This is a genomic window from Streptomyces sp. NPDC058985 (assembly GCF_042740985.1).
Lineage (GTDB): Bacteria > Actinomycetota > Actinomycetes > Streptomycetales > Streptomycetaceae > Streptomyces.
The window spans coordinates 229,395-273,028 of sequence record NZ_JBHYJX010000005.1; the positions used below are offsets into that span (position 1 = coordinate 229,395).

Genomic DNA, 43,634 nt, shown 5'->3' on the forward strand with positions numbered 1-43,634 from the left:
GCCGCGGTCACCTCTGCGTCGGGGAGTGTGACGGGGGACCGTGAGACCACCGTGATCTCGGCATCTCGTGGGCAGCCGGACGCGGCCGATTCGGCCCGTACGACTCGCTCGACGGCGGTCACCAGACGGTCCAGCGATGCCGGGAACAGCGCGCGGACGGTGATTCCGAGCGAGGCGCTGTCCGGTACGACGCCGCTGTGCGTGCCGGCCTGGATCCGGCCGACGGTGACGGTGGTCTGCTCTGCGGGTGCGCTCTCGCGGGACACGATGCCCTGGAGCCGCAGTACCACCGCGGCCGCGGCGAGTATCGGATCCACTGTCAGGTGGGGCGCCCCGGCGTGCCCGCCCCGGCCGTGCAAGGTGACGTCCAGTTGGGCACTGCCGGCGAGCAGGGGCTGTCCGTATCCGTGGGCGACCATGCCGCCCAGGAGAGGGGCGGTGTGCTGGGCGAGCACCGCGTCCGGGCGGCCGAAGCGGGCGTAGAGGCCGTCCTCCAGCATGGCCCGAGCGCCGGTCAGCGTCTCTTCGGCGGGCTGACCGACGACCACCACCGTGCCCTGCCAGTGCGGCAGTGCACGGGCCAGCAGCGTCGCGGCGCCGAGCAGCGCGGCGACATGCAGGTCATGGCCGCAGGCGTGCATGCAGGGGCCCTGGGCGGCGTACGGCAGGCCGGTCCGTTCCTGGATCGGCAAGGCATCCAGTTCGGCCCGCAAGTAGACGCGCGGACCCTCTCCGTTGGTGAGGACGCCGACCACACCGTGGCCGCCGACGCCCCGCGTCACCGCGTACCCCTCCGCGGCCAGCGCGTCGGCGAGGCGGGCTGCGGTACGGGCTTCCTCACCGGACGGCTCCGGGTTCTGGTGGAGGTCCATCGCGAAGACGGTGAGCGGGCGCAGTACCGCGTCCGACTGCCGCAGGACGGAACCGTATTTGTCCGAGGGAAGGATCGCCGCTGTGTCCACCCGGACATGATCCGGCGCCCGGCCGGCCGGCCACTGTCAGGGCGCTGTCACCGGACGACAGCGCCCTGACAGCGGACGGCACCTGGATGCGTCAGTGGCGACCGGTCCAATGAAGGGGCCGAACACCCCGGGACCAGCCCGATGGTGTCCTCACCTCAGGAGTGACCATGGCTGACAAGTCGACCCTCGCCGCCCTCGCCGACGAGATCCTGGAGCTCGAGTCGGAGACCTTCGAGATCTCGGACTACTCGGACGCCAGCGAGGTCGTGCTCGCCGGTTCCACGAGCTGCTCCTCCACCTCGACCTGCTCCTCCACCACCAGCACCACCTCCTGCAGCGCCTGACTTCAGGCCCGCAGCACATCGGCGTCGGGCCTCGACGGACGCCGAAACGGCCGGGCGCCGCTCCGCACTCCCTCGGGAGCGGCGAGCGGCGACCCGGCCGTCGCCGTGTGACGTGTCAGGGGAACGGATGCGGAACCCGGCGGATCTCCCACCCCTCCAGGTCCGTGTCGCGCAGCCCGCCGCGGCGGGCCGCGGTCCGCAGCCGGGGCATACCGAGCGCGCGCTGCCGCGACCAGCCGAAGTCGATCGGCAGCAGCCCGGGCGCCAGCGCACACACCGTCCGCAGCCCCATGCGCCGCTGCTCCGGCGTGGTCTGGTCCACGACGATCACATCGAGCCCGGCCCGTATCAACTCGTCGCGGCACAGGGCCACATCGTCCGCCAGATCGCCGGAACGCGGCCGACCGGAGGCCTCCCACGACGCGTACATCTCCGCCATGGGGCGGACCGTCCCGGGTTCGTGGTACGGCGCCACATGCACCGCCATGTCGGGAAGGCCGTACAACTGGGCGTGGTCCTTCAGGTGCAGCACCTTGGTGAAGTCGGCGGCCATCGCCTCCAGTTCGCCCCGTCGCTCGCGTACCTGGCCCGGCAGGTGCGGAATGTACGTCAGCACCTCCGACAGGGCACCCTCCAGCGCCGACGCCGCGTCCAGCGAGGCGTCGGCGCCGAACGAGTACAGGCCCGGCCCGCCGTCACGCCGTACCGCCAGCCCGGTCACCACGGGTACGGCGAGGTCGATCCGGTTGTCGAAGGCGTGCACGTCGTAACCCTGCAGCGCCGCACGGTCGATCATGGCGCGGACGGTGGGGTCGCCGACCGTGGCCAGGTCGATCTCCGTCAACCGGGTCCCGCCGTACCAGGCGAGCAGGAAGGCGTCCCGCTCGATCAGTTCGAGCAGCGCGCCGAGCACCGCTTCCTCCAGACAGCTGCCGATCGCGCAGCCGTTGGAGCACTCGAAGACGAAGTTGTCCGCCGTCACCCCCGCGCTGTAGTGCACCAGGCGGGCCGGGACCAGCAGGGGGCGCTCGTCGCGCAGGGAGTAGCCCCACACCCACGGGATCGGCCGACCGGGGTCGAACGGGTCGACGAGCGGGTCGTCACGGTAGGTCTCCGGAGCGTAGAAGCCGCAGTCGGCAGGGTTGAGCGCGGCCTCGCCCAGACTGTTGTACGAGGCGCTGAGCAGCTTCGTTCCACGCCGTCGGTGGGTGCCGGCGTACCGCTCCAGGCCCTCCAGGAACGCCAGGTCGCGGCTGGCGGCGAACCCGTTGGCCTGGCCGCTCCAGGTCACGTCGGTCAGGCCCGCGTAGCCGCGCATGAACACGCTGCCGGCGACCGGCGCGGTGGTCGGCGAGGTGACATTGAGCCAGGTCCCGGCGCCGAGCAGACCGGTGACCGGGTTCGCGAGCGCCGCCGGTGCCAGCGGGTGGGAGGACGCCGGTCGTAGCCGGTAGCTGTCCTCGGCCGGCTTCGGCCGGCACTCCAGGGCGAGTGCGGCCGCCTGAGGGCTGTCCGTGCCGCCGGGGCCGCAGTGCGGGCACAACGGGTCGGCGTACAGCGGGAACGTCCGCACGGTCAGGGTCGCCACGTCCAGGCAGGACACCTGCGACAGCGCCCGGTCGGCGGACGTCTGTCCGGGCGGCACCGGTACCGGGGAGCCGGTGACCGCCTCATACAGGGCGTGCACCGCATCCGCGACGAACGCCGGCTGTTCGGGCCAGTGCGGGGCGAAGCTCCACGGTGTGCCCGTCTCCAGGGCGTCCCGCTCGGTGCGTGACCGCAGCCGCTGCCAGCGCATCGCAAGGCAGGTCCCGCAGGCCCGGGCGTCCGCGTCCCCGCCCCACGGTCCCACCAGCACCTCGCGGGAGGCGAGGTGCACCACGGCGGCGGGCCGCACCGAGGGGTGCGGGTCGTCCCGCACGTCACGCGCCCCGAGGAGCACCACCTCGGGGGCCTGGTCCGGGGCGCATCGCTCGGCCAGCGCCGATCGCAGCCGGCGCCCTGCCTCCTGAAGCGGCACGCCCTCGCGTACCACGGTGGTCGTCATGTGCGGTTGCTCCAGCGGAAGGTCTTCAGGCCGACGGCCGCGAAGACGACGGTGAAGCCGACGAGCGCGCCGCATCCGACGGCCACGTCACCGAGGCTGCCGTTGCCGGTCAGGGATGCGGAGACGGCGTCGTTGAAGTAGCGCAGCGGCAGTACCCGGGAGAGCGTCTGCAGCCAGGACGGCATCATGTCCAGAGGCAGGAACGAGCCGGACAGGAACGCCATCGGCACCATCAGGAAGTTCGCGATGGCGGCGACCGCCTCGGGCGTGTCGGCGTACGAGCCGATGATGACGCCGAGCGACAGGAACGCCGTGATGCCGAGCAGCAGCACGGGCAGCGCCAGCGGCCACCGGGAGTCCAGCGCCAGCCCGAACAGCGGCAGCAGCGCCACCGCGACGAACACCACGGCCTGTACGACACCGATGGCGAGCGCCAGTACGTAACGGGAGGCGAGCACCGTCGGCAGGCTCGTCGGCGTCATACGGATCAGGCGCAGCAGATCGTCGCGGCGCCACTGCATCAGCGTGAACGCGATGCCGAACACCGCCGCGTTGCCCACGCCCCAGGACATCACGCCGGGCGCGATGTACGAGATGTAGGGCCGGCCGGTCTCCTCGACCTCCTGACCACTGAAGATCAGCCCGAAGACCACCAGGAAGACCAGCGGGAAGGCGAAGGTGAAGAAGAGTGCGGCGGCGTCCCGGGCCTGGGACCGGTAGCCGGCCGCCGTCAGTGCCCCGTATGCGCTCATGCCTGGTGCTCCGTGTTCTGGGTGTGCTGGGTGTTCTCGTCTCCGGCAGCGGAGGTGAGCCGGAGGTAGACGTCCTCGAGGGTGGCCGTGCGGGTCAGTACGCCGTCCAGGCCGCCGAGCGCGTCGAGCGCCGACATCACCTTTCCGGACGCCCGCGTTTCCAGTACGAGGCTGCCGCCGCTCAGAACGGCGCGGTCCACGCCCTCGATCGCCTCCGCCTGCGCCACGGTCATCCGGTCCGGTGGCAGCAGCACCGAGGCCGCCGAGCCCGCGGCGCCGATCAGCCCGCGGGGGGAGTCCAGTGCGGTGACCCGGCCGTCCACCAGGATCGCCACCCGGTCGCAGAGGGCTTCCGCCTCGTCCAAGTGGTGCGTGGTGTACACGATGGTCCGGCCCGCCTCCTTCAGTCCGCGAAGGACGTTCCACAGATCGCGGCGGGCCTGCGGGTCGAGCGCGGCGGTGGGCTCGTCCAGGAAGATCAGCTCGGGGTCGTGGACCAGGGCGGAGGCGATGGCCAGCCGCTGACGCTGCCCGCCGGAGAGGTCCTCCACGCGGGTGCCCCGCTGCTCCGTCAGTGCCACGGCCTCCAGCGTCCGCTCGACCGCCGTGCGGTCCGCGCCGTAGAGGGCGGCGACGGTCGCCAGGTGCTCATGTGCCTTCAGGCGCACGAAGAAGGCCGAGGACTGGGTCTGGACACCGAGCCGGGGCAGCAGCGCGACATTGCGTGGCCAGGGGGAGCCGCCCAGTACGCCGACGGTGCCCGAGTCGGCCTGGCGCAGGCCTTCCATGATCTCCACCAGGGTGGTCTTGCCCGCGCCGTTGGGCCCGAGCAGGCCGAAGAACTCGCCCCGGGCGATGCGCAGCGATACGCCGTCCAGCGCCTGGCGGGTCCCATAGCGCTTGCTCACCCCCTCGACGTGGACGGCGGCGTTCATCGCGCGGTTGCCGGGGTCCGCCGGCACGGTTTCCGTCTCCGTCATGAACAGCTCCTCGAAACAGGCCCGTCAGGGGGCGAGCAGAACAAACACGGCCGTGACCGACGCGGCCGCGATCAGACAGACCAGAACGGACGAGCCGATCCCGTATGCCATGTACAGAACCCGCGCCCGGCGCGGGTAGCCGGCCGCGGCCTGCCGGTCACGCAGCCGCAGTCTCAGGTAGCGCCCACTCTCCGGGGCATAGTTGGACACACCGAGCACGTGGGAGAGCATGGTGTATCCGTCCAGCGGAGGCAGCGGCAGCAGGTTGACCAGTGCCTGAACGCTGCCCAGCAGAAGCAGTCCCGACAGCACCCGGCGGGTGGGATCGCCCGTCTCCAGTGCCGCCCACCAGACGGCGAAGGGCAGCAGGAACAGCAGGTTCGCGAAGGCGCCGGCCGCGCCGATCGCCAGCTGATGCCAACGACTGCGGAGAAAACGGTAGTCGTCCACCCGGCAGTACATGATCGCGACGGGCAGCCGCCAGCGCAGGCCGATCTCGCTCACCGTGCCGCCGTGGTGCCGGGCCGCGACTCCGTGCGCCAGTTCGTGGCCGCCGGTGCTCAGCCACAACAGGGTGAACACGGCGAGCAGAGCGACCGGTTGGTGGAAGAGCCACCAGGTGTCTCGCACGAGCGTGCCGAGCCCTGCGGCCAGGACTGCCTCCATGGCCAGACAGAGCACCAGCAGCGGCAGCAGAACCTGCCGGTGCCACAGCGGGCGCAGCGCGCGGTGCATCAGTCCGGTGGTCGCGCCGGCGTCGGCGACCAGACGCAGGCTGCCCCGGTAGAGGTTGCCGGTGAGGGACGGCGCGGACGGGGCGGACGGCGTGGGCGGTGTGGTCGGCACCTCGCGGGGTGGTGCGCCGGCGAGCAGCCGTTTGGTGCCGAGCAGCCCCAGCAACTGCCTCCAGTTGGCCTCACCCAGCCGTCGCCCGAAGGCGGAGGCGTACTCGTCGCCGATCTCCTCCAGGCTCCTCTCCCCGTCCAGCCGGGAGATGAGGAAGTACTCCTTCGGCCCGACCTCGAAGGCGGAACCGTTCGCGGGGTCCCTGATCAGGTGTACGGTGGCCGGTCCGCGCAGCAGCGGCGCGCTGAGCAGGACATCCGGCCGCAGCCGTGGACGGTGGGTGAACACCTCGGCCCCCTCGGGGCTCATGAGGCGGCCTCCGTCGTGCTTCTGGCGCCGGAGCGCAGGACCCGCCCGAGAATGTGGGAGAGGTACGCCTCATCGCGGATCGTCACATGCAGCCGGTTGTTGGTCATATGCATGTACGGCGACAACAGCAGAGGCAGGGCGACCGCCGGGTCGGTGACCTGCTCGTCACGGGTGCCGTCCCAGGAGCGGAAGACCAGGCCGCCCGCCTCGGCCAGGGCGACGGCCCTCTCCCGCAGCTCCAGGCAGTGCGCCGCCCAGCCGCGCAGGAAAGCCGGCAACCGGTCGAGCCGGCCCGCGGCGACGGCCCCGCGGATCTCCTCGAAGCGACGGCCCAGGCGTGGCGCCATCTCGGCGTAGTTGCGGTCGTACTCCGACGAGCCGATGAAGCCGGTGCCGGGGAAGGCGCGGTGCCAGAATTCGTAGTACCGCTCCAGATAGCCGGCGAGTTCGTCGTCGTCGGGCAGGAAGCAGCCCGCCATAACCATCATCAGCTGCGCCGACGTCCCCAGCAGCACAGTGCGCAGGTGCAGGTTCATCGTGCCCAGGCCGTCGATGACGAGATCGCTGGAGTGCGCGAAGTGCCACTCCGCCAGGGCGACGCCCGCCGGACCGCCGTACTTGCCGTACTCGGGTTCGTACGGCTCGTAGGAGCGGGAGTTGTTCGGACGCAGCCGCATCCGGCCGTCCTCCGCCATGAAGTCGCCGCGGTCGCCCTCCGGAAACTCGATCTCGAAGAGCGTGTTGTAGAACTCGTTGAGGAAGCCGGAGTCGACCTCGTAGAGCGCCGGCCGGCTGCGCAGGAAGGCGTCTACGGCCTCCTCGGTCCGGCGGCGTACCTCGGGCGTCGCCTCCTCGGTCGCGGGCTTCAGGCGGAGCCGCACATGCGGGCCCTCCAGCCAGTAGTTGATGAAGAAGTGGCCGGCGAGCAGCCCGTCGTCCCTGAGTCCCGTGATCAGCGGTCCGACACAGCTCACCAGCAGGGGCTGGGGGTTGGCGGCGTAGAAGATGTGCATGGCCTGCCACGCGCCTGGGGAGGGGTTCAGCTCGGACACGGGGTGTTCTCCTCGGTGCGTCGGGTGGCGGTGAAGGTCTCGACGGAGAGCTCGGCGACATGGCTGCCCCGCTCGGACACGACGTGCAGACCGTTCTCGGCGGGCAGCATCTCGCGCAGCTCGACCCGGTCGTCCGGCGACTTGACCAGCGCCTCGAAGGCGGTGAGCGACAGGAAACTGTCGAAGTCGACGTACTGCGGCTTGGCGCCCGCGCCGCCCCGTGGGCCGTTGGAGACGGTGGCGAAGACCCGGGCGGGCAGGCCGTGTTCGCGGCGCCAGCGTCGCCACGCCAGGAACACCTCGTCCTCCGGCGTACCGGCGGGACGGATCGGGAGGGACGCGGCGGTCGTGGACCAGCCGCGTCGGGCCAGGACGAGGTTGCCGTGCCGGACACGCGGGCGGCGGGTGACGCCCTGGTGCGCCGGGCCGTGCGGGACGCCGGACCAGACGTCCAGCGGCGCCATCGACGTCGGAGACAGCAGCAGCAGCGTGCGCGGAGTCTCCGGCAGGGCGAGCGGCACGAGGTAGCCCAGGTACACGGGGATGACCTCGCAGCCGAGGCGCGCGGAGCGCAGCACCAGGCGGTCCTCAGCCTCGTCGTGGCTCAAGTGCAGATCGTCCAGGTGGATGCGGCGGTCCTCGGGGACACTGCTCGCCTCGCCGGGACAGACGATCTGGTAGTCGGTGAGGCGTCCGTGGAGGTTGAGGTTGCTGGTCACGGGGCCGCCGGTGAGCTCCGCGAGGACCGCTCCGGGCGGGGTGAGACATACGGCCTGGTCCCGCAGCAGGTCCGAGACGCCCGGTCCGGGGCCGTCGTCCCAGACGTGTGTGAAGCGGCTGAACGGGAACGACAGTCCGCCGTAGGAGCGGTTGAGCACGAGCAACGGCTCACCGTCCTCGGAGGTCACCTGCAGATGGTGGCTGCGCGGAGCGAACGTGGCTTCCAGGCCGTCGAGTTCGGCCGCAACCTCGGCGAGGTGTCTGTCCTCCAGAACGACGTCGGCCTCACCGGCGTGCTCGGCCCACAGCGCGCGCATCCGGCCGATGAAGGCCTGCCGACCTCGGTCCACGGCCTTGATCTCCGCAAGGCCCAGCCAGTTCTCCTCCGGTACGTAGTCGCCGTTCGGGTCGAAGGGAGCGCGCTTGGCTGTGAAGGAGAGGTACTGGTCGAAGAAGTCCTCATGGAGGTCGTGGACGAGACCGAGCAGGTCGTCACACCGGCCGCCCTTGCCGTAGCGGGCAAGGAAGAAACCCTTGAACGTCACCCGCTGCGGCAAGGTCAGGTCGAACGCCGGGAGGATCCGCTCGACGGAGCGCAGCGCCCCGCCGTCCGCGCCGGTCCAGGCGCCCAGCCCGCACGAGATGTCGTCGCCCGCATCGGCGTCCTCGTAGAGCAGGGTCTGCGGCAGGGACACCTCATGGGCGCCCAGCAGCCGCTGAGCGTCACCGAGGGAGACCCGCAGCCGGTGCAGCAGGTGTGCGCGTCCCGTAGGGTTCGCGTTCGGGTACGCGTCGATCAGCGAGGCCGCGGTGCCGAGTGCTCCGGCGAGTTCGGCTGCCCAGGGCCGCTCCAGTGCCCGCAGGGCGTCCTGGAAGCCACGCAACGGGTCGGACGTGTGCACGTCGGTGTCCAGACAGGGGACGCGGATCATGCCGAGTTGCAAAAGGGCCGACACGTACGACTCACCGAGCCGGGCGTCCTCGCCGTACTCGGCGCAGAGCCAGCTCACCAACTCGCCGTAGCGCAGATCCTGCTCGCTCAGCAGCGCGATGAGCCGGTCCAGCGTCCCACTGCGCCGCAGGAAGAACAGCCGGTCCTTGACCGCGTCGAAGGTGACCGCCGCGTCGTCGTCGCCCGTGGTCACCCAGCGGCGCACGTACCGCACGCGGTGGTCGTCGCTGCCCCAGCCCGACGCGAGGCGGACGGGGAGGTCGGCGCGCAGAGCCGGGGAAGCGAGAATCCGCTCGGCGAAACGGGCCAGCACGACGACGTTCAGCCGTACCCGGCCCCGCCACTCGGCGCGCAGGCGCACGGAGGGACCGTCGCCGTCGTCGAAGGTCCCGAGGGCGACGCCCGTGAACGTGCTGAACGGGCTGGTCTTGCAGACCGTCCGGTACAGGTACGACAGCACCGAACGCTCCACCTTCCGCAGCCGCTTGTCGGGGCGCACCCCGCTGCCGAGGCGCACATACGGCTCCAGGCGGGCTTCGAGCGTCGGCGATGCCAGGAGGATCCCGTCGCGCAGCCGGTCCTCGTCGAGCAGCGCCCGCAACACGGCGCGCGTTCCGGCAAGTTCCCCGCTCAGCAGCGCGGCTCCCCGGTGGCGCAGCTCGTCCAGCGCGCGCCGGCCCCTCAGCCATTGCCGGGTCTGCTCGGCCACGGTGGCGTCCAGCGCCTCGATCAGGGGGAGTGCGGACGTGCCCCCCTTGGGCAGCCGGTTGTTGAAGACGTCCCGGCGCAGCGCGAGCAGGTGACGGCGCCGCCCGCCCTCGTCATCAGGGAAGGCCCGCTCGGCGGCCGGTACGAGCGCGTGGAGTACGTCGCTCAGTTCCCGGCCCTGTTCCAGCAGGTCCTCCTCGGCGGACAACACGTCGTCGGCCCAGCGGACGCTGTCGGGGCAGCGCAGGTCGCGGACGGTCTCGACGGGCAGCCCGGCCACTCGCAGAAGGAAGCGTCGGCCGGGCTGCCAACTGGTTCTCGGTGTCATGACAGCTCCCGGTCAGGCGATGTCGGAGCGGAAGTCGGCGGGGTGCGGCCGCTCGTTGCCGAGCAACATGATCAACAGAGGCGCTTCCCCGGTGCCCTCCAGTCCGAGCTTCTCGACGTAGGAGATGTTGTCGAAGCCGAGGGCGACGCCGGCGCCGAGGCCGAGCGCGGCCGACGCGGTGTAGAAGGTCTGCGCGATCGCACCGACGGTGGCGTTGACCAGCCGGTACCCCCGGTCGCCGACGGCGTCGAGGACCGCCGTCGTGCGCAACGTGGGGACGATGACCGCGCCGGCCTGTTCGAGGTTGTAGTTGGACAGGAAGTAGTTCTGCTGCAGGAACGAGCCCGGAGCGCCCGGTGTCACCAACCGCAGTGTGTGCGTGTCGGGTTCGTAGGCGTAGGCGCCGGGATCGACGCCCTCGACATGGTTGACGAAGGCGTACAGCCGTGCCTGCCGAGGTGTGCCGTCGGGATCGGCGTCGCTGCCGATCCGGGCCTCGGCGCAGGCGGCGAGCGTGGTGGCCAGCTGCGCCGCGGTCACCGGGACGGCCGCTTCGAAGCGGCCGAAGCTGCTACGGCGCGTACGCAGTGCCGTACGCACGTCGACCTCGGGGAACGCGGCGGGCGGCAGCGCAACCGGCTGTGCGGCCCCGGTCGGGGCGGCCGGCGCGCAGATGTCGAGCGCGCCCGGCGCCGGCCGGTCGGTCGCGTGCTCCGCCGTCGCGCGGTGGATGCGATGCAGCGTGTCGAAGTCGAGCACGGTCCGGGACCGCTCGAGATCCCGTCGGCGCACGGCGGCGCCGCCGCCTGCCTCCGAGGCGTCCGAGGTGGCCTGTGGTGCGTCCCAGAGCAGCGGTACGACGGCGAAGAGCCCTTCCTCGTCCTCGCCCAGGCCCAGCAGACCGGCCAGCCGTGCCTCGTCGAACCACAGGGCGGGCGCCAGACGCAGCCCACGGGCACGCGCCCAGATGTGCCAGGTCTGCAGCAACGCCCCGACGTCCATGCTCACGGCGTGGAACGAGAAGCTGTTGTACTTGAACGCGTTCTGCCAGTACTTGACGCCCAGCACCAGGTACTGGTCCGTCGCCGCGCCGTGCGATCCGAGCGCCGCGCGCACCTCGCCGCTCACCTCGCCCACCAGCAGCCGCTGCATGGAGTGGTGCGGTGGGGAGTAGTAGTGCACTCCGGGGGTGAGCGGTCCGGACGGTCCCGAGACCCAGTAGACGCTCACGGGGTACAGGCCGCCTCCGGAGGCGGTGCCCCGGGACCAGTTGGCCTGCGTGTAGTGGGGCAGGGCAGCGAGGTCGGTGTTGGCCTGGACGCCGAGGCGCCTGCCCACCAGCCCGTAGGAGTCCAGGAGCATGCCGGACAGCAGGGGCAGGGTGAAGAGCTGTGCCGTGCCCGGGTGGCCGTTGGGCAGGCAGCCGGCCGTGACTGTGGCGTGCGCGGGATACGGCGCGTCGGGCAGCGGGAACGACTCGGCCCCCGGGTAGTGCTTCGCCTTGCGCGGCCGGTCCGCCCAGTCGGGCACGAAGTCGGCCGGCTCCATCGGTATGCGGCCCCGGTGCATGATGGCCGTCGCGTATTCATGGGCGTAGCCCACGGAAGTCTCCTCTTGTCTGGCGTGAGGACGGGGAGGGGTGCGGGTGGGTGCTGTCACGGGAAGGGATGCGGGGCCGGGTTGAGGTCGGCCGCCTCCAGGTCCCCCTCGCGCAGTCCCGCCTCACGCAGGGCGGTGCGCAGCCGGGGCATGTCCAGGGCACGCTGACGCGACCAGCCGAAGTCGATCGGCAGCAGGCCCGGAACGAGCACGTTGAAGGTGTGCAGCCCCAGCAGCCGCTGCTCGGGCAGGGTCTGGTCGACGACCACCACGTCGAATCCGGCGGCGACGACCGCGGCGACACAGCGCTCCAGGTCGTCCCGCAGATCGGGCGAGGCAGGCGCACCGGAGGCGTCCGGCCACCCGAGGTCGGCGACCGCGAGCGGTGGCCCGGTGACCGGAGCACGCAGCAGGAAGTCGGCGTGGACACCCATCTCGGGGATGCCGTAGACCAGCGGGTGGTCGTGCAGGGCGGTCACCCGCGAGAAGTCCGCTGCCATGCCGCGCAGCCTGGCCTCGTCGCGCTCGGACCTGCCCCGCAGATTGACCGCGTCGGTGGCGATCTCGCACAGCGCCGCATCCAGCGCGGACTCCGGGTCCAGCCCGGCGCCCGCACCGAAGCACATCCGGCCCAGGCCGCCGTCCAACCGCTCCGCGACGCCGGTGACGACGGGGATCGGGAACGTGATGCGGGTGTCGAAGAACCGGGCCCGGTAGCCGTACATCGCCAGCCGGTCCACCATGTGCCGGGTGGCGGGGCGGGCACTGGTGGCGTGGTCGATCTCCGGCAGCGGCTGCTGCCCGTACCAGGCGAGAAGGAAGGCATCCCGTTCGACGACTTCCATCAGGCCGAAGTAGACGGCCTCCTCGACACAGCCGCCCGACGCACAGCCGTTGGAGCTCTCCTGGACGAACCGGTTCTCCAGGCCGCCTGCGTGATAGTACGTCAGGATCTCCGGCACCAGCCGGGGCTCCCGGTCACGCAGGGAGTAGCCCCACACCCACGGGATCTCGCGGTCCGGGGCGAACGGCACGACGTGCGGGTTCTCCCGGTGGAAGGCGTCCGAGTAGACCCCCACACGCCTCGGGTCGACCGCGTCGGCGCCGAACTCGTCGAGCGTTCCGGTCACCGTGGTCCGCTTGCCGCGCGCCCGCATGCCCGCGTACCGCTCGAGCCCTTCGAGGACCCCGATGCGCGCCGATGTGCCGAAGGAGCCCGCGTGTCCGCCCCAGAACGTCTCACGCAGGTACTCCCCGGAGCGCATCGAGAAGCAGCCGATGGTCGCCGACGTCGACGTCGACGACACGTCATGGACGACGGACGGTCCAAGGGCCCCGCACACCGGGTTCGCGAAGGCCGCCACGTCGATGTCGTACGCCTCGATGCTCCGCAGCCGGAAGGTCCCCGGCGCGTGCTTCGGTGCGGGGGCCAGGGTGACGACGGCGCCCTCGGACGTGTCGGGGACGGGCCGGGAGCAGGCCGGGCACTGGGGGTCGGGGACGAGGGGGTAGCGGCGGGCCGACAACGTTTGCAGGTCCAGTACGTGGATGTCCGGGAACGGCTCGCCCGCCGGAGTCACCCGCGCCTGCGCCACCAGCGAGGCGAGTGCCTCGGCGGCGAACGGGACGGCATACGGCCAGGACCCCGACTCGTGTGTGACGCCGCCCAGTTCGAGGGCGTCGCGCAGCGCCACCGAACGGACCGCCTGCCAGCGCCTGGTCAGGCACTGCGGGCACGGCGGCCTGTCGTCGGAGAGAGGGCCGACCACGGCCTGCCGCGCGTACAGGTGCACGGGGACGGTGCCCGGCGCGCAGGGGCTGAGCGCCTCCGTGAACGCGTCGCCGAAGCCCAGCGCGCGTACCGCCACGGCCACGTCACCGTGGCCGTGCCCGTCCAGGGCCGTCCGCAGCAGGCCGGCCATGAGCCGCACCGGGCTCGGTCCGGGGGCCTCCGGCGCGGTGGCCGGCCTGTCCGTGGTGCTAAGCGACACGCCGGGCCTCCGACGTCAGCAGTACGCGCACCACGTGGACGCCGGCACGCTCCAGGTCCGCGGAACCCGTCGGCGTCACCAGGGCGTCACGGCGCTGTTCGCCGAGCCGACGCAGCACGTCCGTCCACGACGGCGCCTCAGTCGCCCCGGCGGTCACGGTCACGGTCCCGGTGACGGCCAGCGCACGCGGATCGAAGTCGCTGAGCAGCGGATCCCCGTACGAGGTCCCCTGCGCGAGGCCCTGCTGCTCCAGCTGGACCTCCCCCACCAGGTCACGCAGCGCCGCCGCAGCCGCGGCCGGGTACGACAGCTCGGCCGCCACCGCCCAGCGGGCCCCGGACCGGGCCAGCACCACGGCCACCCCGGAACGCTCCCGCTCTCCGAGGTCCAGCAGCTCTGTCTCGACGCCGAGATTGGCGGCGGAGCTCAGCAGGAAGGTGAGTTCGGGATCGGCGTCGGCAGGAACGGCGACACCCGGCACCCCGGAACCGCGTATCGCCCGCTGGAGCGCGTCGTACGCGAGGGCCGACAGCATGCCCTGCGCGGCGGCGTCGGTCGCACTCGCCCCCGCGCTCATACCGGCCCTCGTGGCTTCGAAGAGCCGGTCGCGGTTGCCGGCACCGAACGGACGGACGGCTCCCTCCGGCACCAGGAACCGCTCCTTGGTGAGCAGGGAAGTGGCGGCGACCCAGCCGCGTACGTCGGCCTGCGCATCCCCGATGCCGGTCCAGGTGCCGAACCCGGCCGGGGCCAGGCGGACGGAGGGCTCCGGCGCGCCGGTGCGCCTGTGAGGGACGGTGTGCTCGGCGTAGGTTTCGGCGGCGCGGTGCAGGGCGCGCAGCCGGGCGCCCGCCACGTGATGGACGTCGGCGGCGCCGATGCGGCGGGTGTGGCCGTGGCCGAGGCCGAGCTCCACGACGCTGAGCTTGAGCGGTGTCTGCGTGATGTCCTCGTCGTCGTAGCCGGTGAACACACCGGCGTGCGGCCGCAGCAGTACCGAGCGGCGGTTGAGCTCCTCCACCAGGGCGTCCGCCTCGCGGGCGGTGTCGACGGTGGGCAGCGCGAGTGCGCCCGTGTCCAGGCTCGCCAGATCGATCTCGGGGGAGTCCGCCTCCGCGTCGTCCGCGCACCAGGGACACCGGGGATGGGGCAGGAGCGGCTCCGAGGTGACGTCGAGCGACTCCATGTCCTGGATGATCAGCTGCCCGGCGGTCTCGGCGGGCAGCGCCCCCGTCGCCGTCTTGAACACCTCGTAACCGAGCAGGTTGCCGAGCATCGCGGCCAGCGGCCGGCCGGGGTGGACTCCGGGGACCTGCGTCGCAGTCGGCAGGTCCAAGGCGAGGGAACTCCACACGTCGGCGGCCTGTGCGGCGCCGTCGCCCGTTCCCAGGCGCAGCACGGCGCACGCCCAGCATCCCGTGGTCTGCGCGGACATCGACGGACCGACGATCGCGTGGCGGCCGAACGACCAGGCCGGTATGAGGGTGCGGCCCGTGGGCACTCCGGCGCGCAGCAGCGGGAACACGACGCGGGGAGCCTCGGGTCCGCCCGTGACGACGACGACGTCGTATCCCTCGACGGCGGCCCAGGTGAGTGGTGCGGAGGCGGCGAGTTCGTGGATGTCGACGGGGCAGCCGTCGGCGTCGGCGGCCGTCGCCTCGTCGGTGATCCCGTCCAGGTCGAGCCGCGGCAGTACACCGATGGCGGCGCTGCCATTGCGGAGCAGGCTCAGGACGCACCAGCGTGCCACGAGGTCACTGCCGACGACGGCCACCCGGGTGTCGCGGAAGCGCTGGAAGCGCCGCGCAGCGTCGTCGGCGTAGTGGTCGGCGTAGGCGATCTGGGCCGCGTAGCGACGCGCCACGTCGTCGGACGGCTCGGGCCCGTCGAATGCCTCCGGCGAGGGTCTGGGCGGGACGGAGCGGGCGAACTGCCGCTCGTACAGGGTACCGACGAGTTCGCCGACCATCGCACGCTGTCGGTCGCCGAACCCCTTGCAGATCTCGGCGACGGTGTGTTCGCCGTTGAGGTGCGGCACGAGCAGGGTGGCGAAGCGGTACGCCGACTTGGCCGTCAGGCGGAAGCCGCCGTCGGCGTTGTGGAAGAGGACGCCGTCGGGGGTCTCGGTGAACAGGACATCGCGCCGGATGCGGGGGCGGGACGCTGCGACGGCTTCGTACCGTGCGGAAGGCATGCTGATGTCACCTCTGGATGGGGGCCGGGTGGTAGGGGTGGCCGGGCGTCCGCTGGAAGGGGACAGGCGAGAGCGTCGGCCGGTGGGTGGTCGCCGTGGTCAGCCAGGGGGCGCCGTGGTGCCGATGTGGAACCGTGGCGGGGCCGTCCCATGCCGACGCGCGTAGATTTTGAGCAGATCGTGGATGCGGTACGGCTTGGGCGGGCCTTCCTCGACGAATCCGGCGTCCGCCAAGTGTTCGAGGAGCTCGTCCGACATGTCCGGCGGCGCCGGACGGGCGGTTCGGATGTCGTCGCGCTCCATGGCCAGCAGCAGGAACGCCTCCCTCAGCTCGGGGCTGAGCCGGCGCAGCGCCGCCTCGAACACGTGGGGTACGGACATGAGTGGCTCGTCCGCCAGCGAGAGCCTGTTCGGCAGATCTGCGGCCAGCCACGCGGCGCAGTCGTCGATGCCGAGGCCGGGACGTGTCAGCAGACGTGCTGCGGCGATCCGGAGGCTCAGCGGGAAGTGACCGCAGAGCCGGGCCAGTTCACGGGCGGCTTCGGGTTCCTGGGCGACCCGCTCGACGCCCAGAGTGCTGATCAGCAGTTGATGCGACTCCTCCGGGGCGAGCGTGTCGAGGCGGTGCACGACCCCGCCGTGGGTGGCGATCAGGCCGGCCAAGCGGCGTCGGCTGGTCACCACTGCGACGCCCTCGCCGGGGGAGGGGAGCAGAGGGCGTATCTGCTCCGAGCTCACCGCGTCGTCGAGGACGAGCAGGCGGCGTCCGGCTCCGTTCACGGGCGGAAGCTGGGCTCGGGCCTCGGCGGCGTCGAGCGGACTGCCGTCCGCACGGGTCATGGCGAGCGTGAAACAGCCGCCGGGAAAGGCGTCCTGAGCCAGGTGGGCGGCCTGCAGGGCGAGAGCGGTCTTGCCGATCCCGGGGGCTCCGGAGATCACCACCGGCCAGGTGCCTGGGCCGTCTGCAATCAACGCGCCTTGCAGGGAAGCGAGTTGTTCCGTGCGGCCGGTGAAGCAGGGGACGGGGGCCACTGTGGCGACGGTGACCGGCATCGTGGACACCGTCGGTACCGGAGACGAGGCGAGGGTCGGTGCCGGGGGAGCGGGGGACTGTTCCGGGGGAGCGAGGGACTGTGCCGCCGCGGCGGACCGTACAGGGAGAGGCGCATCCGGCGACCTCGACCTCGGCGCACCCACCTCGCCCGACGGGAGCATCGCCTTCGAGCGGGCTCCCGCCTCGATCGCGGGGAGGGTGGGGGCCGGCGGGATACCGAGATCCTCGCCGCGAAGGATCGCCAGTTCCAGGCGTTGCAGGGAGGCGCCCGGATCGATCCCGAACTCCTCCTTGAGCCGCTCCTTGACGGCTCTGATCTCCGCAAGGGCCTCGGTCTGGCGCCCGGTTCGGTAAAGGATCTCGATCAACTGCTCGGAGAACCGTTCCCGCTCCGGGTGGCGTTTCGCCGCCTCCCAGACCTCTGACAACACCTCGCGACATCGCCCGCGTGCCAGTTCGATGTCACAGAGACGTTCCAGTGCCCTCAGACGCTCCTCGGTCAGCCGGGGTGCCTCGTCGCGGTGGAGCATGTGCGACGACACGTTCGCCAGCACCGGCCCATGCCACAGTGCGAGCGCCTCTCTGAGCACGTACGACTCGGTCTCGTGGTCGCCGATGGATTCCGCCGAGCGGACCAATTCGCGGAAGCGGACGAGGTCGAGGGTCTCGCGGTCCATTCGCATCCGGTATCCGCCGGGGACCGCCTCGATCGTGTCGTTCGCGATCCCGTACTTCGCGAAGACCCGCCGTAGCCGCAGAACGCAACTCTGCAGGGCGGCTCGCGCCGTGGCGGGGGGTTCGGTGTCCCAGACGGCACGCACCAGATACTCGGTCGACACGGCCGCGCCGGAGTGGATGAGGAGGGCCGCCAGCAGGCTCGTCGGCTTGGACGGCTGTAAGACGGCGGCGTGCTCGCCATCGGCGATGCTGAGCAGGCCTAGCAGCTGGAACCGCATCCTGTTAATCGCTCCGTTTGTTTGCTGACGGTCCGGGCGGGCGGCTGATCCAGCTCGCTGCCGGGACCGACAGGAATACGAGTGCAAAGGTCCGGGGTGCTGACGGCTTTTTGGCGCTCGGTGATCAGAGAGGAATCGCGGAACGGGGTATGGCTCACTGGCACCAGTCATCCGGCCCCTTTGTGGGGTGCCTTTCATGCAGGCGCCAGCGGATACCTTAGTGATGGCTCGGAGCTACGTCGATCCCCGCGTTCGGGCAAATCAAGCGGGCGCCGGAATTGCGTCGCATGCCTTGGATGCTGTACTTGATCCGTTTGTCCAGCCTGTCTCGGTGGTCGTGAAGTACCCATGTGGGGCGGGGAGTTCTGGGTGCGCTCCGCCCGCCGCGCTGCCGCCGCTCGCTGCCGGCTCGCCGGGCAGTACCTCGACGGGAAGATGAGTTTCTCTCTGCTTCATTTCCGTTGCGATCGCGCGGCGGCATTGCGCCGAGTGAATTCTCCGCGGGTTACTTGGAGTAGCAAAGCGAGTCTTCAAAGTTGAGCGGTGCGGAGGCAATCCCAGGAAGTTTGCCTCGATTTTGCATGTGGGTCCGCCGCTTGCCTACGGACCCTTTACTGAACCTGTTCCATCTCCTGGACACGGCGGCCGTCGCCGGCGCTCTGTGGGACCTGTAGTGAACCGGTTCCAGCGCCGCCTGATCGCGCAAGATCTGGGCCTTGATGTGCGTCACACGCGTGGTGTGGTGATGTTCTGGGCGGGCGCTCATGACATCGGGAAGCTGAGTTCCTTCCAGCGGTGCGAGCCGGCCGCGTGGTCCAGTGTCGGGTACCCGGTGTCGGCGTACTCCTCTGAGTGCTCCGTTGACGGCGTCGCAGCTGTACGTTTTACGCCATGGACATGGAAAGACTGAGGGCCGAGGGCCGGGCCCTCATCGACCGAAACTGTTTCATGACCCTGGGAACCGCGAACGCCGACGGCGAACCCTGGGCGTCCCCGGTCTACTACGTGGCCGACGGATACACGACGTTCTACTGGATCTCGTCGCCCGAGGCGACCCAGGTCCGCAACATCGCGGCACGGCCCCAGGTCGGCATCGTGGTGTTCAACTCGCAGCAGGCGCCGGGCTCGGACGAAGCGGTGTACATGTCCGCCACGGCGAGCGAGCTGACCGGGGACGAACTGGACCGGGGCCTGGAGATCTACCTGGACAAGGCACCGTTCAGCCGGGGCCCCGACGTCTTCCGGCCCTCCGGCCGGTACCGGGCATACCGGGCCACGGTGACCGAACACTTCATGCTCTGCCCGCAGGCGTCCAGCGAGCCCTGCCCCGAGCACGGCCGTGTCTCCGATCACCGCATGGCAGTGTCCCTGTGACGCCGAGCCTTCAACATCGGGGCCGTGCGCACCCGTACGGCCGAAGCCCCGGCCATGTGCCCTGCGGAGGGCACATGGAGCCACGATGCTGAGGAAGGTCATTCCGGCCGGCCTTCGCTCCAGCGGTTGCCATGACACTCCGCCGTGTTCACTGAGCCTCTCTTTCATCCTGAAATGCCCGGTCTGCGTGTACGAGGATCTGTCTGGTGAGGCAGGCCTGGACGATGCCGTCGGCGCGGGCGGAGGTCAGGTCGTGGGTACCTGCGGGCGTCACGCGGGAGAACCGCAGTGGTGTGCCGGCCGGGGCGGCGATGACCTGGTCGTTCATGCCGTGCTTGCGGTGCTTCATCGAGTGGACGTCCAGGGTCTGCTCGAGGGAGCCAGGCCAGGCAACATGCTCAACGAGCTTGTGCGGGACGTCGAGCGTGGCAGACATCCAGCCGGAGCTCGGTTGACGGTTTGCCGGGCCGGGGCGAGGCCGCGTCCCGGCCGGGTGCGCGGTCGGCGAGCAGGTCGGCACCGGCCATCGTGCAGGCGTGCCCGTGCCGAGGGAGATACCCAACGGGCCGGCGAGCGGGACGAGCGTGCCGTGCCGGCGCAGGGACACCGGACCGACCAGGTTCACTCGTCAGGCGACAGAGGCGACAGAGGCGACAGAGGCGACAGAGGCGACAGGGGCGAGGCGGTGTTGCTGCCGTGCGTATGCGGTTTCAATACGCGGACGATAGGTGCCCGCTCGTAGCATCGAGAGTATGCGTGTGCTGATTGTCGAGGACGAGCCTTACATGGCCGAAGCCATCCGTGACGGCCTGCGCCTGGAGGCGATCGCGGCCGATCTCGCGGGCGACGGCGACAGTGCCCTGGAAATGCTGAGTATCAACAGTTACGACATCGCCGTCCTCGACCGCGACATCCCCGGCCCTTCCGGTGACGAGATCGCCAAGCGGATCGTCGACTCGGGCAGCGGCATGCCGATCCTCATGCTGACCGCGGCCGACCGGCTCGACGACAAGGCATCCGGCTTCGAACTCGGCGCCGACGACTACCTCACGAAACCGTTCGACCTGCGGGAACTCGTCCTCAGGCTCCGGGCGCTCGACCGCAGGCGTGCCCACAGCCGGCCCCCGGTCCGTGAGATCGCGGGGCTGCGGCTCGATCCGTTCCGACGCGAGGTCTACCGGGACGGCCGCTACGTCGCGCTGACACGCAAGCAGTTCGCCGTACTCGAGGTCCTGATCGCCGCCGAGGGGGGTGTCGTCAGCGCCGAGGAACTTCTGGAGCGCGCCTGGGACGAGAACGCCGATCCGTTCACCAATGCTGTCCGCATCACCGTCTCGGCACTGCGCAAGCGTCTCGGTGAGCCGTGGGTCATCGCCACGGTCTCCGGCGTCGGCTACCGGATCGAGGCACAGCCGCGGGCCGGAGGCGAGCGCGAGAAGCATGGATAGAGCGCGTGGGATGAGTGCCCGCCTCAAGCTCACCCTCAGCTACGCCGGATTCGTCATGCTCGCCGGTGTCCTGCTGCTCGCCGCCGTAGGAGTGTTCCTCCTGCGGCAGGGGTGGTTGCAGACCAACGAAGAGGGGGCGTGGAAAAGCAACCCGGTCGTCGACTTCGTGCAGGGTTTCGCGCCGACGGCAGCCGCGGTCATGGTGTTCCTCCTCGTATTCGGCCTCCTGGGAGGATGGGTCCTCTCGGGCCGTATGCTTGCGCCCCTGGCTCGCATCACCCACGCCACCCGCACGGCCGCCAAGGGATCGCTCTCGCACCGTATCCGGCTGCCGGGCCGCCAGGACGAGTTCCGAGAACTTGCCGACGCCTTCGACGCGATGCTCGCACGGCTTGAAGCACACGTCGCCGCGCACCAGAGGTTCGCGGCAAACGCCTCGCACGAACTACGCACCCCGCTGGCCATCTCGAAGTCACTGGTCGAGGTGGCCCGGTCCGATCCGTCACACGACACAGGCGAGGTTCTCGACCGTCTCCAAGCAGTCAATGCCCGAGCGATCGACCTCACTGAAGCACTGCTTCTGCTCAGCCGGGCCGACCAGCGATCCTTCACCCGGGAACAGGTCGACCTGTCCCTCATGGCGGAAGAAGCCACCGAAACGCTGCTTCCCCTCGCGGAAAGGAACGGCGTCACCATCGAGACCCGCGGCGACATCACGCCCACGAGTGGATCACCGGCGCTCCTGCTGCAACTGACCACGAACCTCGTGCACAACGCGATTGTCCACAATCTGTCCGAACAGGGCAGGGTGTGGGTTACTACCAGCGCCCACCCCGGCACCGTGATGCTCACGGTCGAAAACACCGGCGAGATGCTGACTCCACACCTGGTCTCGACGCTCACCGAACCATTCCAGAGGGGCGCCGAGCGCATCCACGCCGATCAGGCGGGCGTCGGCCTCGGTTTGGCCATCGTCACCACGATCACGCGCGCACACGACGGCGCCCTCACCCTCACCCCGCGCGGCACCGGCGGCCTGCGCATCACGGTGGAACTGCCCGCGCACACGTCCCCGCGATCGTGAAACGTGCCCCGCCGACCATAGCCGGGTTACCTGCATCGACGCCTTCGCGAAGAGCCCGGCCCGGCCTCCTGGGGTGTCCTGCTGACGGATCGCGCCGGCTCCGCCTTCTGCTCCCGCGGGCCGGCAAAGCGGAACGGCCAACGTATCGGCAGCGTATCGAAAACTGCATACGCGCCGGCAACACCAGGTTTCCTTGAATGGAGGCATGACCTCCAGCGAACCAGTGGGAATCACCGCCTTCGGATGCGGGCAGGACGAAGCGGCACAGTTCCGTGAGCTGGCGCCTCGCTTCGGGATGACGCCGACGATCACCAAGTCCGCGGTGTCGGAGGACAACGTCCACCTGGCGTCCGGAAACCGGTGCATCAGCGTCGGGCACAAGACCCGGATCACTCCGGCGACCCTTCGTGCGCTGAGCCGGGTCGGTGTGTCCTACATCTCCACAAGAAGCATCGGGTCCGACCACATCGACGTCGATTACGCGGACCGTGTCGGTATTTCCGTCGAGAACGTCTCCTATGCCCCCGATGGCGTCGCCGACTACACGGTGATGATGCTGCTGATGGCGGTGCGCCACGCCAAGTCCACCGTCCGCCGCGCGGATGTGTACGACTACCGTCTGCACGACGTACGGGGGAAGGAACTGCGCGACCTGACCGTCGGCGTAGTCGGGACGGGGCGCATCGGCACGGCCGTCGTGGAAAGGCTACGAGCCTTCGGATGCCGGATACTGGCGTACGGAAATCGCGCCGGTGCATCCGGTGCATTCAGCGACTCCGGTGCATCCCGCGTCTCCGGCGACGAGGTGTCGCTCGATGAACTGCTGAGGTCGAGCGACGTCGTCACGCTCCATGCGCCGCTCAACTCCGAGACGCACCACCTCCTCGACCGTGAGCGCATCCAGCGGATGAAACCCGGCGCGTTCGTGGTCAACACCGGGCGTGGCGCCCTCATCGACACGGTCGCGCTCGTCGAGGCGCTGGAGGACGGGCGTCTGGGCGGTGTCGCCCTCGACGTCGTCGAGGGCGAGGAAGGCGTCTTCTACGCCGACCGGCGACACACGCCCATCGACAGCAAGCCGCTGCTGCGGCTGCAGGAAATGCCGAACGCGTTCATCAGCCCGCACACCGCGTATTACACGGACCGCGCCCTGATCGACACGGTCGAGAACTCGATCACCAACTGCCTGGAATTCGAAAGCAGGAATCAGCATGCCTAAGTCCAAGCTTCGGGTCGGAATCCTCTTCGGAGGCTGCTCGGAGGAACACCCCATCTCCATCAAGTCCGCGCAGGAGGTCGTACGGAACCTCGACCCGGACACGTACGAGCCGTACTTCATCGGGATCACACACGACGGCGCCTGGAAACTCTGCGAAGGCCCCGCCGCGGACTGGGAGAGCGGCGCTCACCGGTCCGCCGTGCTGTCCCCGGACCGCGATGTGCGCGGACTGCTCGTCCTCGACGAGGGGAAGTACGAGACGGTCGGCCTGGATGTCGTGGTACCCGTGCTGCACGGCAGACTCGGGGAGGACGGCGCGATCCAGGGCCTGCTCGAGCTGTCCGGAATCCCGTACGTGGGCTGCGACGTGCAGAGTTCCGCGCTGGGCATGGACAAGTCCCTCGCCTACGTCGTCGCCGCCGGCGCCGGAATCGACACGCCGAATTTCTGGACGGTCGCGGTGGGCGAGGACCTCGACGCCGACCGGCTCACCTATCCCGTCTTCGTGAAGCCGGCCCGCTCGGGATCCTCCTTCGGGGTCAGCAAGGTGGCCCATGCGGAAGAACTGCCGGCCGCGCTGGACATCGCCCGCAGGTACGACACGAAAGTCCTGGTCGAGGAGGCGGTTGCCGGCAGCGAGGTGGGATGCGCCATCCTGGGCGCCGGAACGGACCTGACCGCGGGGGAAGTCGACCGCATCGCCCTGTCCCACGGGTTCTTCCGGATCCACCAGGAGGACGCACCCGAGACCGGCTCCGACAATTCGACACCGATCGTCCCCGCCGATATTCCGGCTGCATCCCGGGCCCGCGTCCAGGACGTGGCGAAGGCCGTCTACCGCGCCCTGGGCTGCCGCGGACTCGCCCGCGTGGACCTGTTCCTCAAGGACGACGGACAGGTCGTCCTCAACGAAGTCAACACGTTCCCCGGAATGACGTCCTACAGCCGCTATCCGAGGATGATGGCCGCCGCCGGGATTCCGCTTTCCGCAGTGATCGACCGCCTGGTGACCGGGGCGCTCGCCCGGCCCCTGCCTTCGACGGAGCAGGCCGATGCGTAGCGACTTCGTCTTCATAGACGAGTTCATGCCCGGGGTCCGCTGGGACGCCAAGTACGCCACCTGGGACAATTTCACCGGAAAACCGGTCGACGGATACCTGGCCAATCGCATCGTCGGCACCAGGGCCCTGTGCGCGGCACTGCAGAGCGCCCGAGAAGAGGCGGCCTCGCATGGATTCGGCCTGCTGCTCTGGGACGGATACCGCCCGCAACGTGCCGTGGACTCCTTCCTGCGCTGGTCCAAGCAGCCGGAGGACGGCCGCACCAAGCAGCGCCACTATCCCCATATCGGCCGGCCCGACATGTTTGAGAACGGGTACGTGGCCGCCAGGTCGGGTCACAGCCGTGGCAGTACCGTCGACCTGACGCTGTATCACCTGGATAGCGGCGACCTCGCCGACATGGGCGGCGGCCACGACCTGATGGACTCGGTCTCGCACCACGGAGCGGAAGGAGTCTCGCGGGTCGCGGCGGACAGCCGCAGGCGTCTTCGCTCCATCATGGAGACCAGCGGATTCAGCTCCTACGCCTGCGAATGGTGGCATTACACACTCACGGACGAGCCCTACCCGGACACCTACTTCGACTTTCCCGTCACACAGGTGAGTCTGGGATGAACACAGCGCGGCTCCGGTCCAACCGGAGCCGCAACCCGTCCGGACCCGACCCCCGACTCGCGATGCCGAGCGGCAAGGACGGCATCCCACCCGGGCCCCACCACGTATCGCCGGCGTATCGAGAACGGCATACGCCCCGGCAACACCCGGCCGCCTTTACTGACGTCATGACTCAGACCCAGCCATCCCTCGCCCCGCACCCCCTCTCCCTCGCCGAGATCGCCACGCTCGTCGGCGGCCGGGTCGTGGGGGATGCGACCGTCACCGTGAGCGCGCCGGCCGTCCTCGACAGCCGGCACGGCGAACCTGGCGGTCTCTTCGTCGCCATGACCGGTGAGCGCGTCGACGGCCACGACTACGCCGGCCGCACCCGTGCGACCGCCGTACTCGGCTCGCGGCCGACACCGCTGCCCACCGTCGTCGTCGACGACGTACCCACCGCACTGCAGACACTCGCCGCCCGCTTTGTGGCCCGGCTGCGCGAGCGGCTGACCGTCGTCGCGGTGACCGGCTCGCAGGGCAAGACCAGCACCAAGGACCTGCTGTCCGGGGTCCTTTCGGGCGCCGGGCCGACCGTCGCCACACACGGTTCCTACAACAACGAACTCGGCGTGCCCCTGACCATGCTGCGCGCCGACGCGCACACCCGCTTCCTCGCCCTCGAAATGGGCGCCCGCCACGTCGGCGACATCGCCCACCTCACCGGCCTGGTCGCACCCGACATCGCGGTCGTACTCAACGTCGGCCAGGCCCACATCGGGGAGTTCGGCTCCCGCGCGGCCATCGCGCGGACCAAGGGCGAACTCGTACGTGGCCTCGCACCCGGCGGTACCGCCGTCCTCAACGCCGACGACCCGCGCGTCGCCCTCATGAGCGCGCTGACCGCCGGGCCGGTCCTGACCTTCGGCCGGGCCGAACACGCCGACGTGCGTGTCCAGGACCTGACCCTCGACCGCATGGGCCGGGCGGCCTTCACGCTGCGCACCTCCGGTGTCCTGGCCCGGGTCGCGCTGCCGATCGCGGGTGCCCACCAGGCACTCAACGCGGCGGCCGCCGCCGCGGCGGGACTCGCAGCCGGCATCCCCCTGGTCACCTCGGCGGTGGCCCTCAGCACCGCCTCACTGTCCAAATGGCGCATGGAGCTGCGCACCCTCGCCTGCGGCGCGACCCTGATCAACGACGCCTACAACGCCAACCCCGACTCCACCCGAGCCGCCCTGGACACGCTCGCCGCGATCTCGGGCCGGCGCCGCATCGCCGTACTCGGCGCGATGCTCGAACTCGGCGCCGACAGCGAGGCCGAACACCGAGCGGTCGGCGAGTACGCGGCCGCACACGCCGACCTGGTGGCCGTCATCGGCGAAACCGCCCGTCCCATCGCCGACGCCGCAGGGGAGCGGGCGGTCGCCTTCCCCGACAACCAAGCGGCCGCAGCCTGGCTGCACGAGATCCTCACCGCCGGCGACGTCGTCCTCGTCAAGGCGTCGCGCGGCGCCCACCTCGACGAGGTGGCCGCCGCACTCGGGTGACCGCGCGACGCGGGTTCAGCGCCCGCGCCGCCGCATGTACAGGTCGAAGGCGCGGTGGACCAACGGGCGCAGCGGCAGATCCCACTCCCCGACGTACCGCACCGCACGCCCCCCGGTGCCCACCTTGAACCGGATCAGGCCCACATGCGGATCAGCGGCGTCGAGCGTCGGCGTGATGCCCCGCAGGTCGTACACGTCGCAGCCCGTCGCCAGTGAATCGCGGATCATCGCCCACTGGCACGCGTTGGAACCCCGCACCTCACGCTTGGCCGTCGAGGAGGCGCCGTACACGTACCAGGAGTGACCGCCGACCCGCACCAGGATCGTCGCGGCCACCAAATCGCCCTCGTGGCGCGCCAGATAGAGCGCGATCCTTTCGGGATCCTCGGCGCTCAACTCCGCGACCATCGTCTCGAAGTACGCCAGCGGGCGCGGCGTGAATCCGTCGCGTTGGGCGGTGTGGACGTACAGCTCGTGGAACGCCGCGAGGTCCGACGCATCACCGACCGTGACCTCGACCCCCGCCTTGGCAGCCTTCTTGATGTTGCGGCGCCACTGCTGGTTCATGGTCTTCAGGACATCGTCCTCGGACCTGCCCGCCAGCGGCACCTCGTACGTGAACTGCGGCTGCCCGGCCCCGAACCCGTCCTCAGGGCTCTGCGGCAGCCAGCCGGCCGCCCGCAGCCGTCGGCTCACCCGGGCACCGACCGGATCGACATGCCCATCAGGGAGCTCGGTCAGCCGCCGCGCCCCCGGATCGGCCACACCGTCCTTGACCTGCGCCGCATCCCAGGTGTGCGTCCGCACCGGCGGGCACAGCCGGATCGCGAACGCGCCGCCGGCCCTGAGATGTGCCGCCAGTGGATCGAGCCACGCATCGATGTCCCCGGACCAGTCGATGTCAGGACCCCACGGCAGATACGCCAGCGTGTACCGCGACAGTCCCGGCACCGGCCGGTGCAGGACCAGCCCCGCCCCCACCAGCCGCCGTCCGCCGTCGAACCATCCGAGCGACTCACTGCGCCACTCCGTCTTCACCCGCCCCCACGCGGGGGTCTGCACAAAGTTCACCGACCGCTGCGCCCGCACGAAAGCCAGGTGCTCGGCGCCGCTGATCGGCTCGACGCTCAGCGTCGCGGGGAGGGACATGGGTGCTGGTTCGCGAGAGGGCATGACACCATCCGAGTCCGCCCTGTGTTGCCGACGCGTATCCGTTTTTCGATACACCGGCGATATGCGCCGCCGAGGCCGCCCCAGACGATGCTGCTCACCGTACCGGCGCCACAGCCGCCCGCCCTGACCTCGCGCTTTCATGAAGCGGGCTGTCCGACAGGCGGTCAGGTGAGGGACAAGTGCTGCCGGCCAGTGGCAATGAGGATTGCTGAGGTTCTTGTTCCCGTGTCCGTGTCCAGGGTGACGGCCGGGCCGTGGTCTCGCAGGCCGGGCCGGTCCTGCGGGCCGAGCGGTCCGCAGGAGCGGTCTGGACCAGGCGGTATCGCAGGTGCCGGCTCCGTGGCGCAAACCGCGGGCCGTCCACGATGCGGGCAAGGCCCTGCTGGACGTCGCCCTGACGGCCGCGGCGGGCGGGAACTGCCTCGCGACGCGGCATGCTGCGGTGGTGCGAAGGCTCTGCAGGCCCCTCCGGCCTCCGATCCGCACGGTCCCACGTCCGTCCATACGTCTGGTCTTTAACCGGCAACAACGCCCCGGACACCGCCGGACAGGTCACGGTCGGCCTCGGCGGCGTCCTGGTGACCGCGCACTCCGGCCACCAGGACGCCGCCGCGACCCGGAAGAAGACCTTCGGCCATCACCTGCCGACGGCCTTCGTCGACCACGGCCCGGCGGAGCCGGAGAACCGGTCGCCGCCCTCCCGTGGGCCGGGGAACGCGGGCTCGGACCCGGCCGCCGATCACCTCACCCCCGCCCGCCCCGCCCTCGCCCGGAGTAGTACCGGCCCCGGGTGGCAGACGCTGATCCGCACCGACTCCGCCTGCGGCACCCACGGCGTCGTGTCCTGGCTCCTCACGCGAGGACGACGGCTGTCCTGCTAGGCCGGCCTGACGGTCACCGAGGCCGGCCACCGCCCCGTCCTCCAGATCCCGCCGGCAGCCTGGTCCCCGGCCACCGCAGAGGACGCCGAGATCCGGAACAGCGCTTGGGCCGCCGGACTCTCCGACGACCTGCGCCTGGCGGCACTGTTGCTGGTCTGGCGGATGCCTCTGCATCCCGCCGGCAGCCTGGTCCCCGGCCACCGCAGAGGACGCCGAGATCCGGAACAGCGATTGGACCGCCGGACTCTCCGGCGACCTGCGCCTGGCGGCACTGTTGCTGGTCTGGCGGATGCCTCTGCCCGCAGTCCACGGTGCAGGGACGCCAGCCGGCGGATGGCGGCCCGCCTGCCGTCCGCGCCCAAGCCCGGCCGCCGCTCGCTGTGGGGGTGATGGCGGTGTTCGCCCCGGCGCTCACCGGTACGGGCTTCGTCCTCAGTCTGGGCCCGCGCGCTGCAAGATGACCTCCGAGCGGCCGCGGTCATGTGCCTGGCGACTGCACGCCGACGTACGCCGCGGTCCTCGCCCGCTCACCCCTCCTCTCACTTCGCAAGGAGTCGCCATGCGTCCCGTCTCCAGCGGCCGCCACCACACCACCTTCGAGTTCGGAGACCTCACCGTCACGTCGCTGCGCGACGGCTACGTCGACATGCCCCCGACCGGGCTGCGTGACGAACACGGCCACCCCCTCGACACGGTGCCCTAGGACGTCCCTCTCATCGACGGCCGGCTACGCCTGTCCGTCAATGCCTTCCTGATCAGTGACGGCACCCAGAGCGTCCTCATCGACACCGGCGCATCCAACGCCTGGCACGACACGATGGGATCGCTGTACGCGGCCCTGGACGAGGCCGGCGTGGAACGTTCATCCATCACCGACGTCGCGATCACTCACCGGCACGAGGACCACGTCAACGGCCTCATCGCCCCCGACGGAACGGAAGCCTTTCCCGCGCTGGAGCGCGTATGGATCGGCGTCGACGACGCGTCCGTCTTCACCGGGCGCCTGGCACCCGTCAGCGACCGCGTGGTCCCGATCATCGGCAAAACGCAGGTCAACGACCGCGTCGCCGCCCTGCCCACCCCCGGCCACACCGGAGGCCGCACCGTCTATGAGGCCACCAGCAGCACCGGAACACTCCTGGTCTGCGGCGACACCGTGCACGTGCCGTCCCTGCAGTTCACCCGGCCCGAGGTGTCCTGGGAACTCGACGGCCATCAGCCCCAGGCCCGCGCCGCACGCAAGGAGCTGATGGCACACCTGGCCGCCGGTCCCGACCGCTTCGTCGCCGGGGCGCACCTGGACTCACCGGGCGTGGGCCGGGTCGGCCGCAGCGGCGACGGCTTCACCCTGGACTACCTCACGCCGCCGAGCTCCTAGACAAAAATCGCCTGCCGGCCCGCGCCGCGGCCCTGCTGCGGCGCGGGCCGGGCCGGCGCGGTCAGGCGGTGTCGAGGGTCTTCATGATGACGAAGCTGTTGACGGTGGCCACGCCGGGCAGCGCCGCAAGCTGGTTGGCGTGGAACTCCTCGTAGGCGGACAGGTCGGCCACCTCGACCTGGATCAGGTAGTCGAAGTTGCCGGTGATGTGATGACAGGCGACGACCCCCGGCACCGCCATCACTCCTTGCTCGAAGGCGACGACCTCCGCGCGGGTGTGCCGCGCCAGGCGGACCCCGGCGAACACGCGCAGCCCGCGGCCGACCGCGGCGGGGTCGATGACGGCCCGGTACCCGCGGATCACCCCGGACTCCTCCAGATTGCGCACCCGCCGCAGGCACGGCGAGGGCGACAGCCCGACCTGAGCGGCGAGCTCGCTGTTACTGATCCGCCCGTTGCGCTCAAGCACGGCCAGGATCGCCCGATCCACTTCATCCATGAGTAGCAGAATATTGCGCAGAGAGACGCTAGTGCACAACTCTGCACCGGGTCCTGGCCGCAATATCTGCCAAAATTGCGCACAGGCGAGGACGGCGTCGTTACAGAAGATCACACTGGAGGGGAGGCATTCCGTCGCATTCCGGAAGGGGCAGTGAAGCCGGGCAAGAGCACGGTGACCGTGCACGCCGACCGCCACGTTCATCCCGATCGCTCGGTGGCGCGCGCCATCCACCAGAGCGCGGCGTTCTCCGCCGAGGACGCCGAAACGTTCGCGCAGCGCGCGGTGGAGCCGCGCGGCACGGACTTCTACACCCGCTTCGGCAACCCCAACCACGCCCAGGCCGCCGTCGTCGTCGCCGAACTCGAAGGCACCGAGGCGGCCATGGTCACCGCCTCCGGGATGGCGGCGCTCACCACCGCCGTCCTCGCCCTGGTCTCCGCCGGCGACCACGTCATCGGCCAGCAGTCCACCTACGGCGGCACCGCATCGGTCCTGCTCAACCTGACGCCGCGCCTGGGCGTCACCACGACCCTGGTCGACCAGCGTGACCCCGACGCCTACGCGAACGCACTCACGCCGAAGACCCGCCTGATCCTGGTGGAGAGCCCGAGCAACCCGCTGCTGCAGATCACCGACCTGCGGGCCGTCGCCGGCCTGGCCCGCGCCCGCGGCGTGATCACCCTGGCGGACAACACCTTCGCCACCCCGCTCAACCAGCGCCCCGCAGAGTTCGGCATCGACCTGGTCATGCACAGCGCGACGAAGTACCTCAACGGGCACACCGACGTCTCCGCCGGCGCCCTCGCCGGACCGGCCGAACTCCTCGACCGTGTCTGGGACACCGGACTTCTCACCGGCGCCACCCTCGGCCCCATCGACGCCTGGCTACTGCTGCGGGGCATACGCACCCTGCCGCTGCGCATGCCCCGCCACAACGACAACGGCCTCGCGCTCGCCGCGGCCCTGGACGAGCACCCGGCCGTGCACCGCGTGCACTACCCCGGCCTGGACAGCCACCCCCAGCACAAGCTCGCCGCCGACCAGATGAGCGGCTTCGGAGGCGTGCTCAGCGTCGAGTTCACCGGCGGCTACGACATGGCCGACGCCTTCCTCGGCCATCTGCGCTACGCCCGCCGCTCGGCCAGCCTCGGCGGCGTGGAATCCCTCGCCGTCCACCCGGCCTCGATGTGGCGCGGCATGCTCAACGACCAGCAGCTCACCGACGCCGTCCCGCCCGGCCTCGTCCGTCTGGCCGCCGGTACCGAGGACACCGACGACCTCGTCGCCGACGCCCTCACTGCAGCCGACCAGGCATCCACCCCACCAGCCCTCTGACACCAGGGCCAGCCCTTGCCGCCCCGCCCGAACACGGCAGCAGCTCGGCCACCGGCCCCGCACCACCGCAAGCAAAGGAGTTCCCCTCATGAAGACGCTGCTCTCCGGCGGCATCGTCGTCAGCATGGACCCGGCCGTAGACGACCTGGACCGCGGCGACGTCCTCATCGAAAACGGCAAGATCACCAAGGTCGCCGAACGTATCGACGCCCCCGACGCCGAAGTGATCAACGCATCCGACCGGATCGTCATGCCCGGCTTCATCGACAACCACCGCCACAACTGGCAGACCGCGTTCCGCGGCATCGGAGCCGACTGGACCTTCGCCCAGTGGGCCAACGCCATGCACGAGACGGTCAAGCCCCACTACACACCCGAGGACGTCCACGCGGCCACATTCCTGGGCCGCCTCGAAGCCCTCCACTCGGGCATCACCACGATGCTCGACTGGTACCACGTAGCCCAGGGCCCGAGCACGAAGACGCCGCCATCACCGCACTCCAGGAAGCCCCCGCACGGTCGGTGTTCTGCCTCGGCGCCGGATGGGCCACACCCGTCTCCGTCGAAGCCGACATCCGCCGCGTCCGCAACACCCTGGACGACGACGGCCCGCTCACCATGGCCTGGGGCCTGCGCGGAGCCGACGACACCGGCATCGACACCCTCGCCCAAGAACTCAAGACCGCCGACGAACTCGGCCTGCGCACCAGCCTCCACACCGGCGGCGACCACCGGCCGGTCGCCTCCATGCACGAGGCCGGACTGCTGCGCGACACCACCACCTTCGTACACGGCAACGGCATCGGAGACGACGAACTGCGCATGCTCGCCGACGCGGGCAGCGACCTGTCCGTCAGCCCCGACGTAGAATTGAAGATGGGCTTTGGCGCCCCCCCCTCACCGGCCGCGCGCTGGCCGCCGGCCTGCGCCCCGCCCTGTCCATCGACGTCGTCCCCTCCGTCGGCGGCGACATGTTCTCCACCATGCGCACCGCCTTCTCCGCCCAGCGGGGCCTCGACGGGGGACTGCGCGCCCGCGACCTGGTGCACTTCGCCACCATCGACGCCGCCCGCTCCTGCGGCCTCGAGGCGCGCACCGGCAGCATCACCCCCGGCAAGGACGCGGACATCATTCTCCTGCGCACCGATGACGTGACCGTCTTCCCCGTCACCGACCCCATCGGCACCATTGTCACCGCTGGTCACCCCGGCATCGTCGACACCGTCCTCGTCGTCGGACGCATCGTCAAGCGCGACGGCGCCCTGGTCGACATCGACCTGACGCCGCTGCAGAGCCGACTGCTCGCCTCTCGCGACCGCATTGCAGCCGCCGCCGGTGTGGCCCTCGACGGCACGTGGCACCCGAAGGCGTAGCTGAAACACCCGAAGACGGTGGGTCGACCGCTGGCGACGTCCCCCTGCCACAGCGGGAGGGACTGCTCCCGGCCCCGGCTTGCCGACGCGACGAGGCCGACGACCTCGGCACATCAAGGAGTTCCGGGATCCGGGCTGGCCATGTCCTGGACCATGACAGGCACTGCGTCCCAGCTGTCCAGGCCCTGGGCATCACGGTAGGCCGCCGCGCACTGGGCCAGATCGCCCAGACGCTCGAAGTACGTCACATCGAGCGGCGGTCCGTCGCGGTCGCCGAAAGAGAACACCGAATCGAATCGGGGCGGCAGGTGGTGAGGAAGTCAGGCAGGGCCGGACGGCAAGGAGAGCGTCGCTGTCCGGGTCGGCGAGGCCCGCATCAGGTGCACGTATTTACCGTCCTGCTCGACCCGGGCGGAAACGGTCAGGGCGCACCCCGCAGGGTAGACGCAACCGAAGTGGTGCTCGGTGGGGGTACCCAGCACCGGCAGTTGAGCGGACACGGAAGCGGTCTGGACGCGTACCTGGGTGGGGCGGCCCATGACGAAGCCGGTCAGCGCATACGGATGGGGCTCAGATGGGTCAGGCCCTCCATGGCCCTGCCGCTCAGCGCGAGTTTGCGCATCCTTGGGACACGTCGCGCCGGTGCACCGAAAGTGGCCAGGTAGAGCGCCTCCCGCTCAGCGGGCGTTCCTTGCTCGAACCACGCATACAGGTCCAGGGAGGTGATGTGGGTCGCCTGGCTGTCGGCATTGCGGTGGATCTGGATCTGGACTGGTCCGGTGATTGGTTCGGCGATCTTCCAGGCGGCGTCGGCACGCACCCGCTAAAGGTAGTCGGGGGCGCTGACCTGCCCGAATGCCCCCTCATCTCCGCCACTGGCCTCGTCTTTTTCTTGGGGGGTGAAGTGCGTGGCCTTCTTGGCGGACGTCAGAAAATGGCACAGCTCGACGGTGGTGACGCGCGGGGCGGCCGGATCGTCGACGTTGTGCCGCAGGTTCTGCCCGGTGTCGGAGATGGCAGCCGGTAGGCGGCGGGGTTGAAGTCCACACCGGATGCCCTACTGCAAGGGCGACGGTCGGCTGGGAGACCTTCCTGGGCCTCGCCTACGGGTTAAGACGTCATCTCATTTGGTTCGGCAGGCTGTCGGTCGGCGGTCTCGATCGTTGAGCGGCTGGTGCCGGATGAGTTGTGGGAACTGTTCCAGCGGGTGGCCCCAAAGGCTCCGTCGAGGCCGCAGGGTGGTGGCCGGCGGCGGCACGGTGACCGGGAGGGGCTGGCGGCGATCGTGTTCGTGGCCACGTCGGGCTGCCCGTGGCAACAGTTGCCGGCTGCGTCGTTCGGCCCGTCGGGGGTGACCGCGCATCGGCGCTTCCGCCGAGTGGACGAAGGCCAGGTTGTGGGCCAAGCTCCACCGCTTGGTCCTCGACGAGCTCGGCGCCCGCGGCGAGCTGGACTGGTCCCGCTGCGCGATCGACTCGGTGAACATGCGGGCCCTGAAACAGGGGAACTGACAGGCCCGAATCCTGCAGACCGGGGCAAGTACAGCCCGAAGATCCACCTGATCACCGAACGGACCGGTCTGCCCGTGTCCGCCGCAATCCCGGGAGCGAACCTCCACGACAGCCAGGCGCTGATCCCGCTGGTGAAGGGCATACCGCCGATCCGCTCCAGGCGCGGACGCCGACGCCGCAGACCGGCAAAGCTCCACGCCAACAAGGGATACGACTACGACCACCTGCGGCGATGGTCAAAAGAGCGCGGCATCAGGCACCGCATCGCCCGCAAGGGCGTCGAGTCCTCGACCCGTCTGGGCCGCCACCGCTGGACCGCAGAGCGCACGATGCCCAGGCTCACCGGATGCCGCCGACCACACCGCCGCTACGAGCGCAAAGCCGAGCACTTCCTGGCCTTCACCAGCATCGCCTGCACCCTCACCTGCTACCACAGACTCACCAAATGAGGTGACTTCTAAAAGCGAAGGAACCTGACCGCGCGCCAGCTCGCACTGCTGTCAACGGGGTCCAAGTCAGCGGCGGACCCGGTTCATCGACCGCCTCGGGACCATGCTCGCGACCTGTTCTACTGGGGCGGTGTCCTCCCGGGATGCAGCACAGAATCTTACGAGGCTCATGTGGCGTGTGCGGCTGGCGGGGCCGCCTGTTGGCTCGAAGCCTATGAAACCCTCTTCTCACGGGCTCGTGTAGCCCGTAACGTTGAAGGGCCACACCTCATCAGTTGGCAGGCCGGGGCCATTTGGTTGCCCGGCTCCCGCTGGGGGGACCGCCGGGACCTCCCGGTGGCCCTGGCCCAACAAGATGAGGTGAGGTGGGCAAATGGTGGCAACGGAAAGAGCCACACCCCGCAAGGGGTGGGCACGTGTAGCGGCTGAACGTCTAGGGATCGCAATCGCAGCGCGCGCGCTGTGGTCTCTGGCCGAAAGGTTGCTCCACCATTAGGGGCCGTTAGGCTCCAGGCCGCCCCCGGTGGTTCCCCAGTGCACCGGGGGCTGGCCGCCCCCCGTAGAGCCGATCTCAGGGGCCCTGCCGTTCACGCGTCCCGTTCTAGGCATGCTGGGTTCCGTTCTCATGCCCGCGGCCTCGCGTAGCGACGTGTGAGCATCCGTCCGTCCCGTGTGGTCAGCCCCGGTGCGTAGAGGACGCGTACGCCCATCGCGCGCAGCTCGCTGACGCTGCGCTCGAATTGGCGGTGCTGCACATACGCGGCGTTGACGCACCGCATGGTCACGGTGGGGATGTTCTTGCCGACGCCCTCGGCGACGACGCCTACCACGAAGGTGTGGGTCAAGGCCGAGGGCCCACGAGTTCACCGTGTTGAAGGTGGCCGGGGCGAGAGCAATATCGTCGGCGTTCGGCTACACGTCCGGCGTGCCGGGCATCTTGTACTCGCTGCGGACCGGGTGGCCAGTGAGCCGCTCCAGCTCGGTCAGTTGCGGTGCGAGCCAGCGAGTGGACTGTCGGTGTGAGCCCGAGGCACACGTCGAAGCCGCGAAGCTGCGCGTCCGTGATGACGCCGGTGACGTCGGCGACGGGCGGGGCGGCAGAACCGAACAGGTACAGGACGGGTGTGGTCATGCAGTCCATCGGATCACACAACCGCCCCCGCTCACGGATCCGGTCAACCCACCCCGCAAGCAACTCACCGCACTTGCCCACGAACTGAACAACCCCCGCTGCACCGCCGCCCGCATCACCTCCTTCCTGCGCACATGGAAGCCCTGACGCTCCAACTTGGGTGCGGGCAACTCAGTGCCAATGCCGAGCCGGAGGAGGGGACTCGTTGCCGAACCGACGCGTGCCGCAGCCGTCGCCTAACCCCGTGCCCACATCCCTCTCGGTACGGCGAACCCACGTGCCCGAATGTTTTTCATGCCGTGACGTGCTCACCGCCCGAGTCGCGGACGACTGCACCGCGCCTGCCGCACTGCGGGCACGGCACCACGGATGATCCCGCCTGCGGTGGTAAACCGGCACCAGTTCGCGTCATCTGTGCTCGGAGAGAGCCGTTGCGCGCTTGCATGAGATGGTCCCGAGGTCCAGGCCATGTCCTGGCGTGGCCAGCCGCGGCGAGGTTCGCGGCCGCGATGGCGAGGTCGGCGGGCGGGCCGGGCCGCCCGGAGCCGTGGCAGGCGACGGTCAGCGCGCCGTCGGTAGTCGGAGCCGCTGTTGATGATAGTGGCACGCACCGTGTCAGGGGGTGTCCTGGCGATCTTCGAGGTCAGTACGCTTGCCGTGAGACCAGGACCTGACGCCCCAGGTCGGCGAACAACGGGGGAAGGCCGGTAATGCTAGTCGAATACGACGCATCAGCGAATATGGCGTACATCTACCTTGTCGACGGCATCGCCCCAGGAGAGGCCGTCCGGCAGGTACCTGCCGAGGACGATACCGCGATACTCGACTACGACTCACACGGGCGACTTCTGGGCATCGAGCTGTTCAGCGCCAGACGCCGGTTGCACCCGAAGCTGCTGGCCGGCGCCGAGAGGATCGATCGTGAGTCGCGTCCGCCGTGCGCGTGAATAGTTGAGACAGCTATGGGGAATGGGGGCGATCTGACGGATGCCCAGTGGGAGCGGCTTGAGCCGCTTCTGCCGGTCAGCAACGGTCGTTGTGGCAGGTGGCGGGGCCATCGGCAGGTGGTGAACGGGATCTCGTGCTGGATTCGGACGGCGTGCAGTGGCAAGATCTGCCGGATCGGTACGGGCCGTGGAAGACGCTTCATGAGCGGCATCGCCGCTGGTCGGCGGACGGAACGTGGGAGCTGCTTCTCTAGCGGGTCCAGGCCGAGGTAGACGCGGCAGGTGACATCGACTGGGACATCTCGGTTGACTCGACCTCCGTGCGCGCGCACCATCATGCTGCCGGGGCCCGGCAGGCTCCACCGCCCGTTCCCAAAAAGGGCTCCGCTGCGGCGCGCAAAACCCCTCAGATCCGGATCCGGGCGGAACTGGTCGACCAGCTGGCGGAGGTGGTGCGGGAGGTGAGGCGCTCGGCCGCTCGCGTGGCGGCTTCACCACCAAGCTTCATCTAAGCGCGGACGGCCATTGCCGCGTGCTATCCCTGCTCATCACGCCTGGTCAGCGCGCCGACTGCACTCAGTTCGAGTAGATCATGAACAAAATCCGCGTGCCCCGACTGACCGTCGGCCGGCCTCGCACCAAGCTGGACAGTGTCAGCGTGGACAAGGGCTACAGCGACCGCCGGACCCGCCACTACCTACGCAGACGCGGGATCCGGTACGTCATCCCGGAGAAAGCCGACCAGGCAGCCAACCGTGTCCGATGCGGCAAAGCCGCCCGGGGGAGCGTCGTGGCTGTCCGGCCGTTCGACCAGGAGCGTCTGGAGGGGGGCGGGACGCCGTCCCATCGGTTGCGGCCGCCGCCCGCCTCCTGGGCAGCGGCCACGGACTGCTTGCCCGCAGGCCGGATGGTCAGGACCGCGAACCGTGAGGTCATCGCGCCTTTGCTGCCCTGGCGTCAGGTCACCTCGGTGAACCGGGCCGCGTCGGACGCGGCCGGGAGGGTGGAGATGGCTCGTGGTGGGGTGCGATAGCGGGGCAGCGTGGGCGGACCGAGCCCGCCGTATGCCGGATGGTGCGGCTCGACGCCCTCGGGGTGGGCGACCTCCTTCCCGGTCAGCGCGACGACGTAGGACTGTCCTCGTTCCTCGAGGCCGATCCGGAACGGTGTGCTGGCGCCGTAGCCGGCATCGGCGACCACGACCGGCGCGTTCAGCTGCCAGTTGGCGAGCGTGTCGAGAAGGCCGAGCGTGGCCGCCTCGGTGAGCCGTTCGGCGATCCGCTTCCTGACCGGCAGCGGATCCTACGGCGACTGGTTCACGAACTGCTTGCAGGGCCTGCATGTTCCCGTCCGGCAGACGCTCGGCCATCGGCTGGACCGACTTCCGCGGGCCCTCGAGCATCAGGCGGCCCCGTAGGTAACACCCGCCCCACCGCCGCTGATCCCGCCGCGGCAGCGACCCGAACACATCGGCAACGAACTCCGCCAACTCACCCCGGAGCCGCTCCACTTCCCTCAGCTTCACCCCGAAAGGCTGCCCACCACCAGCCGAGATCACTCAACGTGACCAAGTATACTAGGGTCTCGCTCATCGCGACCTCACCGAGAGGGACCACTTCCGTGCTGGCGGGAGCAGACCCCTACCGTGAAGCCACTGAAGATCTACCATCTTGAAGGCACTGGTCACGGGGCTGGCTGAGTCGTTGATCGTCTCCTCGTGCTGGTTACGGACGGTTGACGGAACTCAAGATCGTCCGCCGTCTCGGCACTACGAATCCAGGGGGGTTCCCCCGGCGTGACCGATCTGTCTTGCGTGTGAGAACTTCCTGACAGCCCGAGGAGCGGCCATGACGTCGGCTGCTACGCCTGAGTGGTAGTCGAAGCGATGGCAGGTGTGGGGAAACGGGCGTCTCCGCCCGCACAGCCCAACAGAATGGAGCACACACATGCAGGACTTGGCCCGAGGCGCCGCCTTGGCCTACGACGCGTCCGTGGTCCTCCGGATCGGGAGCGCGGTTTTCGTTGTGTGTGCGGACGAGCGTCTCCAGTCCCTGTACTACCGCGTGGACGGGGGAGTCCGGTCCGTGTGGCGCCATCTGCGCGGTTCCGAGATCCAACCCAGGCTCCTCCAAGAGGCTGAGGAGGCGAACGGCAAGTTGTGGGAACAGGCGTCTGCACTCCCTCTCTCCGAGGAGTTCCTTGCCGGTTACCGAGACCTTGCCGCTGCCACCCTCGGGCATCTGGATCGGGACGAGGCCATGTCCCGCGACGAGATCTCCGCGCGTGCAATCGAAACGGTCGGCTTCCTCGAAGCCGGGCTGGACACTGCCGCGGGCGCCGTGGTCTTCGAACGGTCGTGCCAGGCGGCCGCTGAGTCACTCCTCGAGGGCTGGGCTGAGGACCCACTCTCCACGATGAGACGGCTACGCCGCGAGACCGATGTGTGGGCCCTTGCATACCAGCGGTTCGTGAGGCCGGAACTGGGGCGCCATCACGGCTGACGATCAGTGAGGTTCAATGAAGATCCACTATCTTGATGTCTGGTCACGGGGCTGGTGTGAGTCGTTGATCGTTTCCTCGTGCTGGCCGGGGATGGTTGCCCGAGCTCAAGATCGTTGCCGTTTCGGCGATCACCGATGCGGGTATTCCCCGGTGTGCGCGAGTCCGCTGTCCGTACGATCCGGACGGGAGGTGCGTCAGGTGGCCCAAGAGGCGGCCAGGGCATAACGGACGCGGCAGCCGGCCATGGCCGCCGCCGTCCCGAGCCCGATCAGCAGGTGGGACTTGCCGGTGCCGGAGTCCCCGATCAGGCAGAGCGGCTCACCCTTCTTGACCCAGTCGCAGGTGGCGAGGTTGTTGACCACAGCCGGGACGACGTTGGGGTTGGCGCTGTAGTCGAAGTCGGAGTGCCACTTCTGGCGGGGGAAGCCGGCTGCCCGGATCCGTCGCTCGGAGTGTCGTCGGTCCCGGTCCTCGCATTCGGCCATCAGCAGCTCGGCCAGGAACCCTCGGTAGGAGAGCCGTTCGCGTTCTGCGCGGGCGACGAGGTCTGGGAACTGGGCTCGCATGGTGGGCAACCGCAGGACCCGGCAGGCGGTGTCGATCGCCGCATCGGAGGCGGTCTCGGTCAGGTTGTGGTGCAGGCCGGTCATGGCGCGTCCTTCCTGGAGCGGTTCAGCAGCTGGTCCCAGCGGTCAAGAGCGGGCAGGGGACGCTGGTCGGTGGGGAGGCGGACGGCCCGGCGGGCGTTCAAGCTGACCACCTCACTGGGCTCCGGCCCGGGCAGGGCAGGAGCCGGCCCGGTGACCGTCGCGGTGGGGGAACGGCCATCGCTGTGAGCGGCCTTGCGGGCTTCGAGGGCGACGATGTCGGCGGTGTGGGCACCGACCGCGAGGGCAGATCGGATGCCGGCGATCACATCGCGGTGTTCGAGGTGGCGGTGCAGCAGGAGCACGTGGACCAGCTGCTTGGTGCCGTCGGTGTCGCCCTCGGCCTTCTTCGCCGCAGCCCAGAACGCTTCGTGGGCGGCGGTGAACGTGCCCTCGCGGCGGGCCTGGTCCAGGGCCTCCGAGCCGGCCATCGCCCCGGGCTTGGCCAGCAGGACTTCGAGGAAGTGGTCCAGGACGACCCGCTCGGCGCCCTTCGCCGTCAGGCGGGGGTGGCGGGCGATCTCGGTGCGGCCGTGGAAGACGATCAGGTCACTGGAGCGGAGCACGACGCGGACAGTGCGGCCGATGAACCGGGCCGGAACCGAGTAGCGGCAGACCCTCACCGCGATCATCCGTAGCGGTCCACCCGCGGGGTGAACACGATGCCGGTCTCGAAGGAGTTCTGCGGCAGCGGCATCAGCAGCACGGACTCGCGGGCGAAGTCCTGGCCGATCGTGCGGATCCGCATCCCGATCCGCCGGCCTTCCTCCGCCCGCTCGAACTCGGCGAACGACGCGTTCAGCTCATCCAGAGAGCCCACCCGGGGAACGGGCGTGAGGTAGTTGCGGCGGAAGTAGCCGACCTGACCTTCCACCCCGCCCTTCTCATGGGCGCCGCGAAGTCCGGGCTCGCGTAAGAGGGGGTGAGCCCGAAGTGCTGGCGGAACTTCGTCCACCTGGGGTGTTCGTCCCGTGATCGGCTCTTGTGAATCACTCGGGGGACCGCCGGGGAGAGGTTGTCGTAGCGGATCTGCCCGCCCGGGACGCCGCCCAGCGTGCGAAAGGCGTGAACGTGGCCGTCCAAGAACGCCTCCTGGCCGCAGGAGGTGGTTATGCGGTGCACCGCCTTGCCCGAGTAGGCCAGACGCAGGGCGAAGACGAAGCACTTCGTTCTCTCGTCCGCCAGGTCCACCCATGCCTCGCCGAAGTCGACCTCGGCGTCCATGCCCGGCTGGTTGTGGCGGATCACGAACCCCGCCGTTGGCGCCGCACCCGCAGCCTCGGCGATCTCCCGACGCCGGCGGGAGACGTAGTCCCAGACCGTGGTGTAGGCGATCTCCGCCCCGCACTCCTGCCGCAGCCGGTTCAAGATCCGCTGGACTGTGTGCCGCTGCTTCGGCGGCGCCTCCAGGCCCCCGGCAGCCACTCGTCGATCGTCTTCTTGAACGGCTCCAACCTGGGAGAGGGCCGCACCGGCTTCTTCCGCGGCCTGGGCACTGGCGACGCCAAAGCCTCGCGTACGAGCCGACGGTGCACGCCGTATTTGCGGGCCAGCGCCCGCATCGACAGCCCCTCCTGCCATGAGTCACGGCGGATCCGCAGGAACAGCTCTTCCCTCGACAACTCCATCCGGCATCGCCCCCACACGGTGGCCCACCACGACCGTCCCACCACCCGCCACCCGGTGGGGCCAGATCAGACCGGAACAACCCCCGAACGCTCCCGTACGCCCCCAGGGTGGGGCCAACTCAAGCCGGAAAATGGAGCCGAATCAGAGCGTCAATGCCAGGGCGGGGACGGGAAAACCGACACCGGAAACGGTGCACGGCGTCTCGCCCCCGACCCAACAGGGAACTCGACCGACGCGGCGCCGAACTCCTATTCCAGGTTTTGACCGAGCGGGAGGAGAAGAACAGCGTGGCGATCTCGTCGAACGAGTCCTTCTCTGGCTGGACAAAGAAGTTCACCGACCCCCGACTCTGCGCGGCCATCGTCGACCGCCTCACCTTCGGCGGCAACATCATCGAGACCGGCACCGGCTCCTACCGGCTGGCAACCACCCGCGCACGCGCTGAACAGCAAGTCAGCTGAACCGTCCCCGAGAACTTGATCTCTGCCGCGAACGAGTTCTAGGGTCGGCCCACCCAACGTCTTCCCACTGGAAGTGTTCATGCCTCGCCGGTCACCGGGCGAGATCAGGACGCAGCTCCCGCAACGCCGAACGCAACATCGGCGGGCACCCGTGATCCGCGGATTGTCCGCCTCGGCGAACAGGCAGATCGCCGACTTCGAACGAGGCCACGGCCTCCCCGCAGGCGAAGTCGCGCACTCGTTCCGCCGCTGGAACATGTCTGTCCGCCGGTCACGCGCAGACCGCGAGCCGTTCTACGAACGCGATGACACAGACCGCCGCAACGGCAAGTATCACGTCCGCACGCTGCTGGAGCTCACCCTCCATGCTCTGAGCTCCAAGGCACGACGCGAGCTGAGCGCAGTGATCGGTCCCGCAGACGAACGCGTGCTTCACCGCACGCTCAACAACCCCTTCGCACCCCAAGAAGTCCCCTGGTGGATGCGTCGAATAGGTGTCTGAACCTCCAGCCGTTCCTAGTTCTGGCCGACATCTCCAGGCATCTCAGGCCAGAAGCGTTGCCAGCACTGGCCGACATCCGTTCTTCGTTTTCACCTACGCAGCCAGCCCGGCCGTCCGGAACAGCCTGGCCCGGACCGGTGCGGGCTGCGGGACGGTGAGCAGCGGGCGCAGCGTCGTGAAGTCGGTGACTAGGTCGGCCAGGACGCGGGTGGGTGCCTGTCCGTGGTAGCCGTATCCGTAGCTTTCGGCTGCGGCATCGAGGTCGGCCAGGTCCTGGGGAGTGTCGGGGGAGAGGGTCTGGTCGACGTCGGTCCGGGCGGCGGTGAGTGCGGCGAGGGCCGGGGCGGTGAGGCCGGCGGCGTGCGCCGCGCAGCAGGTTGCGGCGCTTCATTGGATCGTCTCCATGGTCGGGCTCCGTGCTGTGAACGGCGGTGTCCTCCTAGGGTTGCGCAGCAAGCCCCAGGAGGGCACCGGGAATGCGCCGCCGCCCGGGGCCGCAACGCCATCCCCTCGGACGGCGGCGGCACCCCCTGGCTCTTCCCCGGGGGATACGCCGGCCAGCACCTCACCGACTACCACCTCGGCGTCCGGCTGTCGCGGATTGGCATCCACTCCCGTTCCGGCCGGTCCTCGGTCCTCGGCCCTCAGCACGCTCGCCGCTCAGCTGCCCGCCACGGTCCTCACAGACCTGCTGGGGATCAGCATCGAGACCGCCACCGCCTGGACCCAATCCGGAGGCCACCGGGCTCGATACGCGGCGGAACTCCCCAGCCGCCCGCACCCCAGAGCCTGATCCCTTAACGGCCGGCCACGTCCCACCAGCGCCGACGCACCGACCCACCTGTTTCGCTGAGTCGCACAGCGGGCGCCGGTGAAACTCGCAGCGCTTGACGGTCCGGCGGTCCTATCGTTTCGGACATGGATGCAGAGCAGTTGAAAGGTTCGTCCCACAGGTGGATGAATGCCGCACTGGCAGCCTTTGTCGAGGGCCCCTGTCGGCGTACACGTGAACGTGCATGGCCGCGTACGGATGAACGTGCAGAGTTCCCGATGTGCTGAGGTTCGGGATTCGGCACTCTGCTGCCTGT

The 43,634-nt window shown here is 69.8% G+C and carries 32 protein-coding genes and 10 pseudogenes (1 of these 42 only partly in view); 21 read left to right on the forward strand and 21 right to left on the reverse strand.

All coding sequences use genetic code 11. The features are described 5' to 3' along the window. On the reverse strand, positions 1-962 hold the 5' portion of the coding sequence (locus ACFW01_RS06680) for an amidohydrolase (RefSeq protein WP_384502547.1). Its footprint begins 334 nt before the window's first position; only the first 962 of its 1,296 coding nucleotides appear in the window; the start codon lies at positions 960-962; its stop codon lies beyond the left edge, outside the window. A 167-nt stretch (positions 963-1,129) separates the two neighbouring features. Here ACFW01_RS06680 and ACFW01_RS06685 point away from each other — a divergent pair, with 167 nt between their 5' ends. Further along, on the forward strand, positions 1,130-1,306 hold the full coding sequence (locus ACFW01_RS06685) for a thiazolylpeptide-type bacteriocin (RefSeq protein WP_053760578.1): 177 nt from the start codon (positions 1,130-1,132) through the stop codon (positions 1,304-1,306). Between the two features lie 115 nt (positions 1,307-1,421). On the opposite strand, the gene ACFW01_RS06690 is transcribed toward ACFW01_RS06685, so the two are convergent. The 10 genes from ACFW01_RS06690 to ACFW01_RS06735 all read right to left on the reverse strand — a co-directional run bounded on the left by ACFW01_RS06690 (position 1,422) and on the right by ACFW01_RS06735 (position 17,794). After that, entirely contained in the window at positions 1,422-3,353 is a 1,932-nt protein-coding gene (locus tag ACFW01_RS06690) for a TOMM precursor leader peptide-binding protein (RefSeq protein ID WP_234959095.1), read from the reverse strand. Then, positions 3,350-4,105: an ABC transporter permease gene (locus ACFW01_RS06695; protein WP_234959096.1), complete on the reverse strand. Its 756-nt coding sequence runs from the start codon at positions 4,103-4,105 to the stop codon at positions 3,350-3,352. The genes ACFW01_RS06690 and ACFW01_RS06695 overlap by 4 nt, the downstream gene beginning before the upstream one ends. Then, positions 4,102-5,085: an ABC transporter ATP-binding protein gene (locus tag ACFW01_RS06700; RefSeq protein WP_384502548.1), complete on the reverse strand. Its 984-nt coding sequence runs from the start codon at positions 5,083-5,085 to the stop codon at positions 4,102-4,104. The genes ACFW01_RS06695 and ACFW01_RS06700 overlap by 4 nt, the downstream gene beginning before the upstream one ends. Before the next feature lie 24 nt (positions 5,086-5,109). Beyond that, the gene (locus ACFW01_RS06705) at positions 5,110-6,240 is read right to left on the reverse strand and encodes a M50 family metallopeptidase (RefSeq protein ID WP_234959098.1); all 1,131 of its coding nucleotides are present in this window, start codon (positions 6,238-6,240) and stop codon (positions 5,110-5,112) included. Further along, positions 6,237-7,253: a lantibiotic dehydratase C-terminal domain-containing protein gene (locus tag ACFW01_RS06710; protein WP_384502575.1), complete on the reverse strand. Its 1,017-nt coding sequence runs from the start codon at positions 7,251-7,253 to the stop codon at positions 6,237-6,239. Before ACFW01_RS06710 ends, ACFW01_RS06705 begins: the two co-directional genes overlap by 4 nt. A gap of 26 nt (positions 7,254-7,279) precedes the next feature. After that, a complete protein-coding gene (locus tag ACFW01_RS06715) occupies positions 7,280-10,000 on the reverse strand; it encodes a lantibiotic dehydratase (RefSeq protein ID WP_384502549.1) in 2,721 nt (906 codons plus the stop codon). 12 nt (positions 10,001-10,012) lie between these two features. Beyond that, complete coding sequence (locus ACFW01_RS06720) at positions 10,013-11,602, reverse strand: nitroreductase family protein (RefSeq protein ID WP_384502550.1); 1,590 nt, start codon at positions 11,600-11,602, stop codon at positions 10,013-10,015. Positions 11,603-11,655: 53 nt separating this feature from the next. Beyond that, on the reverse strand, positions 11,656-13,590 hold the full coding sequence (locus ACFW01_RS06725) for a TOMM precursor leader peptide-binding protein (RefSeq protein WP_384502551.1): 1,935 nt from the start codon (positions 13,588-13,590) through the stop codon (positions 11,656-11,658). Beyond that, positions 13,580-15,784 carry a TOMM precursor leader peptide-binding protein gene (locus ACFW01_RS06730; RefSeq protein ID WP_384502552.1) on the reverse strand — a complete coding sequence of 735 codons (2,205 nt, stop codon included), beginning with the start codon at positions 15,782-15,784 and terminating at the stop codon, positions 13,580-13,582. Before ACFW01_RS06730 ends, ACFW01_RS06725 begins: the two co-directional genes overlap by 11 nt. A 99-nt stretch (positions 15,785-15,883) precedes the next feature. Then, a complete protein-coding gene (locus tag ACFW01_RS06735) occupies positions 15,884-17,794 on the reverse strand; it encodes a BTAD domain-containing putative transcriptional regulator (protein WP_384502553.1) in 1,911 nt (636 codons plus the stop codon). A gap of 673 nt (positions 17,795-18,467) precedes the next feature. Between ACFW01_RS06735 and ACFW01_RS06740 the strand changes: the two genes are divergently transcribed. Together ACFW01_RS06740 and ACFW01_RS06745 are read left to right on the forward strand one after the other, a co-directional pair. Further along, on the forward strand, positions 18,468-18,704 hold the full coding sequence (locus tag ACFW01_RS06740; protein WP_384502554.1) for an HD domain-containing protein: 237 nt from the start codon (positions 18,468-18,470) through the stop codon (positions 18,702-18,704). Next, positions 18,686-19,168 (forward strand): pyridoxamine 5'-phosphate oxidase family protein, encoded by a 483-nt coding sequence (locus tag ACFW01_RS06745; RefSeq protein WP_384502555.1) that lies wholly within the window; start codon positions 18,686-18,688, stop codon positions 19,166-19,168. Before ACFW01_RS06740 ends, ACFW01_RS06745 begins: the two co-directional genes overlap by 19 nt. Before the next feature lie 169 nt (positions 19,169-19,337). Here the strand turns inward: ACFW01_RS06745 and ACFW01_RS06750 are convergent. Next, positions 19,338-19,520 (reverse strand): annotated as a pseudogene (locus ACFW01_RS06750) (IS5/IS1182 family transposase); the annotation flags it as partial. 400 nt (positions 19,521-19,920) lie between these two features. On the opposite strand from ACFW01_RS06750, the gene ACFW01_RS06755 reads away from it, so the two are divergent. The 6 genes from ACFW01_RS06755 (at position 19,921) to murF (ending at position 26,124) form a co-directional block, all read left to right on the forward strand. Then, a complete protein-coding gene (locus ACFW01_RS06755; protein ID WP_384502556.1) occupies positions 19,921-20,616 on the forward strand; it encodes a response regulator transcription factor in 696 nt (231 codons plus the stop codon). Beyond that, a complete protein-coding gene (locus ACFW01_RS06760) occupies positions 20,609-21,700 on the forward strand; it encodes a sensor histidine kinase (RefSeq protein ID WP_384502557.1) in 1,092 nt (363 codons plus the stop codon). The genes ACFW01_RS06755 and ACFW01_RS06760 overlap by 8 nt, the downstream gene beginning before the upstream one ends. Positions 21,701-21,905: 205 nt before the next feature. Beyond that, positions 21,906-22,919, forward strand: coding sequence for a D-isomer specific 2-hydroxyacid dehydrogenase family protein (locus tag ACFW01_RS06765; protein ID WP_384502558.1), 1,014 nt, complete (start codon positions 21,906-21,908; stop codon positions 22,917-22,919). Next, positions 22,912-23,979 carry a D-alanine--(R)-lactate ligase gene (gene vanA, locus ACFW01_RS06770; protein WP_384502559.1) on the forward strand — a complete coding sequence of 356 codons (1,068 nt, stop codon included), beginning with the start codon at positions 22,912-22,914 and terminating at the stop codon, positions 23,977-23,979. The genes ACFW01_RS06765 and vanA overlap by 8 nt, the downstream gene beginning before the upstream one ends. Next, entirely contained in the window at positions 23,972-24,595 is a 624-nt protein-coding gene (gene vanX / locus ACFW01_RS06775) for a D-Ala-D-Ala dipeptidase VanX (protein ID WP_384502560.1), read from the forward strand. The genes vanA and vanX overlap by 8 nt, the downstream gene beginning before the upstream one ends. Positions 24,596-24,762: 167 nt before the next feature. Next, a complete protein-coding gene (gene murF / locus ACFW01_RS06780; RefSeq protein WP_384502561.1) occupies positions 24,763-26,124 on the forward strand; it encodes a UDP-N-acetylmuramoyl-tripeptide--D-alanyl-D-alanine ligase in 1,362 nt (453 codons plus the stop codon). Between the two features lie 15 nt (positions 26,125-26,139). Here murF and ACFW01_RS06785 read toward each other — a convergent pair whose 3' ends face one another. Beyond that, positions 26,140-27,297, reverse strand: a complete 1,158-nt coding sequence (locus tag ACFW01_RS06785; RefSeq protein WP_384502576.1) for a lipid II:glycine glycyltransferase FemX — start codon at positions 27,295-27,297, stop codon at positions 26,140-26,142. Between the two features lie 254 nt (positions 27,298-27,551). On the opposite strand from ACFW01_RS06785, the pseudogene ACFW01_RS06790 reads away from it, so the two are divergent. The 3 genes and pseudogenes from ACFW01_RS06790 to ACFW01_RS06800 form a co-directional block, all read left to right on the forward strand. Then, a pseudogene (locus ACFW01_RS06790) lies at positions 27,552-28,310 on the forward strand (IS1380 family transposase); the annotation flags it as partial. A gap of 427 nt (positions 28,311-28,737) precedes the next feature. Further along, on the forward strand, positions 28,738-28,881 hold the full coding sequence (locus ACFW01_RS06795; RefSeq protein WP_384502562.1) for a hypothetical protein: 144 nt from the start codon (positions 28,738-28,740) through the stop codon (positions 28,879-28,881). A 30-nt stretch (positions 28,882-28,911) separates the two neighbouring features. After that, positions 28,912-29,556, forward strand: a complete 645-nt coding sequence (locus tag ACFW01_RS06800; RefSeq protein ID WP_384502577.1) for an MBL fold metallo-hydrolase — start codon at positions 28,912-28,914, stop codon at positions 29,554-29,556. A gap of 61 nt (positions 29,557-29,617) precedes the next feature. On the opposite strand, the gene ACFW01_RS06805 is transcribed toward ACFW01_RS06800, so the two are convergent. Next, entirely contained in the window at positions 29,618-30,055 is a 438-nt protein-coding gene (locus tag ACFW01_RS06805) for an Lrp/AsnC family transcriptional regulator (RefSeq protein ID WP_384502563.1), read from the reverse strand. Positions 30,056-30,208: 153 nt separating this feature from the next. On the opposite strand from ACFW01_RS06805, the gene ACFW01_RS06810 reads away from it, so the two are divergent. From ACFW01_RS06810 to ACFW01_RS06820, 3 genes and pseudogenes are all read left to right on the forward strand, one after another. Then, positions 30,209-31,393: a trans-sulfuration enzyme family protein gene (locus tag ACFW01_RS06810; protein ID WP_384502564.1), complete on the forward strand. Its 1,185-nt coding sequence runs from the start codon at positions 30,209-30,211 to the stop codon at positions 31,391-31,393. Positions 31,394-31,643: 250 nt separating this feature from the next. After that, a pseudogene (locus ACFW01_RS06815) lies at positions 31,644-31,787 on the forward strand (hydrolase); the annotation flags it as partial. Between the two features lie 148 nt (positions 31,788-31,935). Next, positions 31,936-32,766: an amidohydrolase family protein gene (locus ACFW01_RS06820; RefSeq protein ID WP_384502565.1), complete on the forward strand. Its 831-nt coding sequence runs from the start codon at positions 31,936-31,938 to the stop codon at positions 32,764-32,766. A gap of 550 nt (positions 32,767-33,316) precedes the next feature. Here ACFW01_RS06820 and ACFW01_RS06825 read toward each other — a convergent pair. Together ACFW01_RS06825 and ACFW01_RS06830 are read right to left on the reverse strand one after the other, a co-directional pair. Further along, on the reverse strand, positions 33,317-33,586 hold the full coding sequence (locus ACFW01_RS06825) for a hypothetical protein (protein WP_384502566.1): 270 nt from the start codon (positions 33,584-33,586) through the stop codon (positions 33,317-33,319). Between the two features lie 123 nt (positions 33,587-33,709). Beyond that, a pseudogene (locus tag ACFW01_RS06830) lies at positions 33,710-33,869 on the reverse strand (DUF4394 domain-containing protein); the annotation flags it as partial. A gap of 71 nt (positions 33,870-33,940) precedes the next feature. On the opposite strand from ACFW01_RS06830, the gene ACFW01_RS06835 reads away from it, so the two are divergent. Continuing rightward, positions 33,941-34,726, forward strand: a complete 786-nt coding sequence (locus ACFW01_RS06835; RefSeq protein WP_384502567.1) for an IS5 family transposase — start codon at positions 33,941-33,943, stop codon at positions 34,724-34,726. Positions 34,727-35,349: 623 nt separating this feature from the next. Here the strand turns inward: ACFW01_RS06835 and ACFW01_RS06840 are convergent. Then, positions 35,350-35,858 (reverse strand): annotated as a pseudogene (locus tag ACFW01_RS06840) (flavoprotein). Between the two features lie 710 nt (positions 35,859-36,568). Here ACFW01_RS06840 and ACFW01_RS06845 point away from each other — a divergent pair. Both ACFW01_RS06845 and ACFW01_RS06850 read left to right on the forward strand, forming a co-directional pair. Next, positions 36,569-36,805: a DUF2283 domain-containing protein gene (locus ACFW01_RS06845; protein WP_384502568.1), complete on the forward strand. Its 237-nt coding sequence runs from the start codon at positions 36,569-36,571 to the stop codon at positions 36,803-36,805. A gap of 15 nt (positions 36,806-36,820) precedes the next feature. Continuing rightward, positions 36,821-37,577 (forward strand): annotated as a pseudogene (locus tag ACFW01_RS06850) (IS5 family transposase); the annotation flags it as partial. Between the two features lie 185 nt (positions 37,578-37,762). On the opposite strand, the gene ACFW01_RS06855 reads toward ACFW01_RS06850, so the two are convergent. Next, entirely contained in the window at positions 37,763-38,005 is a 243-nt protein-coding gene (locus ACFW01_RS06855) for a transposase (RefSeq protein WP_384502569.1), read from the reverse strand. 49 nt (positions 38,006-38,054) lie between these two features. Here ACFW01_RS06855 and ACFW01_RS06860 point away from each other — a divergent pair, with 49 nt between their 5' ends. Next, the gene (locus ACFW01_RS06860; RefSeq protein WP_384502570.1) at positions 38,055-38,222 is read left to right on the forward strand and encodes a hypothetical protein; all 168 of its coding nucleotides are present in this window, start codon (positions 38,055-38,057) and stop codon (positions 38,220-38,222) included. Here ACFW01_RS06860 and ACFW01_RS06865 read toward each other — a convergent pair. After that, positions 38,190-38,363: pseudogene (locus ACFW01_RS06865) on the reverse strand (IS701 family transposase); the annotation flags it as partial. The gene ACFW01_RS06860 and the pseudogene ACFW01_RS06865 overlap by 33 nt on opposite strands. Positions 38,364-38,751: 388 nt before the next feature. On the opposite strand from ACFW01_RS06865, the gene ACFW01_RS06870 reads away from it, so the two are divergent. After that, positions 38,752-39,306 carry a hypothetical protein gene (locus ACFW01_RS06870; RefSeq protein ID WP_384502571.1) on the forward strand — a complete coding sequence of 185 codons (555 nt, stop codon included), beginning with the start codon at positions 38,752-38,754 and terminating at the stop codon, positions 39,304-39,306. 213 nt (positions 39,307-39,519) lie between these two features. Here ACFW01_RS06870 and ACFW01_RS06875 read toward each other — a convergent pair. Next, positions 39,520-39,957 (reverse strand): annotated as a pseudogene (locus ACFW01_RS06875) (ATP-binding protein); the annotation flags it as partial. Then, positions 39,954-41,582: pseudogene (gene istA, locus ACFW01_RS06880) on the reverse strand (IS21 family transposase). The pseudogenes istA and ACFW01_RS06875, both read right to left, overlap by 4 nt. A 222-nt stretch (positions 41,583-41,804) precedes the next feature. On the opposite strand from istA, the pseudogene ACFW01_RS06885 reads away from it, so the two are divergent. Further along, a pseudogene (locus ACFW01_RS06885) lies at positions 41,805-42,044 on the forward strand (ATP-binding protein); the annotation flags it as partial. Between the last annotated feature and the right edge of the window lie 1,590 nt (positions 42,045-43,634).

Excerpts from the sequence above, each read along its gene's own strand:
- ACFW01_RS06685 (WP_053760578.1), top strand. The coding sequence starts at position 1,130 with ATGGCTGACAAGTCGACCCTCGCCGCCCTCGCCGACGAGATCCTGGAG.
- ACFW01_RS06690 (WP_234959095.1), bottom strand. The coding sequence starts at position 3,353 with ATGACGACCACCGTGGTACGCGAGGGCGTGCCGCTTCAGGAGGCAGGG.
- ACFW01_RS06695 (WP_234959096.1), bottom strand. The coding sequence starts at position 4,105 with ATGAGCGCATACGGGGCACTGACGGCGGCCGGCTACCGGTCCCAGGCC.
- ACFW01_RS06700 (WP_384502548.1), bottom strand. The coding sequence starts at position 5,085 with ATGACGGAGACGGAAACCGTGCCGGCGGACCCCGGCAACCGCGCGATG.
- ACFW01_RS06705 (WP_234959098.1), bottom strand. The coding sequence starts at position 6,240 with ATGAGCCCCGAGGGGGCCGAGGTGTTCACCCACCGTCCACGGCTGCGG.
- ACFW01_RS06710 (WP_384502575.1), bottom strand. The coding sequence starts at position 7,253 with ATGCACATCTTCTACGCCGCCAACCCCCAGCCCCTGCTGGTGAGCTGT.
- ACFW01_RS06715 (WP_384502549.1), bottom strand. The coding sequence starts at position 10,000 with ATGACACCGAGAACCAGTTGGCAGCCCGGCCGACGCTTCCTTCTGCGA.
- ACFW01_RS06730 (WP_384502552.1), bottom strand. The coding sequence starts at position 15,784 with ATGCCTTCCGCACGGTACGAAGCCGTCGCAGCGTCCCGCCCCCGCATC.
- ACFW01_RS06735 (WP_384502553.1), bottom strand. The coding sequence starts at position 17,794 with ATGCGGTTCCAGCTGCTAGGCCTGCTCAGCATCGCCGATGGCGAGCAC.
- ACFW01_RS06745 (WP_384502555.1), top strand. The coding sequence starts at position 18,686 with ATGGACATGGAAAGACTGAGGGCCGAGGGCCGGGCCCTCATCGACCGA.
- ACFW01_RS06755 (WP_384502556.1), top strand. The coding sequence starts at position 19,921 with ATGCGTGTGCTGATTGTCGAGGACGAGCCTTACATGGCCGAAGCCATC.
- ACFW01_RS06760 (WP_384502557.1), top strand. The coding sequence starts at position 20,609 with ATGGATAGAGCGCGTGGGATGAGTGCCCGCCTCAAGCTCACCCTCAGC.
- ACFW01_RS06765 (WP_384502558.1), top strand. The coding sequence starts at position 21,906 with ATGACCTCCAGCGAACCAGTGGGAATCACCGCCTTCGGATGCGGGCAG.
- vanA (WP_384502559.1), top strand. The coding sequence starts at position 22,912 with ATGCCTAAGTCCAAGCTTCGGGTCGGAATCCTCTTCGGAGGCTGCTCG.
- vanX (WP_384502560.1), top strand. The coding sequence starts at position 23,972 with ATGCGTAGCGACTTCGTCTTCATAGACGAGTTCATGCCCGGGGTCCGC.
- murF (WP_384502561.1), top strand. The coding sequence starts at position 24,763 with ATGACTCAGACCCAGCCATCCCTCGCCCCGCACCCCCTCTCCCTCGCC.
- ACFW01_RS06785 (WP_384502576.1), bottom strand. The coding sequence starts at position 27,297 with ATGCCCTCTCGCGAACCAGCACCCATGTCCCTCCCCGCGACGCTGAGC.
- ACFW01_RS06795 (WP_384502562.1), top strand. The coding sequence starts at position 28,738 with ATGCGTCCCGTCTCCAGCGGCCGCCACCACACCACCTTCGAGTTCGGA.
- ACFW01_RS06805 (WP_384502563.1), bottom strand. The coding sequence starts at position 30,055 with ATGGATGAAGTGGATCGGGCGATCCTGGCCGTGCTTGAGCGCAACGGG.
- ACFW01_RS06820 (WP_384502565.1), top strand. The coding sequence starts at position 31,936 with ATGGGCCACACCCGTCTCCGTCGAAGCCGACATCCGCCGCGTCCGCAA.
- ACFW01_RS06845 (WP_384502568.1), top strand. The coding sequence starts at position 36,569 with ATGCTAGTCGAATACGACGCATCAGCGAATATGGCGTACATCTACCTT.
- ACFW01_RS06870 (WP_384502571.1), top strand. The coding sequence starts at position 38,752 with ATGCAGGACTTGGCCCGAGGCGCCGCCTTGGCCTACGACGCGTCCGTG.